Raw genomic sequence first — 57,671 nt, forward strand, 5'->3', positions numbered from 1 at the left:
CGGGGTCGAAGCGGCTTGTGCTGCCGCAAACGCTGGCCCGAGCCCCAGATTTCTAAGTGATTACCCGTGAATTTTTCATGTTGGCATGCCTGTTGCGAATAAGGGCTCAGTACGACGGCTGATCCGTCCAACAAGGAAGTAGAGGCAATGGAGACTTTTCTGCAACAGATCATCAATGGTCTGGTGCTCGGGAGCATGTATGCGCTCGTGGCACTGGGGTACACGATGGTCTACGGCATCATCAACCTGATCAACTTCGCCCACGGCGATGTGCTGATGGTCGGCGCGCTGGTCAGCTTCAGCGTCGTCACCGCGCTGGCCGATAGCGGCCTGCCGGGCTGGGCACTGATGCTGGTCGGTCTGCTGTGCGCCATCGTCGTGTGTGCGCTGCTGAACTACACGATTGAGAAGATCGCCTACCGGCCCTTGCGCAGCGCGCCGCGACTGGCACCGCTGATCACGGCCATGGGCATGTCGCTGCTGCTGCAAACCCTGGCGATGATCATCTGGAAGCCCAATCCCAAGCCCTTCCCGCAGCTGCTGCCGGCCCAGGCGATCGACCTGGGCGGCCCGGTGATCACGATCACGCAGATCCTGATCCTGGTCAGCACCGGCGTCATCCTGGCCGGTCTTTTGTGGCTGGTGAACAAGACCAAGCTGGGCCGCGCGATGCGCGCCACGGCCGAGAACCCCAAGGTGGCCGGCCTGATGGGCGTGAAGCCCGATATGGTGATCTCGGCCACCTTTGTGATCGGCGCGGCGCTGGCCGCCGTGGCCGGCATGATGTGGGCGGCCAACTACGGCACGGTGCAGCATTCGATGGGCTTCATGCCCGGCCTGAAGGCCTTCACCGCGGCGGTGCTGGGTGGCATCGGCAACCTCGCTGGTGCGATGGTGGGCGGCGTGCTGCTGGGGCTGATCGAGTCCATCGGGGCCGGCTATCTGGGCGACCTGACCGGCGGCATCCTCGGCAGCCACTATGCCGACATCTTCGCCTTCGTCGCACTGATCCTGGTGCTGACGCTGCGCCCCTCGGGCCTGCTGGGCGAACGCGTTGCGGATCGGGCCTGACACCATGACCACGAATGCACAAGTGACTGTCGGCAAGCAGCCAGCCTGGGTTGCCGACGACAAGAAGTTGACACACGACATGCAAACCAAAACTCAAACCTCAAAGCTGATCGGCTATGCACTGGCCGCTGTCGGCCTGCTGATCGTCCCTCTGATTGCCCAGCAATTCGGCAACGGGCCGGTGCGCATCATCGACCTGGCGCTGCTCTATGTGATGCTGGCGCTGGGCTTGAACATCGTGGTCGGCTACGCGGGTCTTTTGGACCTCGGCTATGTGGCCTTCTACGCGGTCGGCGCCTATATGTTTGCGCTCCTGGCCAGCCCGCACCTGAGCGAGAACTTCGAAGGCTTTGCCGCCGCCTTCCCCGGCGGGCTGCACTCGCCGCTGTGGCTGATCATCCCGCTGGGGGCAGGTCTTGCCGCCTTCGCCGGGGTGATGCTGGGCGCACCGACGCTCAAGCTGCGCGGCGACTACCTGGCCATCGTGACCCTGGGCTTCGGCGAAATCATCCGGGTGTTCCTGAACAATATGGAATACCCGCTGAACATCACCAACGGCCCGCGCGGCATCGGCCAGATCGACGCCATCCACGTCTTCGGGCTGGACCTGGGCAAGCCGCTGGAGATCTTCGGCTTCACGCTGCCCTCGGTCAGCCAGTACTACTACCTGTTCCTGGCCCTGGTGGTGATCTCGGTGCTGATCTGCTCGCGCCTGGAAGACTCGCGCATCGGCCGCGCCTGGATGGCCATCCGTGAAGACGAAATCGCCGCCAAGGCCATGGGCATCAACACCCGCAACCTGAAGCTGCTGGCCTTCGGCATGGGCGCCACCTTCGGCGGCGTGGCCGGCTCGATGTTCGGCGCCTTCCAGGGCTTTGTGAGCCCCGAATCCTTCAGCCTGCAGGAAAGCGTGATGATCGTCGCCATGGTCGTGCTCGGCGGTATCGGCCACATCCCCGGCGTGATCCTCGGCGCGCTCTTGCTCTCGGCCCTGCCCGAAGTGCTGCGCTATGTGGCCGGCCCGCTGCAAGAAGCCACCGGCGGCCGGCTTGACGCCGCCATCCTGCGCCAGCTGCTGGTGGCGCTGGCGATGATCAGCATCATGCTCCTGCGCCCACGCGGCCTGTGGCCCAGCCCCGAGCACGGCAAAGCCGCGCCCCAGCCCTTGGCCAACAACAAATAAGACGCCGGAGAGCCCCCCACCATGAGCGACATCGTTCTCAAAGTAGCCGGCGTGTCCAAGCGCTTCGGCGGTCTGCAAGCCCTCTCCGACGTGGGCATCCAGATCAACAAAGGCCAGGTCTACGGCCTGATCGGCCCCAACGGCGCCGGCAAGACCACCTTCTTCAACGTCATCACCGGGCTGTACACGCCCGACGCCGGCAGCTTCGAGCTCGGCGGCGCGCCCTATGCGCCCACCGCCGTGCACCAGGTGGCCAAGACCGGCATTGCCCGCACCTTCCAGAACATCCGGCTCTTCGCCGAGATGACCGCGCTGGAAAACGTGATGGTCGGCCGCCATGTGCGCACCGGCTCCGGCCTCTTGGGCGCCATCTTCCGCAGCCCCGGCTTCAAGGCCGAGGAAGCGGCGATTGCGAAGCGCGCCCAGGAACTGCTGGACTACGTGTGCATCGGCAAATACGCGGAATACAAGGCCCGCACGCTCAGCTACGGCGACCAGCGCCGGCTGGAGATTGCCCGCGCACTGGCCACCGACCCCAAGCTGATCGCGCTGGACGAACCGGCCGCCGGCATGAACGCGACCGAAAAGGTCGTGCTGCGCGAGCTGATCGACCGCATCCGCAAGGACGGCCGCACGATTCTCTTGATCGAACACGACGTCAAGCTGGTGATGGGCCTGTGCGACCGCGTGACCGTGCTGGACTACGGCAAGCAGATTGCCGAAGGCACGCCGGCCGAGGTGCAACGCAATGAACAGGTGATCGAGGCCTACCTCGGTGCCGGTGGCCATTGAGCCCCGCAGAACGGAGTCTGAGATGACAAGCGAAGTATTGTTGAAAGTCAGCGGCTTGAAGGTCGCGTACGGCGGCATCCAGGCCGTCAAGGGCGTGAACTTCGAAGTGCGCCAGGGCGAGCTGGTCAGCCTGATCGGTGCCAATGGCGCCGGCAAGACCACCACGCTCAAGGCCGTGACCGGGCTGCAGGCCGTCGCCGATGGCGACATCCAGTACCTGGGCAAATCGATCAAGGGCCAGGGCGCCTGGGATCTGGTCAAGCAAGGCCTGGTGATGGTGCCCGAAGGGCGGGGCACCTTCACCCGGATGACCATCACCGAGAACCTGCAGATGGGCGCCTACATCCGTAACGACAAGGCGCAGATCGAAGCCGATATCGATCGCGTGTTCGGCATCTTCCCGCGCTTGAAGGAACGCCGCCTGCAGCTGGCCGGCACGATGAGCGGTGGCGAGCAGCAGATGCTGGCCATGGGCCGCGCGCTGATGGCCCAGCCCAAGGTGCTGCTGCTGGACGAACCCTCGATGGGCCTGTCGCCCATCATGGTCGACAAGATCTTCGAGGTCGTCAACGAGATCCACGGCCAGGGCGTGACCATCCTCCTGGTCGAGCAAAACGCCAGCCGCGCGCTGGCCGCCGCCAACCGCGGCTATGTGATGGAGAGCGGCATCGTCACGATGACGGGCGAGGGCAAGACGCTCTTGAATGACCCGAAGGTCCGCGCTGCCTACCTTGGCGAGTGAGCGGCAAGCCATCGCGCCATAGATTTCCTCGGGCAGACGAAGATTCCACGGTGCCGCTGGCTGCTCTGGCCCGCGCATCCCGCCGCTGCAACAGCGGCAGGCGGCACCGACCTACAACATGGCAATAAACAAACGGAGATAGGCACATGAAGTTTCAACTGAAGCTGGTCGCCAGCGCCGTGCTGCTGGCCTCGGCCGGCGGCTCGATGGCGCAGGACCTGGTCGTCAAGATCGGCCATGTCGGCCCGACCAGTGGCCAGATTGCCCACCTGGGCAAGGACAATGAGCTGGGCGCCCGCTACGCCATCGACGAACTGAACGCCAAGGGCGTGATGATCGGCGGCAAGAAGGCCAAGTTCGAGCTGGTTGCTGAAGACGATGCTGGCGATCCCAAGCAAGGCACGGCAGCCGCCACCAAGCTGGCCGATGCCAAGGTCAATGGCGTGATCGGCCACCTGAACTCGGGCACCTCCATCCCCGCGTCCAAGGTCTATAGCGACGCTGGCATTCCGCAGATCAGCCCCTCGGCCACCAACCCCAAGTTCACCCGCAACGGCTACAAGACCACCTTCCGCGTCGTCGCCGATGACGTGCACCTGGGCGGCACGCTTGGCAAGTACGCGGTGACGCAGCTGCACGGCAAGTCCATCGCCGTCATCGACGATCGCACCGCCTATGGCCAGGGTGTGGCCGACGAATTCGAGAAGGGCGTCAAGGCCGCCGGCGGCAAGGTTGTCGGCCGCGAGTTCACCAATGACAAGGCGACCGACTTCAACGCCATCCTGACCGCCGTCAAGGCCAAGAAGCCCGACGTCGTGTTCTTCGGCGGCATGGACGCCGTGGCCGGCCCGATGTTGCGCCAGATGAAGCAGTTGGGCATCGACGCCAAGTTCATGGGCGGCGACGGCATCTGCTCGGGCGAACTGCCCAAGCTGTCGGCCGGCACCATGGGCGATGGTCAGGTGGTCTGCGCCGAAGCCGGCGGTATCGACGGCGAATTCAAGGGCGGCATGGAGACCTTCAAGACCAAGTTCAAGGAAAAGTACAAGCTGGAGGTGCAGATCTATGCACCTTATGTGTACGACGCCGTCAACGTGATGGTCGCTGCCATGGTCAAGGCTGGCTCCGCCGAGCCGGCCAAGTACCTGCCGGTGCTGGCCAAGACCGAAGCCTACAAGGGCGTCACCGGCGTCATCAGCTTTGACGGCAAGGGAGACATCAAGAACGGCGCGCTGACGCTGTACACCTACAAGGGCGGCGCTCGCGAGCAGATCGCGGTCGTTCGCTGACCCCACGAGGCTGGTTTCGCCAGCGTCTTGAATCGCAAAATGTCGGGCCCGTCCGGGCCTGGGTGGCGCAAGCTGCTCAGGCTTGGGCGGGCATCGTTGTTTGTGGCGCCCCAGCGTCTTACTTCAAACGCTGACCCAGGCTGTCAGACACCTGAACGCTGATCGGAATGCCCTGACCGACGCTTTGCGTGACCGTGCAGTATTTCTCGAAGGTCTCCAGCACCCGCTCAAGATGCTGCAGCTGCGCGGCCGGCACCCCCAGCTGCAGCTGCGCCTGCATGGCCAGCACGCGAACATAGCCGGCTTCGTTGCGGCCGACTTCGGCGCTGACGCGACAGCTCAGCGGCTCCGGCGCCTGCTTGTATTTGCGCAAGGCGAACAGCAGCGAGTCACTCAGGCAGTTGGCCACTGCGGCGGCCAGCAGCTGCACCGGCGAGGGGCCGAGGCCCGTACCCAGCGGTACTGGCTCATCGCAGCTGAGCGCGGGGATGCCAGCGCCAAATTCGGCGCTGAAGTGGTAGTTTTCCCGCTGCTTCAGCTCGATGCTGATCGTTTCGTTGCTCATTGGTGGATGCTCCCTTCAATTGCCGCGGCGTATGCCGAGCTTGGCCAGCAGTGTCTCCATCAGGCACCAGCGCGTAAAGCCGCTTTGCAAGAGATTGACACCGACGAAGGCGGTGAAGGCCAGCCACCAGCTCGACACGAACAGCGGGCTGCCAGGGATGCCCAGGGCCAGCGACAGCAGGATGAAGCTGCCGGCGACGACACGAACGATTTGCCAGGTACTCATCACGGACTCCTTTGTTGCGTTGAGTGATTGCTGTGCGCGCCTCAGTCTGCCGACAGCAGATGCAGCCGATCGCGATAGGCCATGTAGTAAAGCGTGGGAATGACGACCAGGGTCAGCAGCGTTGATACGGCGATGCCGAAGATCAGCGAGATCGCCAGGCCATTGAAGATCGGGTCGTCAATGATGAAGAAGGCGCCCATCATCGCGGCCAGGCCGGTCAGCATGATGGGCTGGGCCCGGGTGACGGCGGCGCTGACGATGGCGCGCTCGAAGGCCATGCCTTCACGCAGCTGCAGATTGATGAAGTCAACCAGCAGGATGGAGTTGCGCACGATGATGCCGGCCAGCGCGATCATGCCAATCATGCTGGTGGCCGTGTACTGCGCCCCCAGCAAGGCATGGCCAGGCATCACGCCGATGATGGTCAGCGGGATGGGCGCCATGATGATCAGCGGCGTCAGGTAGGAGCCGAACTGCGCCACCACCAGCAGGTAGATCAGCACCAGGCCGACGGCATAGGCCGCGCCCATATCGCGGAAGGTCTCGTAGGTGATTTGCCACTCGCCGTCCCACTTGAGCGTGTAGCCGCGGTAGGCGTCCCGGGGCTGGCTGATGAAGGTTTCGCCCAGCGCGGCGCCGTCCGGAGCGCGCAGTTTGGCGATGTCGCCGCGCATGGCAAACATGCCGTAGAGCGGGCTGTCGATGGCGCCGGCCATATCGGCCACCACCATGCTCAGTGGCAGCAAGTCCTTGTGATAAGCCGGTTGCTCGCGCAGCGTGTCGCTGATGTGGAGCAATTCGCGGATGGGCACCAGCTTGCCACTGGCCGCACGCACTGAGAGCGACAGCAGGGCATCGAGGTCGCCCTGGGCTTCGGCCGGCAGCTGCAGCAGCGTGGCCGCCGGGTATTTGCTCTGATCATGCAGCCAGCTGACCGCTTCACCGGCTTGTGCGGCACGCAACGTGCTGACGATGGCCGCCTGCGACACGCCGAGCAGCGCCGCCTTGCGGCGATCGACCAGCAGCAGCTTGCGCGGTGCGGCGCCAATGCTGCTGTCGTCGACATCGACCACGCCCGGCTGCGTCTCGAACACGGCCCGCACCGCCTTGGCAAGTTGCCGGCGTCCTTCGGCCTCGGGACCATAGATCTCGGCCACGATGGGCGCCAGCACCGGTGGACCTGGCGGTACTTCGACGATCTTGACCTTGGCGCCATGGCGCTGGCCAATCGCCTGCAGGGCCGGCCGCAGCCGCATCGCGATGGCATGGCTCTTCGCGTGGCGCTGCTGCTTGTCGACCAGATTGACCTGCAGATCGCCTTGCTCGCTGCCGGCGCGCAGATAGTACTGCCGCACCAGGCCGTTGAAGTTGATCGGCGCGGCCGTGCCGGCATAGGCTTGATAGTTGCTGACCTCGGGCACCCGGGCCAGATAGGCACCCAGCTCGTGCAGCACCGCCGCGGTTTGCTCCAGCGCTGTGCCGGCGGGCATGTCGACAATGACCTGGAACTCCGACTTGTTGTCAAAGGGCAGCATCTTCAGCAGCACCAGGCCGGCCGCTGGCAGCAGCAGCGAGATCGCGATCAGCCCGGCGATGGCCAGGCCCAGCAGGCCGCGGTTGCGGCTGCCTCGCCCTGCATCAAGCAGGGGTTTGAACACGCGCTCGAACAGCGGCGCGAGCTTGGTGGATAGGCCGTGCGCTTCGGCTGCGTCACCTACCGTGCTGGCCGGCAGGGCCTTCATCCACAGCCGCGCCAGCCAAGGCGTGACGACGAAGGCGATGGCCAGCGACAAGAGCATGCCCATGCTGGCATTGATGGGGATGGGGCTCATATAGGGCCCCATCAGGCCGGAGACGAAGGCCATCGGCAGCAGCGCGGCGATGACGGTCAATGTGGCCAGGATGGTCGGACCGCCGACTTCGTCTACCGCGCCGGGGATCAGCTCGCGCAGGCTGCGGCCCGGGAAGAGCTGCTGGTGACGGTGGATGTTCTCGACGACGACGATGGCGTCGTCGACCAGGATGCCGATCGAGAAGATCAGTGCGAACAGCGAGACGCGGTTCAGCGTGAAGCCCCAGGCCCAGGAGGCGAAGAGCGTGACCGTCAGCGTCAGCATCACGGCGGTGCCGACGATGGCCGCTTCGCGCCGGCCCAGTGCGATGAAGACCAGGGCGACCACCGAGGCCGTTGCGAACAAAAGCTTCTGGATCAGCTTGCTGGCCTTGTCATTGGCGCTGGCGCCGTAGTTGCGAGTCACGGCCACCGACACCTCGGCGGGGATTACCGTGTTGCGCAGGTCGTCGACGCGCTGCATCACCGCGTCGGCCACATCGATGGCGTTCTCGCCGGCCTTCTTGGTGATGGCGATGGTGACGGCGGGGTATTCGGCTGCGGACTTGTCGCCGTGCCAGACGTAGCGGCTGGGCGTCAGTGGCCCGTCCTCGACGGTGGCGACTTCGCGCAGGTAGACGGGCTTGCCCGCCTGCACGCCGACGATCAGCTCGGCCACATCAGCGGCGTCGCCAAGAAAGGCGCCGGCCTCCAGGGCAATCGCCTGGTTGTTGCGCAGCAGATCGCCCAGCGGCAGACCTTGATTGGCCGACTGCAGCGCCTGGCGCAGATCGGCGATGGTCAGCCCGCTGCTGTTGAGCCGGGCCGGGTCGATCTGCACGCGGATGGCTCGGCCCGGGCCGCCCATGCTGGTGAGCTCGCGGGTGCCGGGCACGCGCTTGAGCTCGATCTCCATCGCATGCGCCACCTGTTCCAGCGCAAACGCCCCGGTCTCTGGCTGCTTGGAGAACAGCGTCAAGGTGACGATGGGCACGTCGTCAATGCCCTTGGGCTTGATGATGGGCGGCATCACGCCGAGGCCGCTGGGCAGCCAGTCGGCGTTGTCGGCCACGGTGTCGTGCAGGCGTACCAGCGCCTCGGTGCGTGGCACGCCGACCTTGAACTGCACCGTCAACACCGCCAGACCCGGCCGAGACACCGACATCACATGCTCGATGCCGGCCATCTGCGCCAGCACCTGCTCGGCCGGTGTGGCCACCATCTGCTCGACGTCACGAACGCTGGCACCCGGAAAGGGAATCAGCACATTGGCCATGGTCACATTGATCTGTGGCTCTTCTTCACGCGGGGTGACCAGCACCGCGAAGATGCCCAGCAGCAAGGCGAGCAGGGCCAGCAGCGGCGTGATCTGGGCCGATTGAAAGAAGGCGGCAATGCGGCCCGAGGGGCCCAGCGGCGCGGGAATGTGTTCGCTGTTCATGGCTGGCTTCCTGAACGCAGCAGCGCGGCCGCCTGTGGGTCCAGGGCGATGCGCTCGCCCGCACTCAGGCCGCTCAGCACCTCGATTTGATCGCCTTGCCGGGCGCCCAGGCGCAGCTGCCGCAGCAGTGGTTTGCCTTCGGCGTTGATCACGTAGACGGCGCTCAGTTCGGCACGCTTTTGCACTGCCGTGACGGGGATGCTCAGCGTCGCCACCGTGGCAGCGCCGGCCGGCAGCAGCACTCGGGCGAACTGCCCCGGGGCGAGCCCTGGCAGGGCAGGAAGGTCCAGACGCAACTCCAAGGTGTGCGACTGCGCATCAATGGTCGGCAGCAGCTGAATCCGGCTCGCCGGCACGGCCTTGGGCTGGCCGGCAATCTCGATGCTGATCGGCGTCTTGTCGCTGAGCCCCTTGGCCAGGCTTTGCGGCAGACGCGCCGTGACACGCAGGGCGCTGGGGTCGTAGAGGCTGAGCAATGCGCGGCCAGGCATGGCCATATCGCCCAGGGCCACGGGCAGCTCGGCGATGACGGCGTCATAGGGGCTGCGGACGGTATTGAAGCCGCTCTGGGTGCGTGCCAGCGCCAACTGCGCGAGCTGCGCATTCACCTGAGCCTGGGTGGCCTTGAATTGCGCCTCGGCCTGGTCCAGCGCAGCCTGGCTGATGAAGTGCTGCTTGAACAGCAATTGCTGGCGCTCGTACTCGCGGCTGGCCAGATGCAGGGAGGCGCGTGCCGCCTCGGCCTGGGCCGCGCTGGCGTTGGCGCTTTGCTCCGCCGCACGGGCGTCGATGCGCATCAGCAGCTGGCCGGCGCGAACACGGTCGCCGGCCTTGACCGGCAACTCGACGATGGCACCGGCCACCTGCGCCGACACCACCGTGTGGCGAAGCGCTTCGACCGCGCCTTCCAGCATCGTTGCCTGCGCGGGCCCAGCCTGGCCCACGAGCTGGCTGCGCAGCTGCGCGGTCTTGGCGTCTGCGGCCGCCGCCGATCCGGTGAGCAGTGCCCAACTCAGGCCGAGTGCCAGCAGCGTGAATGGACGCTGCTGCCTGCGGGGTGCAAGGCGGGTCGGGGGCGGTGCTGGAGATGCGCTGGTTTGAGCCATGATGTGGGGCAGCGTGTGGCTGGACATCGTTGATTCGATATCTTATTATTTAACCAACTACGCAAATAGTCAAATAGTTGAATTGCGATATGTCACGCCCATATGTCACGCAAAAGGCAGCCATGAAGACCAAGAAAAGCACAGCCAGCGAGGTGGCGGCCATGGAGCATTTGCCCGAGCCGGCACTGCAGCAGGTGGCTGAGTACTTCCAGGCCCTGGCCGAGCCGACGCGGTTGCAGATCCTCAATCTGCTGCGCGCGCAGGAACGCAAGGTTGGCGAAATCGCCGAGCTTTGTGGCTACACGGCTGCCAATGTCTCGCGCCACCTGAGCATGCTGCAGCAGCGCGGTTTCGTGGTTCGTGAGAGCCGCGGCACCAGTGCCTACTACCGCATCGCCGACCCGGCGGTCTACGAGCTCTGCGATCTGGTCTGCGGCCATATCGCGCGGCAGTCCGCCAGCCTGATGCGTGAACGGGCGGTGTTTTTGCCGGGCGCCTCGGACTGAATTCAGCCGCTGGCGAATCCGCTGTGCCGCTGGGCGCGGTACTAATGCCTTGGTGCGATGGCGCACAGACCTGGCGCTCACCTTAGCCCAGGCTCGGCCTGAGCGTTGTGACCGACAGGTGCACAGCGCAAGGCCCGGGCACCACAACTCCTCCAGCACGCGCCATGATGGCGCTGCCCCCGGGCCTTCCTGCTTTGCGTCCGATGACGCCCATGACAGCAAAGGAATCGCCCATGAACACCAACAAGCCCGGCAAGCCCGGCAACAACTTCGGCAGCAGCCCTCCGAACAAGGCAGGCGGCCATGCGCCCGCACACATCGGCAAGGAGCCTCCGCCCAAGGACGCACCAGCCAAGCTGAATCCCCAGGCTGAAGTCAAGACTGACAAGAACGCGCCGCAGGGCAGCGGCCACAACAAGGGCTGAACTTCGCGCCGCTGGCGCCGTTCAAGGCCAGATCGTCCAGATCAGGTCGTATCCCCGCCTCAGTCTTCGGGCCGCCTGCTTGGCAAAGCCGGCGGCCCGTTTCCTGAAGCCTGTACCGGTTCGCGTTACGAGGCGACTCTTGGCAAACGCTTCGGCAGCATGGGCCAACAAGGAGTTCTATGAACACGAGCAACGATTCAAGCCGCGGGGCCATAGCGGGCCTGCTGCTGAGCCTGGCACTGTTGAGTGCTTGTTCCAATATGTCGCGGCGCGACCGTGATGTGGCGGTGGGAGCCGGTGTCGGCGCGCTTGGCGGTGCGGTGCTGACCGGTGGTAGCACCGTCGGCACCGTAGGCGGTGCTGCGGTCGGCGCGGTGATCGCCAACGAAGCCGACAAGGACAAGCGCAAGCGCCGGGAGAAGGACGAGTGAGCCCGCTCTCTCGCCTTGGCCGCTGGAAGGCGTTCGCTGGGTTCGTGCCGCTCGCGCTGGTGGGGCTGTTGCCCCTGGCCGTGCTGGCACTCGATCAGGCGGCCGCGCCAGCGGGCTCCAGTGTTGCAGACCTCGCCATGCGTCAACGCCAGGTGCGTGATGAGCAGACGAGCCGCTGCTTGCAAGGGCAGAGCGGTCAGGCTCGCAGCAGTTGTCTGCGCGAGGTCGAGGCCGCCTACGCCGAAGCCCGACAGGGGCGCCTTGGCAATGGCCCCATCCTGGAGAGTCCGGCCGCACTGGCCGCCAATGCCGAGGCTCGCTGTGCCCGTCAGTTGCCGGACGACCGCGCCGACTGCCTGAGCCTGAGCCGAGGCGCGGGCCAGCGCAGTGGCAGCGTCGCCAGCGGTTTTGTCATCAAGGAGATGCGCCGCACGCTGCCGCCTGTACAGGCTGCCAGTGCCGGCCTGCCCAGCAAAGGCCGGGACGGCGATCGCTGAGGCATGGCACCTGGCCCAGTGCCTCGCGCGACTCGCGCGCCTGCGGCCAGACTGTGCCCGGCCCGAGCAGCAAGTTTCGGGCTGCCTCGCTCGCCTCTGGCCTGCCAACAACGCCAGGCTTGATCTTCGTTTTCTGCAGAAGCTTATTCGCCCCGGTAACTACCAGCTTTGGTAGGTGGCCAATTTGCCGCACCCACGCACAATCAATTGCATTGTGAGGAGGAAAAGCAGCCGCTAGTGAGGCGTGCAAACGCGGCGTCCATCGCCGCGCGGCCGCCAAGGCCGCCATGCCAACGGTGAAGGAGACCGCCAGGCCATGACAAGCCACTGCAGGGTTTGTTGGCGCTAGATCGGTGATGCATAAAAACGAAGACGCTGCTGGCGCGCATTGGCGCCTCGGCGCTGGCGGGCCGTGCATTGGTGCGCCCGGGCTTGCTGTGTGTATTCGGCTGATGCCCTGCCGCAAAAGGTAGTGCGAACAGAACGCGATCCGCTGTTGGGTCGCGCGGAAATCCCTCGCCCTGGCGCTGCACTCGTGTCGAGTCGCCTGCCAGTCGCTGATTCGAAATCTAACGGAGTGTTCAATGAATGCTGAAGTCTGCGATGTTGCCGACCCTCTGAGCTATGAAGCCAATCTGGGTGCACTTCTGGGCCGCCACCCGGAACTGCAGATTGGCCGTGATGAGTACAACATCAACGTCACCGCCAACTTCGGCGAGCGACTGGAAGCTGCCGAACTGTTCGAGCGCTACAAGGCACACCCCGGCGCTGGCAAGCCGGCACACCTGTACTACCACTTCCCGCTGTGCGATTACATCTGCCACTTCTGCAATTACGTCAAGCAGCTGGCCTCGCCGACCTCGCGTGCCGAGCAACTGAACCGCTGGACCGATGCCTTGATCAAGGAGTCGTCGCTCTATGCCCGCGACGTGCCCTGGACGACCAAAGCCTTGATTCAGTCCTTCTATATCGGTGGCGGCACCGCGGCGATTCTGACCCCCGAGCACCTGAAGCGGATTCTTGATCATGTGCACGAGACCTTCTCGGTGACGCCCGACTGCGAGCTCAACGTCGAGGGCAATCCCGACAACTTCCACGAGTATGAGAAGGTGGCGGCGCTGACCAAGATCGGCTTCAACAGATTCAGTGTCGGCGTTCAATCCTTCACGCCCGAGGTCAACAGCTTCACGAATCGTGGCCACTCGCCGGAGATGTCGGTTCAGGCCATCATGAATCTGAAGGAAGTCGGCAAGCCCTTCAATGTGGACATGATGTTTGGCCTGCCGTACCAGACGCCGGACACCGTGTCGGATGACATCCGCACATTGGTGGAAATGCGCGTGCCGACCATCACCATCTATCGCCTGCGCAACGCTGACCGACAGTCGATGGGCATCGGCAATCGCGCGGCCTGGAACGTGCCCAAGATCCGCAATCGCATCATTGAGCAGGACCTCTTCCCCAGTCTCGAAACCACCTACGAGATGCGTGAGCGTGCGGTCGGCCATTTGCTCAAGGCCGGCTATGAGCCCAGCCCCTGTGGCTGGTGGAGCCTGCCGGGCACCTACCCCGAAGGGAATATCCCTCGCGTCTCGCGCAACAAGTGGCAGCGCTTTGACACCATGCTGGCCTTCGGACCTGGCGCCTATGGCTGGCTTGCGGGCGCGAATCAGAGTGCCTTGCAGACGCACAACAGCTCAGACATCAACGGCTATCTGCACCATATGGAGAGCTCGGATCAGCCGCCGCTGGCCTATGGCCGGCTGCTGACTGGCAACCAGGCCGCGGCCACTGCACTTGGCTTCGCCTACAAGTCGCGCCAGCCAATCGAGGTCGAGCGCTTCAAAAATGAGTACGGCGTTGATATCAGCCAGGACGAGCCCTACCGCAGCATCTTTGAAGAGCTGCAGAGCAAGGGCCTGATCAGAGCCACGCAGGGTGGCCGTGCCTATGTGCCTACGCTCAATGGCGAGGCGCTGCACGAGGAAATCATCTCGGTCTATCTGCACGACCGCATCGGTTCTTTCACGACGGCGGTGTGCAACAAGGTCGGGTGAGCGCCCAGGCCCAGGAGATGCCCCACCAACACCCTCCCGAGAGGCAGAGATGGCTACGGTCCCGAGCAGAATCCAACCTCACTCCAGCATCGCTGTGGCGCTGCGCATGCCCTTGGCGGGTCTTTGGATTGCCCTGCGCTTTGCTGTGGCGCCGCTACTCTGGCTGCGCTATCGCAGCGGCAGCCGGATGGACTGGGCCTACGCCGTCGACACCTTCTTCAAGCGCCAGTTCTTTCCGCTGACCGAGGCCAGCGATGAGCTCGTTCGCGATGACGTCAATGCGGCGCCACATGCGGTCTGCCGCCAGGTGGATGGGCCTGCTCCCGCTGGTGTCGGCGTGGGTTGGCCCGAGGTGGCGGGCAGGGCGCCCGATCTCAAGCGGTTCGCCGCGGGCCGTCCGCTTCTACTGATCCTGTTCCGTGGCACCTGGTGCCCGTACTCGCGCTTGCATCTGACCGATCTGGCCACCGTCGCTGCCGAGCTTGAGTCGCTGGGCGTGGCCGTGCTGGCGGTGAGCGCCCGCGAGCAGTCGCGCTGGTGGCATGCCCACGGCGTGAAACTGCCGTTTGCGGTTGATCCTGACGGCGATCTGTTTCGCAGCATGCGGGTGCGCATCGAGCCCGGCTTCGCCCAGCGCGCCTGGGGCTTGCTATTGCCTCATGAGAGCGTCTTTCTCTTCAATGAGCGTGGCGAGCTGCTGGTCGCTGATGTACGCCGCCTGAACAGCACCAAGACCCGCCAGACCTTTCTGTCGTCGGCGCAGTGGCTGCAGTTCGCGCGCGGCCTCGCTAAGTCCAAGGCGGCAATGCTGCAATGCCGTGCGGCCCCGGCCGCTGAAGCATGCTCATGAGCAGCCTTGCCGTCTATGCCATTGCACTGGGCACGGCAACGCTGCTCGCCTGGCGTCTGCTACGGCAGCGGGCCTGGCAGCGCAGCGGAGTTCAGAACGCGACGCTGATGGTCGGCGGCACGCTTCGACGCTTCGACTACTTTGTGCCGCAGCGACTTGCTCCGGGCGCAGCGATGCTGCTTGTGTTTCATGGCGGATCGGGCAGCCCTGCCCAAATTCGTCGTTTCACCGACCGCGGCTTTGAGGCCATCGCCCAGCAGGACGGCGCCATCGTTGTCTATCCGGCAGGCGTGGGCGGCAACTGGAACAGCTGCCAGAAGGGGCGCAAAAACGTCGCGACGCAGCGCAATGTGGACGAACTGGGTTTTGTCCAGGCCATGGTGGACTGGTTTGCCGCCCAGCATCAGATTGACACGAAGCGCGTCTATGCCTTTGGCTATAGCAATGGTGGCCATCTATGCTTCCGGCTGGCGCAGGCACTGCCGGAGCGGCTTGCCGGCGTTGTCGCAGTAGCTGCCAATCGGCCGGCGGCGTCGGATTCCAAATGCCCGATGCTGCCCGTGAGCGTGCCGGTGTTGATCATCAATGGCACGGCTGACCCGATCAATCCCTTTGGCGGCGGCGAGTTGTCCCCGTATGGATTGCGCCGGCTCGGCCCGGTGCTTTCAGCACTCGAGACCGCGGCCTCATTCGCACCGGCCGGCTCATTGTTGCGCCGTTCCGGCAGGGCGCAAGCCAGGGCGGACTGGGTCGAACGCTATGCCTGGCAACTTGGCGGGCGAGACCAGGTCGTTCTTCTGCTGGTGCATGGTGGCGGGCACACGATTCCGCAGCCGCTGTGCAAGCAGCCCTGGGTGTTTGGCCGCACCAGCACCGCCATCGATGCCATGGCGGAGAGCTGGAAATTCTTCAAGGGTCTGCCGGCGCGGCGCGTTGCAGGTCACGTGAATGCAAGGCCTGCCAGTAACGGTGGGCGTGACGAAGCCGCAATGCCCACACGCCCAGCGGCGGTCGCCGCTGTTCAAGCCGGCGCACAGCCATGACGGAGTCAGTGATGTTGTCCAACACCGAGATCAAGCGCTACAGCCGGCATCTCATCATGCCGGAGATCGGGCGGGCCGGGCAGGAGAAGCTCAAGGCCGCCAGCGTGCTGTGCGTGGGTACCGGCGGGCTGGGTTCACCACTGGCACTGTACCTGGCTGCCGCCGGTGTCGGTCGCATCGGCCTGGTCGACGCGGATGTCGTTGACGTCAGCAATCTGCAGCGCCAGATCCTGCATCGAAGCGCCGATGTGGGCCGCGCCAAGGTGGAGTCGGCGAAAGAGAAGCTGCTGGCACTGAATCCCGAGATCGAGGTGCAAACACACGCCGAAATGCTCAATGCCGACAACGCGATGGCACTGTTGAGCGCCTACGACATCGTCGCCGATGGCAGCGACAACTTTGCGACCCGCTACCTGACCAATGACGCCTGCGTGCTGCTGGGCAAGCCCAATGTTCATGCCAGCGTCTTTCGCTTTGAAGGCCAGGCCTCGGTCTTCGATGCACGACACGGCCCCTGCTATCGCTGCCTCTATGCCACGCCGCCAAATCCAGGCGAGGTGCCGAATTGCGCGGAAGGCGGCGTGCTGGGCGTGTTGCCCGGTCTGCTGGGCGTGATCCAGGCCACCGAGGTGCTCAAGCTGATCACGGGGTTGGGCCGGCCGCTGATTGGGCGCATGATGACCGTCGATGCCTTGCAGATGCAGACACGCGAATTGCAGCTGGCCCGCGATCCCGACTGCCCGGTCTGCGGCAGCCGCGCCAGCATCAAGGACCTGAGCCAGCATCGCCAGCAGTCGCTTGCCTGTGAGCCGGCACCGGTGCCGGAAATTGCAGCGATGGAGCTCAAGCAGCTGCTGGACAGCGCCGCCCGCCCGCTGATGCTGCTGGACGTTCGTGATCCAGCCGAGTGGGACATCTGCCGCATCGATGGCGCCAAGCACATCCCGCTGAATCTGCTGCCTGATCGCCTCGATGAGGTCGACCCCAGCGCAGACATCATCGTCTATTGCCTGCTTGGCGGGCGCAGCCGCAAGGCCGCCGCGCAGCTGCAGCAAGCGGGCTTCAAGAACGTCAAGAGCCTGAGCGGCGGCATACGCGCCTGGGCCGATGCCGTCGATCTCGCCATTCCCATCTATTGAGCCGCGCGGCGCATGACATCCTGACCCGCAGCGAGGACAACTCTTGAGCACACGCATGGAATCCAGCGCGAATCAAGCCCTGCATGGCGCGGCGCCCCTGGCAGCGCCCGATGGCCGCAGCAGCTTTCGCGCCAGCTATCTGGCCCTGATGGTCGTCATCGCGCTGGGCACCCTGGATCAAAGCATTGTCGCCACTGCCTTGCCGCGCATCATGGCCGAGTTCGGCGGCATCGCGACGAGCTCCTGGGTGGTCACGGCCTACGTGCTGGCGTCGACCGCGGCCATGCCGCTGTACGGCAAGCTGGGCGACCAGTACGGACGCAAGGCAATGATCTGCGTGGCCGTGATCACCTTCATCATCGGCTCGCTGCTGTGCGGCATGTCTACCGGCCTGATTGAGTTGGTGATGGCTCGGGTGCTGCAGGGCCTGGGCGCCGGTGGCTTCATGCCTTTGGCACAGGCCATCATCGCCGACCTGATCCCGGCCAAGCAGCGCGGTCGCAAGCAAGGCGCCATCGCTGCGGTCTATGCGCTGACCAGTGTGGCCGGCCCTATCGTCGGCGGCGGCATTACCGAAGCGCTGTCTTGGCACTGGATCTTCTATGTCAATCTGCCCGTCGGTGGGGCAGCACTGTTCGTTTTGCTGACCCGCTTGCACAGCGTGCGGCCGATTGGCCAGCAGAAGATCGACTACCTGGGCGCGATGATGCTGACGGCAACAGTCAGCGCCATCCTGCTGCTGCTGTCCATGGGCGGCAGCAGCCTGCCCTGGGACTCGGCCGAGTGCCTGGCCCTGGCTGGCACTGGACTCGTGCTGCTGGGCCTGCTGGGAGCTCATCTGCGGCGTACCGCGATGCCTATCCTGCCACTGAGCCTGTTCGACAACCGGCTTTTCAATATCGCCAGCGTCGTCATGGGCCTGACCTTCATGGGCCTGTTCGGCGCCACCATCTTCCTGCCCATGTACTCGCAAGTCGTGGTCGGAGACGATCCGACTCGCTCCGGACTCTTGATGGTGCCCTTGATGCTCGGCGCGGTGATCGGCTCACTGCTCAGCGGCCGCATCCTGACGCGCAGCGAGCGCTACAAGCCAACGCAGAAGCTTGGCCTGGCCATGGCTTGCGTCGCCTTTGCCTTGCTGGCCTGGGCGGTGATGCAAGCGCAGCGCGAGGCCGTGATCACGCCCATTGTGCTGACCCTGGGCATCGGTCTGGGTCTGGTCATGCCCAACATGACGGTCGCCGTGCAGAACGCCTTGCCCTTTGAGCTTCGCGGTGTGGGGACAGCGATGCTGACCTTCTTCCGTTCACTCGGTGGCCTGATCGGCGTGGCCGCCTCCGGTGCCTTTGTGGCCAGCCAGGTCGATACCCTGCAGGCGCAGGGCACGCTGGTCGCGCAAGCCTATCGCAGCGCCATTGCCGGCACCTTTGCCGTTGGCGCCGCCGTGCTGGCCCTGGCCTTTCTGGTCCTGCTCTTGCTGCCGGAGTTGCCCCTGCAGGACCCGGGGCATGAGCAGGCCGGCGACGTCAAACGGCCGGCTGGGGAGGGTGCATGAGCTTGAGCCAAGCGCGCACGCGCGGCGCGGCGCGGGACGACAGCCAGCAGTTGAATACCAAGCCATCACCGGCATGGCCGGCGCCCTTTGCGGCGCGGCGATGCCCTCACCAACGGGCGCGCGCCCACACCAGCAAGGAAACAGCCCCATGACCGCCGCCAGCGCGAGATTCGATGCCATTGCCGACAACTACGCCAAGAGCGAAGTGCATGAGACCAGCCCCTCGCTGAGCATGTTGCGCAAGCTGGGCGAAGGCCGTGACGACCTGGACGTCTGTGACGTCGCCTGTGGCGCCGGGCATTCCGCTTTCGCGTTGCTGGGCCACGCCAAAGCCATGTACGGCGTCGATCCTTCGCCGAATATGTTGAAGAACTTCGTCGCACTGGGGCAAGCGCGCAATGCGCCGGTACATCCGGTCGAGGCCTTCGCGGAAGCCATCCCGCTGCCCGACCAAAGCATGGACCTGGTGGTGTGCCGGCTGGCCGCCCATCATTTCACCGATATCGGTCGCGCACTGGCCGAATTCCGCCGCATCGTACGCAAAGGCGGTAGCGTGGTGATCATCGATCTGCACGGCGATGACGATGCCGACTGCGATGGCTTGAATCATCAGCTCGAGGTCCTGCACGATCCGACCCATATTCGCAGCTACACCGTCTCCCGCTGGCGCGAGCTGTTGGAAGCGGCCGGGCTGCAGATCGTCGAGCTGCAGCGCGATCTGACCGAACGGCCGGGCGGGGTGCCGCTGCAGCGCTGGTGCGAGATTGCCAGTTCCGGTGATGCGGCGCATGCCGCGATGGTGGCTTTGCTAGTCAATACACCGGCCCCGATGCTGGAATCGATCGGCATCGGCCGGCGTGATGGCGGCTACACCGTGCCGGTACGCACCTGCTTCATTCACGCGCAAGCCAGCTGAGCAGGGCGGCTCTGCGATGCCGACGATACATATCCTGCATCCCTATGACGGCGAGCAGGTGGCGACCATCTTGCAAACCGTTTGCGCCAATGTCAGCGCGGTGGCCGGACTGCCGATCGACAAGGTCTGGGCCTTCTGGCACCCGGTTAACCTGGCCATGGCGCGGCGCCCGGATTGGCATGCGGGCCAGCAGTGCGGCCCCATGGTGCGCATGTTCTGCCGCCGCAGCCATCCGCAGGACAAGGTGCACCTCATCATGGAGCGCTTGCGAGAAACCCTGGCCACAGCGCTGGAGTGCGGCGTCTCATCGGTTTTTATTCAAGTGATACGCGTCAACGACGAAGAGGTTTTCAATGTCAGCTAAACAGATTTCCATGAGCCCCATCGGCTATGTCTCGTCGCCACGGGTGGACCTGACGGACGACAACTGGGGCAGCGTCGAGGCCACCATCACCATCGATGCGCCCGAGCTTTCGGCGGAATCCCTGAAGGGACTGGAAACCTTCAGCCATATCGAGGTGATCTATCACCTGCATCGTGTGCCGCCGGAAGAGATCGAGCGCGGCGCGCGCCATCCGCGTGGCCGCAGTGACTGGCCGCTGGTCGGCATCCTGGCCCAGCGCGCCAAGGCGCGGCCCAACCTGATCGGCCTCACGCGTTGCCGCGTACTTCAGGTGGAAGGCCGCACCCTGCGTGTGCGCGGTCTTGATGCCATCAATGGCACGCCGGTGCTCGACATCAAGCCCTATCTGGCCGAGTTTGGCCCGATTGGTGAGGTGGTGCAGCCGGCCTGGAGCCATGAGGTGATGAAGGACTACTTCAAGTAAGCAGGCCGGGCGCTGCTTGCGAGGCGGCCGCCTCGTCAGCGTCCCGCCAGCGCCTTGCCTGGCCTCGTCAACAGCCCAAGCCTTCGCCTCTCTCATACAGCAGCGCTCATGCGTCCTCAGCCCGACAGAGTCATCGCCACCCGCCCGGTGCGGCCCGCTTTTGAGCGGGCCGAGAAGCGCCTGTGGTTCCGCGACGATCGTTTTGGCACGGCCTTCTTCAATGCCTATCTGCTGCTGCTGTGTGACGAGTTTGAGTTCGTTGCCATCGTGCGCCGCTATCTGGCTGACGTCAGCGATCCGGCCTTGAAGGCGCAATTGAAGGGCTGGCTGGGGCAGGAGGCGGCGCACGGGGTCCAGCATCGCAAGGCCTGCGTTCATCTGGACCGCGTCGGGTTGCGCTACCGCGGCTATCACAAGGTGCTCAGCTTTGTGGTGTTTCGCGTGCTGTTTGCGTTGATGAGCCGGCGACTGCGCATCGCCGTCATCGCGGCGCTGGAACACCTGAACACGATGCTGGGGGAAATGTGTTTGCGCAAGGTCGATTACTTCGGTGATTCCGATGCCGAGTTGAGCCTGTTGCTGAGGTGGCATTTCGCCGAGGAGATCGAGCATCGTGCGGTGATCCACGATGTCGCCGAAGCGCTTAGGGTGGGCTATGTCATGCGGGTGCTGGCAGGCGGTCTGGCCTATCTGCTTTACACCGGCATCCTGATGGCCACCACCGTTTGGCTGCTGCTGCAGAACTTCGATTGGTGTCGGCCGTCCACCTACTGGCGCCTGCTGCGCTTCGCCTTTGTTGATGAGCGCTTTGTGCAGTACTCGCTGGCCTATGCCCGCGACTACCTGGCACCCAGCTTCCACCCACTGGGGCGTGATTGCGACCGCTATGCGGCGCCGGTCTTTGCGCAGATTGCCTCGCCCCGGCATTGATGAGTGCGTGATGGACAGATCTGCGGCACGGTCCAGCCGCAATGAATTGATTGAATCTAGGAGTCGTAGCATGAATATCGTCCTGTCAGGTGTCTTGCAAAAGCATGCCCAGTACCAGCGTGAACACAGCCTGCCGGCGGAAACGGTCCGTGAGGCGATCGAAACACTGGTCGAGCGTTTCCCGGCGATTGGCTCGGTGCTGCTGGATTCGGGCGGCCAACTGCGCAAGGTGCACCGACTCTTCCTGAATGGTCAGCAGCTGAGCTCTGAGCAGGTGACGAGCCCCGTCACCGATGCGGACCGCCTGGAGATCCTCACCGCCATTGCCGGAGGCTGAAGCCCATGCTGTCCCCGTCCGAGGAAACCATGCTGGCGCCGCCGCTGGCGCTGCGTCGCGCTCGCGCCGTCAATGAGCCGGTGCTCCCCGAGTCGGACAGTCGCGAGGCGACTGCGCATTGGGTTGATGCGCAGGCGGGCAGCCTGCTCAGGCGGGTGTCCGAAGAGGCCGCACAACTGGACGCCAGCGGACAGCCGCTGCGCCGGGAGGTGCTGCTGGAGGCCGCCCGCTGTGGTCTGCTGGGCGCCTCCTTGCCGCGCAGCGTCGGTGGGCTGGGCATGTCGCTGCCATGTTGGGGGCGTGTGCTCGAACGTGTCGGCTACCTCTGTGACGATGCTTCGTTCACCCTCAATATCAGCCTGTTCCAGGCCGTCGCCAATATGTTGCTGGCCAGCGGCAATGAGCAGTTGATCGATCGCTATGTCAGGCCAGTCTGTACGGGTGAGCGTCTGCCGGCCTTTGCCTACACCGAAGATGGCGACGCCTTCACGCTGAAGTCCAGTTTCAGAGCTCATGGCGGCGACTATCTGGCCAGCGGCAGCAAGGTCATGGTGACCGCGGGCGCGATGGCCGACAGCTACATGACCTATCTGCGCAACGACGCGACCGGCGATATGGCCGTTGTGATGATTGATCGTGACTCGCGCGGTCTGCGGGTTGAGCCGATTGCGACCATGGGCCTGCGGGCCAGCGGCTTGGCCGCGCTGCACTTCGATGCGGTGCGCGTCCCGCGCGAGCAAGTGATCACGCTGGAGAATGGTCTGGAGCATGTGCAGGCCTTCCTGAACCCACGCCGGGCCATGCTGTGCTGCGCGCCAGTTGGCCGGATGCAGCGCATTGTTGACGAATGCGCCCGCATGCTGGCCGAAACCGAGCGCTATGGCGCCCCGCTGACCAGCATGCAATTGGTGCAGGCGAGGCTTGGCCGCATGCAAATGAAAACACTGAGTTCCCGTGCTTTGGTGGATGCAGCGTTGGGCGGGCTCGATGCACAGCCGGGCAGTGATCTGTTCGGGGAGGCCATCTCAACGGCCAAGCATCAGATCACCGAGCACGCAATCGCGGTTGCACTGGAATCGATCAGGCTCACCGGGGCACGCGGCTATGCCTGCAACCAGCACCTGGAGCGATACCTGCGCGATTTCTGCGGCATGTTGTCCGGCGCCGGCGCGCAGGATGTGTTGGAGGTCAACCTCGGCGCCATTGCGGCCGCCAGGGTTTTGTAGCTGACAGACGATGCCAAGAGATATCCATATCCAGGTCCTCAACGACACCAGCCTCTTCGATGCGCGCCAGCTGCTGCCGCGCAGCGTGCTTGGCTTTGCCATGAAGGGGTGGACACACTGGGCCAACGAGAATCTGCGGCCTTTCCCGACCTTGATTCGCGAGTACAACTTCGGCGTCGTCGTGGTGCGGCAAAGCGTCCGCTACGAGCATCACTTTGACTTCTTCAGTGCCAACGGATTCAAGGTGCGCGGTCAGGTCAGCCTGCATCAGAAGCGCCATTTGTTGTTTGGTGAGTTGGAGTTCTTCAATGGCGGGCAGCGATTCGCCAGTCTGAATTGCGCCATGCGACCTCTGGCCATCGAACGCGATGGCGACTTTGGTGCCTTGCCGGGCCGTGTCGAGGGTGCCGTGCTGGAAATGTTTCAGCCCGACGAGATTCGCAGCACACCGGCTGAGCGGCCCTTGCGCGCTTGGATGAGCCGCCTGGCGCAGCAGTTGCCCATGGCCACGGCCGTGCGCCCCCAGTTGCTCAGCCGACATGATTGCGAAGCGGCCGATCAGTGGTCCTATATCGAGGTTGGCGCGAACGCGGCCACGGCGCGCGAAGCGATGATTCTGGATGCGGCGCCGGCGCATCGCGATGCGCTGCAGCTCGGCCTCAGCCAGCCTGTCAAGGCCATCGAGATCGAGATCGACCGCCCCATGTTCCTGTTCGACAGCGCCGAGATCCACAGCGCGGCCTATCGAAACGAACAGGGACTGACCTTTGTCCACGTCTACAAGTCACGGATCGGTGGCGAACACCAGCATGCCACCGTGCTGGAGCACTTCGCCGCTTGAGTGTCACGGGCGGCGACCGAGTTGGCGCCGCGCCCCACGCCATGCCGACCAGGCCACTGTCTGTCACAAGCTGCCGGCCAGCTGAACCTCCTGCAAGGAGATCAGGCGCTGTTGGTCCAGCAAGCGCTCGGCCATCGCAATGATTTCCGCGTACTGCTGGTCCGTCACTTCGATGCCGGCTTCGGGCCAGCGTGACGCGATATAGCTGATGAGCACGGCATCGCTGATGCAGGCCTGTTGCCCCACCCGCGAGCGGGTGAAGAGCCAACCCAGCACGGCAACAGCGCCGCTGTGCAAGGCGATATAGCGCTCGGCGAGTTGCATCAGCTTGACCGAGTCATGGGCCAGCCTTTGCACTTGTGTGGCCTGTTCGCAGTCCATCAGCCAGGCCTGCCAACGCGCGCGCAGCGCATTGACGGCTGCCGCGCAGGGGCCGCTGACGCTGCCCAAGCGCAAGAAGGCGCTGGCGATGCTGTCCATGCCGCCGTTGGACAGCTTCAGCTCGGCCGCCTCAGGCCAGCCGCGGCAGGCCTGCTCGGGCATGAAGAGTGCGGCCAGTGGCGTCGGTGCGCCTGCTGGCTGCTGCTCAGCCGGCAGGCTGCGGCTGACTTGCGCCAGCTGCTCACCCAGTTGCCGAAGCTGCGCCGCGATCAGCGACAGATTCACCTGGGTGCTGCCATCGAAGAGGCTGACGACCTGGCCGTCTCTTTGCATTTTCTGGAACAGGCTCCATGGCAGCTCGCTGCGCAGGTAGTGCCGGGCGCCGAGCACCACACCGAGCTCGCGGCCCAGGGCCTCGGCCTCGGTTGGCACATGAAACTTGGCAATGGCGGAGAGCAGGCTGAGCTCCTGCGGCAGGGCGGCAATGGCCCGGCTGGCCAGCTGGGCCATCAAATCGGCAACCAGCAGACGGGCGGTGCAATGCGCCAGCCGTGCCCGCACCATCGGAATGGCCAGCACCGGTTTGCCGTAGAGCTGGCGTTGACGGGCAAAGCGAAGGGCCAGCCTGAACTGGGTATCGACGGCGCCGAGGGCAAAGCCGCTGCACAGAATGCGCGAGATCTGCAAGGTCTTGAGCACTGTGTAGATGGCCGGCTCCGTGCCGCGCAACAGCGCGTCAGCATCGGCGCGATAGCCCGATAGCGCGAAGCCGCTGATGTCAGCCCCGCGAATGCCCAGCGTCCGGATCTTGGGCAGAGCACGCCAGCCGGACTGTGGCTGGCCGCGCTTGCGCAGATGCCACAGCACGATCTCGGCGGCACGTCCCGGGCGCTGCAGCCGACCCAGGACCGTGGCGCTGCCGCCTTGGCCGGCGTTGTTGATCAACCATTTCTCGCCGTCGATCAGAAAACCGTCGGCGGTGGCGACGCCAGAGACCTCGTTGCTGAGAATGTCGCTGCCATGGGCCTTCTCGGTCAGGGCCAGGCAGCCCAGGGCGCCGGCACGCAGGTCTTCGATCAGGCGCTGTTTCTGCGCCGTCGTGCCTGCCAGCCACAGGGGCAGGCTGCCCAGCATGGTCTGGCCAAAGGCAATCGCGCTGCTCAGGTCGCGGCGCGACAACAGCCGCCCCAGCATCAACAGCTGCTCCGGCTCCTGCAGCTGCCCGCCATCACGGGCCGGGATCAGCATCTCAAAGGCGCCGAGTGCCTGCAAGGCGTCGATCGACGATTGCGGGAAACGTTCATGCTCGTCCAGCTCAAGCACGGTGTGCAGATTGAGCGCGGACTGCGGCAGGTTCGGGTCTCCGAGTTGGCGTTCCCAGTGCTCGGCGAGGGCCTTGCGATCCATCTCTGGTTCTTTCTTTGAAAAAGTGGTGGGGCCGACCCGATCAAGGCGGACCGGCTGCTGCGGAGTCAGCCCTGAGGCGTTGCGGGGCAGGGGGTCGCGACGACGAGGGCCCAGGCCGCCTCGGCTTCCAGGCCATAGCGCAGCTGCCACGGTGCGAGCGACGGTACCGGCGCCCTGATCTCATCGCTCAGCCAGCGCCAGGCCGGCAGCTGTTGATCGTGGCGCCAGCCCTGCAGCTGCAAGGCACGGGCAAAGCTGGCAAATGCGCCCTGGCCGGCGGCCTTGAACAGCGCCTCCTTGATGCACCAGGCCAGTGTTCGCGCCGCCTGCAGATCGCAGCCGAGATCGGTGGCCAGCGCCTGGCTCTCATCGTCGCGAATCAGCAGCTGCAGGCTGTCAGCGCGCATGGCGTCGTAAGTCTCGGTGTCGACGCCGACGGCCTGCGCGGCCACCGCGGCCAGCGCTTCACGCCGGCTGTGGCTGATCGACAGGTGTGTATGCGCGAAGCTGGGGCGGCGATCCTGCGCTTGCCTCACCTCGGCCTGATCGGGCCTGGGCAGGGCAGCCGATGAGCGCTGCAGCGCAGTCTTGGCGGCCAGGCGCCCGGCCAGCCATTCGATGCGCCGCTTGCGCAGCGGGAACCGCGCCAGACATTGACGCTCAGCGTCGCTGAGCTGCTCGAGCAGCGCGACCAGTGGCTGCCCTTGCGTCGGCAGGGCCGCCGCGACATCGGCCAGACCGACGCCGACACAGCTGACGCCCGGCGGCGCCGGCAGTGCCCGCCAGGCCGGCAGCCCCTGGCTCAGCTCAAGCATGCCGCTGAAATCCCGGTGGCAATGCAGCGCCGCTGAAGCTCTCGGTCACGCTGGCCAGCTCGCTGAATCGGGCGACCAAACGGGCAAAGACCGGCGTCTGCATATCGCGCTGAAAGGCGGCCAGGGACTCGACTTGAATGATCTCGAAGAAGTCGCAGCCCGACTCAGGCGCGGCGCGCACGACGTCGAAGCGCAGCACGCTGGGCAGATCGGGGCAGCTGGCGTAGTCGACCTGCTGCACCCACTGGATGAACGCCTCGGCATGTTCGGGGGCGTGAAGGCGGATCTTGTCGATGATGATGTCCATTTCATGCGTCCTGTGCGGTTTCGATCAACACGGCGCCGGTTTCGCCGTCGATCAGAAGCTGGTCGCCGGTGCGAATGCGGGCGGTGGCGTGCTTGGTATTGACGACCGAGGGAATGCCGAACTCGCGCGCCACGATGGAGCTGTGCGACAGCATCGAACCGATATCGGTGACGATGCCGCCGGCCAGGGCAAATAGCGGTGTCCAGGACGCATCGGTGAAGTGCGTCACGATGATCTCGCCCTTCTGCAGCTCGCCGGCCTGGCTGGCCAGATCGTGAATGACGCGGGCACGGGCGCGCACCCGCCCGGCCGAGGTACCCAGGCCTTGAACCAGCGGCGCGCCTGTGTGGCTGATGAGCGCTGCCTTGGACGGCTTGGCGTGGCCGATGAAGGTCAATGGAGGCTCCTCGTCGACCTGCCAGGACTGCGCCATGCGCCGACTGGCCTCGACCTTGGCGCGGCTGAAGATCTGTTCGCCGCTGCCATAGCCATTGAGCCAGTTCAGCAGATCGTCGAACTGCAGATAGGCCAGTTCGGACTCGTCGCGCAACACGCCTTGCGCCACCAGGCGCCGTGCCGCCTCGCAAAGCACGCGGCGCACCAGCCAGATCGAGGTGATCATCGCCATCCGCGATTCCTCACGCAGCCGGCTGCAGGCGCTGTACATCGAGATCACGCGGCGCATCAGCAGCCGCTTGGGCCAAGACAGCCGGGCCAGCAATGCCTCGCTGTCCGGTTGAGGCTGGGCATGGCCAGGGCCAGCCAGGCGATTCTCGACCTCATAGCCCCGCTCCAGAAAGGTCTTGAGCATCTGGAAGACATAGGTCGGATCGTCAACCCAGCGCGGGTGGCTCAGCTCCATCTCCTGGTGCCCGCGCACGCCGTTCTCGCGCATGAAGCCGGCCAGATGGGTGCTGCAAAAGACCTGGCCTTGCGGATCGGCGGCCAGCGCCGCTGCCGCTTCGCTGGCGGGCAGGCGGCGCACCAGCGCTTCGGCCTGTGGATAGCGCTGCAGGGCCTGGGCCAAGGCCCAGAGGTCGCGAGCCGACTGCACGGTGCGCAGATTGGACATGTCCCCCTTGAGCCGGTTCTGCAGGTGCAGACCGTCGGCCTTCATCCAGGCCTTGCACAGCTCCTCCAGCAGGCCGTAGAGCGCAAAGGCGTTGATGTAGAAGGGCAGATAGCCCACATGCATGGCCTTGAAGTAGTCCAGCGCATGCGTCATTTCCTGGCGCAGCCGGTTCAGATCCAGCTCGTGCAGCGGCGTCTTCAGCGCATGGTCGTACTCGGCATGGCGCGAGGCGACCATGCGGCGAGCCCGCGACTTGGCCACGGCAAACTCCTTGATCGTCGCCCAGGCCCAGAAGGCACTGGTGCGCAGCTTGGAGTAGCGCGGGTGTCGGTGCGTGCTGCCATAGGGGTTGACGTAGCCCGCAATGTCGACCTCTTCGCTGGAGAAGCGTTGCAGGAAAGGTGCCTGATCGAAGCCCGGGGGCGACTGCGCCAGCAGATAGGCGGTGTAGGCCACATTGAGATAGACATGGCCCTTCAGGTAGCCCATGTAGTGATCAGGATCGCCGAGGTCCAGCAGACCGATGCCGGTGCCGCAGTCGCGATGGACCTTGTACTGATAGTGCTTGGCAAACGAGATGCCCAGCGGCGTCATGCGGCCGGTGAAGATCTCGCCGATATCCATGCGCGACCACAAGGTGCCTTCGTCCAGCGCTTGTTCGGTAGGGGCCTGAAACGGTGTGCTGGGCGGGGCTGCCGGCTTGATGATCGTGGTGATGGGCCGGCTTTGCAGCAGATGCAGCTGGCCGCCGGCGATCGCCCATTCCACGTCTTGGGCGCCGCCGAACTCGGTCGATACCTGCTGCAACAAGCGGGCGATGGCGAGCAGCTGCGCGTCAGACAGGGCCGCAGCCTCGCGCCGTGGCGCGTCGACCGGGCGCTCGACAACGGACTGCTGCGCCTCGTCCCAGACCATCGCGCTGGGCTTGAATTGCACATGGCGGCGGCGGATCTGTAGGCTGGCCGCATCAAGCACAAAGCTGTCCGAGGCCACCCGCCCGGCGACCAGGCCTTCGCCCAGGCCCAGGCAGGCCTCGATCAGGTACTCATCCGCAGCGCCCGTCAGTGGGTTGATGGCGAAAGCAACGCCGGCGACATCGGCGGCGATCATGGACTGCACGACCACGGCCATCTGCGGCGTGCCATGCGCGCCACGGGCCGCCCGATAGGCCAGTGCCGAGGCTTGCAGCAGCGAGGCCCAGCAGTCGCGCACGGCAGCCAGCAGCGCGCTGGTGCCGCGCACATGCAGCACGGTGAGATGCTGGCCGGCAAAGGAATGCTCGGCCGAGTCCTCATCGATAGCCGAGGAGCGCACCGCGACTTCGGCAACGCCCAGCTGCTGCCAGGCCTGCTCGATCTGCTGCTGCAGCTCGCGCGGGAATAGACCGCCGCGAATCCGATCGGCCAAGGCTTGCGCACCTTCGGGATCAGACTGGCCCCAGAACTCGCTCAGCGCGATGTCATTGGCCCGCAGGTAATAGGCGAGCGCCTCGGCGGTGATGCAATAGCCTGCCGGGACCGGCAGGCCGCGTGCCGTCATGCGCGCCAGCCCGAGGCCCTTGCCGCCAATCTGTTGCGCGCGGAGCTGCTGGCAGCGCGAAAACACCTGCACCCAGACGGAACTTGAGGGAGGGGGGATGTCGCGCGCGCCGCCGGCCTCGCCGCTGGGCGTCAGGTCGACGAAGGAGGAGATGACGCTCATGGGGGCCTCACATTGAGTCATTGGGTTTGTTGATTCAGCTGGCCAGAAAGCCGTAGTAGCTCTCGCCGGGCAGCAGTTGCTTGAGCTGTACATCGGTGAAGCCGCTGTCCAGCAGCTGCTGTTGGAGCTGGCGTTTGTCCGGCAGTCCCCCGGGCACATCGGACAGCGACCACCACAGATGCAGGGCCGCCACTGCCGGGCTGCCCCCTTGGCAGCTACTCGTGAGCAGCAGACGGCCCGAGGGGGCGAGCAGGCTGCGCACCTTGCGCAGCAAGGCATCGCGGCGGTCGGCGGCAAAGTAGTAGATGTTGTTGTGCAGCGTGATCAGCTCGTAGCGCTGGCTGTCGTCGAGCGAGAACACATCGGCATGCTCGACCAGCACATCGTTGACGCCCCAGCCACTGAGGTTGCGCCGCGCCGCGTCGACGACGGAGGCCTGGTAGTCGATAGCGCTCACCTCAAGCTGCGGAGCGATCTGCTTCATATAGCGCAGGTAGTGCCCGGCGCCGCAGCCCACCTCGAGCACCGAGCGTGGTCGGCGCCCGGCGAAGGCCCAGTCCACCGCCTCTTCGACGAAGGGCTCGAGAATCCGCGACGAGCGCGCGATCAGCTCGCCGTCCTGGTCGTCCAGCGTGTAGCTGTCGTTATCGCGCAGCTTGCGCGGTGCCTGCAGGATGGCGTCGTAGTGATAGCGGGTCACCTCCTCGAACAGCGAAGCGCTGATGCCGTTGCGGGGCTGTGCCAGCAGGCGTGAGAGCTTGCCCTTGAGCCGGTAACGGCCATCGCTCAAGGCCAGCTCTCCGGCCTTGACACCGCATTCCAGCCAGGCCTCCAGCGCATGCAGCTTGTCGCTGCCCAGCTTCATGCCCTGGGCAATCTCCGGCGCTGCACGTGGGCCGGAGGACAGCAGGTTCAGCACCCCGCTGGACCCGGCGGCCGTGGCAAAGGCACAGCGATAGAGCGACTGTGTCTGCCCCGACAGGCGCAGAAAGGACAGGATGTTCTTCTCGAAGATCAGCTTGCGGAGCGTGGACAGGTTCATGGCGGGCTTTCAGGCATAGAAGTCAGAAAAAGCTCTGCAGGCCGACTTGCAGCGCCGCTCCGGCGCTTCGGTACTCGCTGGTCGGGCGGCCAGCGATGGGCAGGGCCAGGCTGGCGCGCAGCTTCAGATTGGGCAGCGGCGTGTAGGCCAGCGCTGCGGTGGCGCTGGCGCTGTGGTCGCTGAGATTGGCCAGCACAATGGCATCCAGCGCCAACAGCGGATGCAGCTGGGTGTTCAGCGAAAAGCCCAGGTAGTGCCGCCCCATGCCCATGAAGGGCAGGTCGGTTGCGGCGGCGGAGCGGGCATGGTCAACGTAGTGCGCCGGATCGCTCTGACCATCGGATTGCCGGAAGTACTCCAGCGTGGCCGTGGTGTCACTCGCCAGATGGCGGCTGGCACCGAGGATGGCACGCAGGCCTTCACGCTGACGGTCCTGCAGCACTGGAGCCGGCGACGCTGCGCGGTGCCAGAGCAGTTCGCCATACAGATCGCTGCCGACGACATCGTTGACCTGCAGCGCAGCGCCGGCGATGCGTTGCCCATGGCGGCCGCCAAGCATCAAGGCAGCCTTGCCCCAGGGGCGGTCAAGCTCCAGCCGCTGCTGCCACTTCCATTGCAGCTCGCCTTCGACGCGGCGGACGCTGACAATGCCGTTCAAGGTGCTGCCTTCGGCCACATAGGCAGCCAGTTGCAAGGCGTCGACGCCTGGCTTGTACAGGCGCTCCAGGTCGCTGGGGTGGAAGGGCGCCAGGGTGTCCGCGGGCGACCAGATCTTGCCGATCGAGGTCGCTATCGGCTGGCGGCCCAGGGTGATGCGCCCTGCCGCGCCGCTGCGCTGCCAGTAGAGCCAGTCCCAGCCCAGGTTGTAGCGGCGCGTCGCTCGATCGCGGCTGTACACCAGGGGCAGTGCGCGGTCGATCTGTGCCAGCGCCGATGGCACGAGGGCCAGTGCCGAGGCCTCCGAGGCATCCAGCCATTCGGCCTGTGCTTGCGCAACGAGGCGGCTGCTGCTGGAAAGTGGCTGGGCGACATTCAGGCGCAAGACGCCATGGCGCAGCTCGCTGCTGCCCAGGCCTTCGGGGCGCAGCATGAGCAGGCGGGCTTCAGCGACGCCGCCCCACTCGAATGCATCGCTGCCGGTCTGGAGCGTGTCATCCTCCAGGACGCTCTGTGCGCATGGGCTCGCTGCCGACGTGGGCAGCGGCGCGCCGCCGGCCACGCCGTGCAGCGTCAGCAGCAGCGCCAGCAGCCTTTCATGCCGCATGGGCGGCCTCGGGTGCTGCGCTGTCATTGACGATGATGCCGTCGCGCAGTGTCAGTACGCGGCGTGCCCGCTGGATCACATGCGGATCGTGCGAGCTGAAGACGAAGGTGATGCCGTGCTTGTGGTTGAGCTCGCTCATCAGATCCATCAGGCTGTCTGCCGTCTTGGAATCGAGATTGGCGGTGGGCTCGTCGGCAATCACCAGGCGCGGCTTGCTGGCAATGGCGCGGGCGACGGCGACCCGTTGCTGCTGCCCGCCGCTGAGCTGATCGGGAAAGCGATCCATCAATTCGCCCAGGCCCAGCGCCTGCAGCAGCTCGGCGCTGATCCGCCGACGCTCGTTGGCGGGCACCCCTTGAAACTCCATCACCATCTCGGTGTTCTCCACCGCGGTCAGGACGGGCATCAGGTTGTAGGCCTGAAAGACAAAACCGATGTGATCGCGTCGCAATGCCGCCAGATCGGCGGGCTTGGCGCCGGCCAGGTCATGGCCCTCGAAGCTGACACGACCGCTGGTCGGAACGTCCAGCAGGCCGAGGATGTTGAGCAGCGTGGTCTTGCCGGAACCGGACGGACCGGAGATCACCGTGAAGTCGCCGCTGCGCACCTGCAGGTCGACACCGCGCAAGGCCTGCACGCTCTGCTGCTTTTGCATGAACACCTTGGTGAGCTGCTGCGCTTCGATGACGATGGGCGGTACGCTGGCCTTATGCATGACGACTCGATTGAATGTGCGTGAGCCGGCTCGCCTTGAGCGCGGGCAGGGTGGTGACAAGCAGGGTGAGCGCAAACACAAAACCGGCGGTGAGGGCCAGCTTGTCCAGGTTCAACACTGAGAAGAATCGCTCCGGCAGCAACACGCCGCCAGCTTCCAGGCTGGTGCCGAAGATCTCGCGGAAGTTCAAGCCGACGCTGGCGAAATGCAGATGGGCGAGGAAGCCGATCAGCAGGCCCAAAGCGACGCTGGCGCCGGCCAGGCAGATCGACTCGATGAAGACCGTTCGCACGATCAATCCCGGCCTGCAGCCCAGCGCCAGCATCACGCCGAACTCGCGGGTGCGATTCATCACCGAGAGCACGACGGTGTTGAGAATGCCCGCGGCAACGACGACGATGACGATGGCCTGCAGCATCACCATGCCGGCGGCATCCAGCGAGACCGCCGACTGCAGCTCGGGCGCCGCTTCGTTCCAGCGCTGCATCTGCAAGGGCTGCGCCTTGCTCTCCTGATGCAGCGCCTGCGCCAATGCCTGCGCCGCCGCCTCAAGCTGCGTGTCATCGCTCAGGTAGAGGGCGATATGGCTGGCCGCGTCCTTGACCTGGGCCAGCTTCTGCGCCTCGAGCAGACCGATTTCGGCCCAGAAGCTGTCGAGTTCCACCATGCCGGTGCGGAACAGCCCGACGACCTGGAAGGCGCTGCGCGAGAACTCCTGACCCTGCGCAGGCTTGACGGTCAAGGTGACCCGATCGCCCAGCATCACACCGAGCGCCTGTGCCAGCCGCTCGCCGATGACGATGCCGGGCAGGTCCTGCGGTGCATGCGCTTGCGCTTCGAAGTGGGCCAGCGTCTGGCCCTGACGCACAGCACGTTGATCGGCAATGCCTGAGAGCTGGGCCTCCAGCTCGGCCTCGCCGCCAGACGCAGTAATTGCGACCGTGTTCCCGCCGGCCTGTATCAAGGCATTCAGGCGCAGCCGCAGCGCCAGCTGGCTCGCCTGCGGGACGGCCCGGGCCAGCGCCTGGCGTCGGCCAGCAGCGCTGCCAATCAGATGGTTCAGCGACGGGCTTTCGACATAGCCCTGGCCATTGACGATCAGGTGGCCCAGCCCCATGCGCACGCCCACCTCGATCATGGCCCGGTGGCCACCGTCGGACAGGCCTTGGAACACCGTCATCAGGACCAAGGTGCAAACAATCACCAGCGCCGTCAGCAGGCTGCGGCGTCGATTGCGCAGCAGATTGCGCAGAGCGAGTCGGGTTGACAGCATCATTCGAACCTCAGGCCGACGGCCGCCGGCACACGCGCTGCCGCATGGGCCGGGAACCAGGCAGCCAACAGGGCCACCAGCAGCAGACTCGCGCTGGGCAACAGGGCCGACTGCCAGCTCAGCTCGGCACGCAGCACCGGTGCCACGCTGACGCCGGACATCGAGAAGCTGCCGAAGCCCGACAAATCGATGCCGTGCTGTTGCAGATAGGCATTGCAAGCCGTGCCGAGCAGCAATCCGGCTGCGCAAGCGGCGCCGGCAAGCACGAGGGTCTCAAGCAGGATCAGGCGGACGATGGCCGCCGGCTGGCGTCCCAATGCCTTGAGCAGGCTGATCTCCTTTTGCCGCTGCATCACGCTGACCAGCATGGTGTTGAGCACGCCGACGCCGGCAATCAGGAAAACAATAAAGACCAGCGAGCCCATCAAAGCCTGGTTGGAGGCGATCAGCGCGGTGATGTCGGGCCGCAGCTTTGACCAGGACAGCACCTCGCGCGGCAGGGTGTCGCTGCCGGCGCGGGCCAGCGCCTCGGCGACGCGATCGGCCGCGTGGGCGTCGTGCAGCCGGATGGCGATTTCATGGGCACGTCCATTGAGCATCAGCATCTGCTGCAAGTCCTGGCTGTGCAGCAGCACGCGGCTGCGGTCGACCGCTTCCAAGCCGGTGCTGAGCAGGCCGACGACGCGCAGGTCAAGGCTGCTTTGCACACCCAGCGTGCTTTCATACAGCAGCTGCACGGAGTCGCCGACCTTGACGCCCAGATTGGCGGCCAGTCGTTCGCCCAGCACCGCAGGGGGCGGCTGCAGCGGGCGAGGCGCTAGCTGTTCGGCCATCCGCGCTGCCGCTGCATCGCCGGCCGCTTCCTGCGCCGGGTGTGGTGCCTTGCCTTCAAAGCGGGCAAAGGCCTGTTCGATGGCGCTTTCGGTCAGTTCGCGGTCCTCGGCCTGCTGCGACTCGGTCAGCGCGTGAGCCGCCGGCCAGGGTGTTGCAGCCACCGGCAAGAACTCGCCTGCGCTGATCTTGCTGGCCACCCGCGTGACCCGGCGTTCCTGGCTGGGCTCTATGCCCATCAGCTGCACACCGGCCGCGCTGCTCGCGCTGCTGAGGTAGCCCCAGGCATACAGGCGCGCGCTGGCGGCTTCGATCTCGGACCGTTGGCGCAGCGCAGTCAGATCGATGGCTGCCGCGGGCACGGTGTCGCCAAGCCGGCGCGAACTGAGGTAGGCCGGATGATGGACCTGCACATGGCCGACCTCAAGATCGGTGGTGCTTTCGATCAGGTCACGGCTGAGCCCGTCCATCAGGCCCAGCGTGGCCATGCACATGGCCATAGCCAAGGCCATGCCGGCGCCGGCCACGACGCTGCGTCGTCGATTGCGTGCCAGGCTGCGCCAGGCCATCTTGAAGTTGGTCGTCATCAGCGGAACGCACGTTCGGAGAAATCGTCTGCAGCAAAGCTGACATCGAACTTCAGTTTTCGGTATTCGATTCGGGTGAATTCGCCGGGTGCGTCGCTGGGGCTCATGGTCAGGCGGGTCGGCAACTTGCGCTGTTCGATCAGCTTCAAGCCGGCGTACTCCAGCGTGCGCGCCGGCTTGGCGTCATCCTGCCGACGGAAGTACTCGACGCTGAGCGGCAGCGCACGCTGGTCGGCACCGATATTGAGGCGGTAGAGCACCTTGGCCCAGGCGACTGGTGCCTGCGGCAAGGGCGTCAGCTCAATCAGCTGCTGCGTGACCGGATCGCCTGACTCATCCTTGCTGCTGCTGGTGTTGAGCAGCCTGTACTGGTAATGGCGAGCCAGATCGGTCTCGCGCATCAGATCGTCGTTCGTGAAATGGCTGCCCATCCAGTTTTCGCCCAGCATCGTGCTGCCCATCACCGTGATGCGGCTGGTGCGGGGGTCAAAGAAGCTGATGCGCTCGGCCACTTTCAGGGTGGCATTGCCGCGCCAGAGCGCCGGGCCCAGCATGCGCATCAACACCTTGCTGCTGCTGGCCCTATCGTCGGTGTAGACCATCAGCTCGTAGTCGCGTTCGTAGCTGGCTTTCTTGATCTTCATCGACACCACGGCCGCGGAGGTCTTGCCACGCAGCACGTTCTCGGCGTCGTGAATCCAGCGGCCCAGCTGCTCGTGATCGGGGGCAGCCAGGCACAGGGTGGGACTGGCCAGCAGGGCCAGGGTGCAGAGCACTGCTCGCCGGGATAGTGGGTGCGTTTTCATTGATGGGCCTGAGCGGAGAATTCGAAGGAGCAATAGCTGTCCGGGGCCCGGCGGTAGCGCGGGGGCGGCGATGCCGGGGCCGCCGGTGAACCGACGCGCGCGATGAACAGCACCGCCGTATCGCAGCCGAGCAGCTGCCGCAGCTGCTGTTCGATGCGCGGGTGTTGCAGCGCCACGCTGAGCGGATGCAGTGATTGGCCATCGCGGGTGACGCGGAGCCACAGCTCGGTGATGCGCTCGCCCGCCAGCAGCTGCTGGCGGCGCTCATCGCCGATGCCAGGCTCGGCGCAGAGGTAGGCGATCGCGGCGCTCTGGCGCACCAGCGACTCAAAGTCGCGACCGACCCGGCGATGCAGGCCCAGCGGGCCGGCCAGCCGCATGACGGTCGGATGCAGCGCGAACTGGTAGAGCCGACGCTGCCAGTCGGGCAGGGCGCCGAACAAGCGATCGATGTGGATGCCGCTGCGGGGCCGTGGACCCGTGGCGGCGGAGAAATCGAGGTGGCGATAGGTCTCGCGCCAGGCTGCGCCATGGCGAAAGTCCTCGGCCGCGTGGATGCGGTAGAAGCCGGCAAGACGCTCCAGCAGTTCGCCGCCCTGAACAAAGTGCCAGTGCAGCGTGGCCGCATCGGCGCTGCAGGCCAGGTGATAGGGCAGGCAAGCTTGATCGGCCGGCAGCGGCGCTGATCTGGCGGCCGGCAGGAAGGGGCCGCGCACCGTGTGCCTGCGGGCGATCCACTGCCACAACGGATGCTGTGATGTCGTCGGCTGGGCAGGCACTTCCAGCAGCAGGGCCAGCAGCGGCTCCTGCTCCTGCCGGCACTGCCAGCCCTTGGGCAGCCACTGCAGGCGAACGCCAAAGCCGGTCAGGCGCAACAGGTTCAGCAGCAGGCTGGCGAAGCCACCGACGCTGATGCGCATTTCACGCTCCAGAGCCGGCAGCGCGGCCAGGGCTCGGCGGCGATCAATGCCCAGCAGCAGTGCCAGCGTCCACTCGCCCGACGGCGGCAGGTCCGGTGCAATGGCTTCGTATTGCTCGCGATCCAGGCAGCGCACCGACCAGGGCTGGCAGTTGTGCGAGGAAGGCGCCAGCGCCGCCGTGGCGATGATGCTTCTGAGCAGCTGCTGAAGGCCTTGCTGGTCCATGTCGGTGCTCAAAAGCCGTCGGTGGTCTTGTCGCGACCCAGTGCGAAGCCGTGCAGACGGGCAAGTGCTTCGATCTCGCGCACCTGCTCGGCCCGTATCGGGCCCTTGCTGAAGTCGATGCGCACGCCGGCCAGGCCCAGCAGCAGCGTCTCGCCGGCACAGGCATAGACCTGACCGGGGTCCAGCAGCATGCCGGGCAGCGAGAAATCAGGCGCCATCGGCAGATCGACGACGCCGCCACGTATCAGAGTCAAGTGCTGGGCCTGGCGGACCGAGGCCTTGTCGACATCCCCGGGCATGGCCAGATCGCAGATCAGCACCGGCTTGTCGGCAGCAAAGCAGCGGGCGTCCAGGATGGGCGCGGGGCTGTTGGACGCGCAGATGACGATATCGGCGTCGCGGCAGTCCTGCGTTGACTCGAGCAAACACAGCAGCTGCTCGTCGAGCAGACGCTCGCAGAGCTGTTGGGGTGACAGCCCCCTGCCGATGGTTCGAGCGCGCTGGATCAGCGCGCCAGCCTCCCTATCCGCGCTGCCTTGCGCGGCGCGGCGCAGCAGCTCGCCGGCCACGTCCTCTGCCACCACGCGCAGCCGCGAACGCGAGCCCGGGCGGCCAACCAGGCTCAGCGCTGCGCATTCGCTGGCCAGCAAGGTGGCGTGGACATGCCCGATATTGCCCGCCGCGCCGACGATGGCGATGCGCGCGTCAGCAAGCGCAATGCCACGGCGCTGGGCTGCCGCGCGCATGCTGGCGATGCTGCTGGCAACGGTCAGCGCATTGCCGGTGGTGACGGCCGGATGCTCTTCATCAAACTCGGTGCAGTTGGCGGTGACGATGGAGGTATAGCCGCCAAAGCCAACCAGGCTGCAGCCGTCGAGCCGCGCCTGCCGGTAGGCGCTGCGCACCTGACGCCGCACGATCTCGCTTTTGTTGAAGCGCATATCGGTGTCTATGGCCTGGCTGTCCATCAGCACGCCATAGAGCAGCAGCTCGACTTCACGACCCAGCGCCGAGCGCACCCGTCGCCGCGCGACGATGCGCGGCGTCAGCACCGGCTGCACCTGTTGACGCATTTCGTCGAGTTGCTCGTCGTCAAAGCCGGCCAGCGCGGGGTCCCATTGGCGGATGCTGTTGGCGTCGATCAGATGGGCGATGAAGCCGATCCGTTCGACTGCCTTGCCGTCATCGTGCTCAAAGGCTTCGGGCTTGGCCGCGTGCCGGGGTGCATCAGGGCCTGGCGTCGGCCGTGGCCCACCGGCGAGGTAGGCCACCAGGCCGGCCACATCGGCATGCTGCAAGCGCTCACACAGCTGATTCAGTGCCTGCAGGGCCAGCTGCATCTCGTCGGCTTGCAGATAGGCGGAAGGCTGAATGCGCAGAACGCCGCGCCGCCCCATCGATGGCAGGATGCGCACGCGATGCTCGTGGAGCAGATAGCCCGCGCAGACGATGCCAAGCAGCTTCTCCTCGCTGAGACTGGACAGCACCGCCGATGGATGCTGCGAGAAGTCGGCGAGCTCGATGCCGAGCATGCAGCCGCGGCCACGCACCGCCTTCAGCACCTTGGGCCAGCGGCGCTGCAAGACCTGCAGGCCTTCGAGAAAGGCGTGGCCGATGGCTTCGCAGCGTGCGGCAATGCCATCGCGTTGGATGATCTCCAGCGTTCGTCTGGCCACTGCTGATGACAGATCGTCCTCGGCAAAGGTCGAGGTGTGCAGCAGGCCGAACTCCGGGTGGTAGTCGGCGCTGCGAACCGCCAGTGCCGACACCTTGGTGAGCCCGCCGCCCAGCGATTTGGAAAAGCACAGATAGTCGTTGGGCAGACCGCGTGCCTGGCTCTCGACGGGCCGGCCCGTGCGCCCGAGGCCGCACTGGATCTCATCGGCAATGATGGCCACCTCGGGGTGGCGCTGGCGCAGCTCGTGCAGCAGTGCGGCGCGCTGCTCGTCGAGCTCGACCACGCCACCTTCGCCCTGTACGGGCTCATAGATCAAGGCCGTCAGTCCGCTGTGCCGACGTTCAGTCAGGCGCAGCGGCTCGAACTCGAACTCGTAGTAGCTGACCATGCGCTTGCTGACGGCATCGAGAAAGCGGCTCGGATCGGTGATGAAGACGGCGTTCGGGTTGTTGCGAATGAAGGGCAGGCGAGCGTCGCGATTCCAGGTAACCGCCAGCGCGCCGAGCGTCTTGCCGTGAAAGGCGTATTCGAAGCTGGCGATGAAGGGTTCGGTGTCCAGCGCCTGCTGGTTGTGCGCGGCCAGCGCGCTGAGCAGCTCATCGAGGTTGCTGAGCGGTTCGCGGCCGAGCTGGCGCTCGCAATCGCGCAGAAAATCCTCGTCTATCGTTGCGCTGCCACGCTCGACGCGGGTTTGCAGCGCCCGCACATTGGCGGCCAGCGCATCGCCGAGTCGCGTCAGGCGTTTGCAATAGGCCAGGCCGGCATGCTTGATCGCGGCCTCGACCGCCTCGGTGCCGGTGCTCAGCAGATTGATGCTGTAGTCCTGCCCGGTATGTTGCAGCAAGTAGCTGGCCAAGGCTTGCTTCAGCTCGCCGGCCTGGCGGCGCAGCGAGCCTTGCGCCAGAAAGGGCTTCTGCGCTTGCAGGCAGCCTTGCAAGACGGCCTGCAACTCCGGATGGTTATGGCCCAGCAGACAGGCACCGAAACCGCCGACCAGATCCAGCACGGCTTGCAGCTCGCCGTGGCCATCGTCCATGTCCAGCCAGTTGCCGCGCGCACGGCTGTATTCGACCAGCAAGCCAGCGTGGGCCAGCAGCTGTTCGCGCGAGAGCGTCGCCTGACCGACCAGATGTTCCATATCAGGCGACTCCTGGCACGGCCTGTGCACGCGTGGCGCGGCGGCACTCGGCACGCAGCTGGCGCACCAGATGGTTCTTCAGTACCTCGGTGGTGCCAGAGAACAGCGATGAAGGAAGGGCGTTGCGCAGCTGGCGTTCGATGTCGCCGCTGAGCACACCCGATGCACCATGGATCTGCAAGGCATCAAGCCCGTTGCGTATGCTGGCCTCGGAAACCAGCAGCTTGGCGATCGCACTGGCGCTGGGATCGGCCGGCGGGTGATCGAGGCTCCAGGCCGCGCGGGCGGTGGCCAGTCGTGCGGCCTCCAGCCGCAGCTTCATATCTGCCAGGCGATGGGACACGGCCTGCTGCTCGATCAAGGCCTGGCCGAACTGGACTCGGCCCTCGGCGCGCTGGCAACTCAAGCGCAACTGTCTTTGCATTACGCCCAGGTACATCGCGAACAGGCAGGTGCGCTCCAGCTCCATGCTGGCCTGAAAGATGGGGCCGCCACTGCCTTGGGCACCGATGCGCTGCGCTTCGCTGACATGGACGCCTTCGAAGTGAATATCGCCCATGGCCGTGGTGCGCAGGCCGATCTTTTCGTGCGGCTGTTTGGAAATCTTCAGTCCGGGGGCATTGCGCGGCAGGATGAAGGTGGAGAAGTCGAGGAAGCTGCCCTTGTCGGCCGTTCTTGCATGAACCAGCACGAAATCGCAGACCGGGGCATTGGTGATGTAGCGCTTGACGCCATCAATGCGATACCCATCGCCCTCGCGTACCGCCATGGTGCGCATGGCGTTAACGTCGGAGCCGGCCTCTTCCTCGGTGATGGCATGGGCGCCAATCCAGCCTTGCTCGGCAATGCGTGGCAACCACAGCGCCTGCTGCTCGGCACTGCCATGGGCCACCAGCGGGTGGACGCAGGCGCACAGATGTGCGGCCAAGGCGAACACCAGGCCGGTGTCCTCGCAGTGTTCGCCCAAGGCCTCCAGGGCCTGGGCCAGCGCTGCAGCACCTGCAGCCTGGCCGCCAAATGAGTCGGCGGCCGGCAGCACATGCAGCCGGGCACGGCAGAGCACGCCCCAGAGGTCGCGCGAGAACAGCGCCAGGCGATCACGTTCGCCGAGTTGCGTGTCGTGCAGTGCCGGTGCCAGTCGGCGGATGTCCGCGACGAGCCTGGCGTGAAGGGGATGTGGGGAGAAATCCATGGTCAGAGACAGCAGTCGTCGATCAGCAGGTGGACATTGATGCCGCCGGTGCCGAAGGCGTTGACGGCGGCGCGCCGAGGCAGATCGGCATGGCGCGGCCACTCGCAGGGCTGCTGCAAGGGGTCGAAGCCGCGCTGTTCAAAGCCCAGCTCGGCCTTGAGCGGGTGCGCGAAATGGTTGGCCGGCAAGCGCTCGTGCTGCAGCGCCAGCAGGGTCTTGACCACGCTGGCCATGCCTGCCGCCGCAAAGCAATGACCAAAGCTGCTCTTCAATGCCCCAAGGCGCAGCGGCTGAAGACGCGCCGAGGCACCGTAGACCGCAGCCAGCGATTCGATCTCGACTTCATCGCCGATCAAGGTGCCAGTGCCATGCGTTTCGACATAGCTGATGGCCGCAGGCGGGTGATCGACTTGCGCAAAAGCGCGCTGCATCGAGCTGACCTGGCCTGCGGTATTGGGCGCGATGATGGACTTGCTCTCGGTGCAGGAAGCAATCGCGCGCAGTGCAGCCAGCATCGGCTGCGCTTCTTGCTCGGCGCTGCTTTGCAGGGTCAGCAGCACAGCGCCGGCCCCATCACCGGGGGTGAAGCCGGTGGCCTGATCGGTAAACGTGGCGATCACACCGGGGGCCAACATGCGCTGCGCGGCGCAGAGGCAGAGGTCATGCACGTTGACAGGCAGCTCAACGCCGATGACCAGGGCCGCAGCAGCACGGCCGCTGCGCAGGCTCAGCATGGCCAGCTCGATGGCGGCCAATGAGCCCGCGCACGCCGCCTCGATGGCCAGGCCTCGCGCATGGTCCAAGCCGAGGGTCTTGGCGATGCGAGCGGCCATGCCGCTGGCGGGCAGTCTGGCGAGCGCGTCGTCGGCCAGCTGGAGGGGAGCGCCATCGTCGCCACGGCCATAGGCCAGGGCCGCCCGGCGCATTGCCTGCATGCCGGCTTCCTGCTGTGCCTCGCCGAGCTTCCATTCCTGCCCCAAGGACTGCAACACCGCCTCTATACGGGGCTGCAACTCCAGCGCGGCCAGCCGGCGCTCGACATCCAGCGTCAGATTGGTGGCCACCAGCACCAGCAACTCCTGGTTGCTGGCCCAAGGCGGTGCGGTCTTGACCGCATCAAACGCTTCCTGGGCGACGGCCAGGGCCAAGGGCAGGGCAGCCGGATCTGCGCTTCGCCCCTGGCGCTGCGCTGCCTCGGTGAAGGACGCGGATTGAATGTAGTAGGACAGCGGTGCCGTTTCCTCGCTGGACGCGAACAGCGCCGGGCGAAAGCGTTCGGCGTCCAGCGCTCGGAACTGCGCCTGAGCACTTTGCAGCTGCTGCCAGTACTGCTGCAGACCGCGCGCCGGGCCGAACCAGGCACCGGCGCCGATCACGGCCACCGGCGCTTGCTGAACCGCAGCCACGGCCGCGCCGGCATTGGCGGGCAGAAGTCGCATTGCATAGGCCTGGCCCGCGAGTCCGGCGCCTATCACCCGCACGCGGTGTGTTGGTCGCTGTTGCTGAGCCAGGACCGCGTGGGCCAAGGTGCTGAGCGCCTCAATGGCGTGGCCATAGCCGCAGATGCCCAGCTGAGAACTGACGCCATCATTGGCGCGCACCAGCGGCCGAATCTGCGCGACGTCGAGCTGGCCGCCCAAGGCCCAATACGCTGTCTCTTCGTGGCTATCGGCAGCCGCTCCCCATCCGCTGACCAGTTGTTGCCAGCTTTGCAGGCTGCTCAGCCGCACATCGGCCAGTCGCGCCAACACGCGCTGCGGCTGCACATCGCCGCCCTGCAGGACAAGTGCACAGCAACCTTCACTAAGCTGCGCGAGCCGATCGGCGTCCAGGTGCCGGGCCAGAGTCTGGCGCAGCAGTGCCGATTCAAGCCGCTGCGCGCCAACCACCAGCACGGCACGCGCTCGGGCTTGCGATAACGCATCCAGCGCCGTGAGCAGCGCTTCAACACCGCCCACGTCCTGCGCCTCCAGCGCAATCGCGCGACCGCGCAGCTTGAAGCAGGCAGCGATGCGCGCCGCCACCGTGCTGGCCATCTCGCCCACCTTGTCGTGTGAGCTGGCCGCGAAGGCGTGGTCGAGCTTGAGCTTGGCATGGGCGACAAAGCGCTGCTGATCCTGCTCCGGCAGGCCCTCGGCATAGGCCGCGGCCAGCTCGACGCCGAGCATCCGCGCCTCGTTCTCGTGGCATCGATTCAGGCCAAATGCCGTGACAAAGACCACATCGGTGTGTTCGGCGTCGATGCCGCCCTGCGCCAGGCCCGCCTGCATCAGGGCGGCCCGCGCCGCATCCAGCACATCGAGCTGCACACGGTTGATCGAGGCTCGGTAGATCGGCGGAATGCCAAAGTCAGCGTAGCTGGCGCGCGGCGGCGGCAGGCGATTGCGCTCGTCTGCCGCGAGTGCCGGGCTCGGCGCCGCGGGATCGAACAGCCGGCTGCGCAGCTGCTCGGTGGACTCTATGCCCGGATAGCGGCAGGCCAGCCCCGTGATGGCCCAGCCCCGCGGCAGTGCTGTGGAGTCTGTGTGGTTCACGCCGTCACCGGTTCCTGGCCTTCGCGCAGCGCGCGATAGTCGATCTTGCCATTGGCATTCTTGGGCAGCGCTGTCCGCTGGATCAACACATGGGGCACCATGTACTTGGGCAGATGAGCGGCACAAAATGCCTTCAGCTCCAGCGCGCCGAGGCGCTGCTCGGGATCCCGGCTCACATAGTGGGCCACCAGCTTGGGTGGGTTCACGCTTTCGGCAATCACCGCAACTTCCTGAAGCTGCGGATGGCGCGCCAGGATGGACTCGATTTCGCCGAGTTCGACGCGGTAGCCGCTCAGCTTCAGCATGCGATCGATCCGGCCGCGGTAAAGCAGCCTGCCGCCCTGCCACTCGCCGTAATCGCCGGTGGCGTGCATGCCGCGCTGGTGATTCAACGCATTGCGCGGATCCTGACGCTGCCAATAGCCTGGAGTGACGCAACGGCCCGCCACCCAGACCTCGCCAACCGCGCCCTCATCGGCGCGGTAATGGCCGTGCTCATCGACCAGCCAAACCGTGGCACCGTCGATCGGCTGGCCGATGGGCAGCGGCTCGTCACAGGCCAGATCCTCAGCACTGACACGGTGGAAGAGGCAAACGTTGGTTTCTGTTGGCCCATAGAAGTTGTAGAGCTGGCAAGCCGGTGAAACGGCCTTGGCCATCAGCTTGAGCTGCGGCTTGGGCATGACCTCGCCGGCAAACACCAGATGGCGCAGCGCCTGTGCGTCCAGCGCTGGCCAGGCCGCCGAACGGTTCAGCAGTGCGAACATCGAGGGCACGCTGTAAATGGTGGTGATGGCCTGCTCGCGCAGCAGTTCGCCAACCCGGCTGACATGGGCCGATTCGCGCTCATGGCTCACGTACAGCGAGGCGCCGGCCAGCAGACTGCCGAACAGGTCGAAGGTGCTGAGGTCGAAATTGAAACTGGCCAGATTCAGAAGGCGGTCGCTCGGCGTCAGCCGCAGCTCGGCCACTGCCCACTGCACGAAGTTGCTCAGGTTCAGATGGCTGAGCTGTACGCCTTTGGGGCTTCCGGTGGAGCCCGAGGTGTAGAGCAGGGCGGCCAAATCGCCAGGCTGACAGGCTGAGGTGTCGGGCAGCGCCAGGGACTCGCCGGTCGCCGGCTGAACGCTCGGATGGGCGAGGTGGTGGGCAAGATGATGCACCTCAACGCCGGCGGGCACGGCAGCGCTCTCGGGCAGCGGCAGCTCGCTATGCACCAGCAACAGCACGACGCTATCCGGCAGCCCCAGCTCGATCAGGCTGCAGGCATGCGAGTGGTCGCAGATCAGCACCGTCGGCGCCGCGTCCGCAAGAATCATCGCGACGCGCTGCGCCGGTTGCGCGCCGTCGATGGGCACGTAGCTGCAGTTGGCGTAGAGGGCCGCCAGGATGGACAGCGCATAGGCATTGCCCTTGTCCAGGCAGAGCGCGACACGCTGGCCCGAAAAGCGCTGCAAGTGTGTGGTCGAGATATGTGCGACCCAGGCTGCCGCGCTGGCATAGCTGATGCCGCCATCGGCCAACAGGAATGGGGCATCAGGGCGGGAGCTAGCCTGTTCGGCGAGTTGGGCATGGACAGGCAGCCAGCGCTGTTCAAGCGTGTCCATGCGCACCTCCGGCCGTGTTCAGGGGCAAGCCATTCTCTTCGGCGGCTTCACGCAGGATGCGTACGGCTTCGTCCAGATCTTCACGGGTGTGACTGGACATCACGCTGATGCGCAGCCGGGCATCGCCGACGGCAACGCCGGGGAAGACGACGGTCTGGCAGAACATGCCGCGCCGGCGCACCGAACGGCCCAGCTCCATCGCGCGCTGCTCATTGCCGATGACGACCGGGATGATGGCGCTGTCGGAATGCTCGGTGTTGAAGCCCAGCGCGTCGAGGCGGCTCTTCAGATAGCGGATGTTGTCCCACAGGGCCGCCAGCCTTTGCGGCTCGGTCTGCATCAGCGAGATCGACTCGATCAGGCCGGCGGCAACCGGTGCCGGAATCGTCGCGGCAAAGACATAGGAGTTGGCGTAGAAGCGCAGGTAGTCGATCACCCGCTTGTCGCCGGCAATGAACCCCCCCTGGCCGCCGAGTGCCTTGCTCATGGTGCCGACCTCGAGGTCGGCCTCGCCCTTCATGCCGAAGTGTTCGGTCGTGCCCGAGCCGCTGGCGCCCAGCACGCCGGTGGAGTGAGCATCGTCGACCAGCACGCGGGCACCGTAGTGCTTGGCCAGGCGCACCAGTTCGGGCAGCTTGACGATGTCGCCATGCATGCTGAACACGCCGTCGACGACGATCATCCGCCCGCCGCGCCTGTCCTGGCTGCGTTGCAGCACCTCTTCCAGCGAGGCCATGTCGTTGTGCGCAAAGATGCGCTTCTGGGCCCCCGACAGCTTGCAGCCATCCTGGATGCTCATGTGGTTGTACATATCGGTGATGGCGAGGTCATTGGGCCCCAGCAGCGCCGAGATCGCGCCCAGATTGGCCGAATAGCCGGACGGGAAGACGATGCAGTCCTCGCGGCCCTTGAGCTGGGCCAACCGGTACTCGAGCTCCTTGTGCAGATCGGTCGTGCCGCCGATCAGCCGGCTGCCGGTGTTGGTGGCGCCATGTGATCGCGTGGTGCGGATGATGGCCTCAAGCACCCGCGGTTCGTTGGCCAGGCCCAGGTAGTTGTTTGAGGCAAAGAGCAGGAACTCGCGATCACGGCCTTCGTATTCGTCGTGGATGACGGCGCGGTTGCTGCACAGGCCCTTGGAGGCCATGCCGTACCAGAACAGACCCTGCTGCTGGCGGCTGTGCAGGAAGGCCGCAAACCGTTCGGTCTTGGCGAAGGGGTCGGGACTGGAATCGCCGACGAAATCACGCATGGTCAAGGCGGCGTCAGTCTCGTTCGCTTTCGCTGCGCCGCCTTCCTGCTGCGGCCTGTGCCGCTCCGGCTCCTGGGGCAGGTCTACCGGGCGGATCTGCGGCAGCTCCAGGCTGGCGAACTTGCGGATCAAGGAGTCCAGCGTGTCGAACTCGTCAGGGCGCAGCTGCTTGCTCGGCGCGAAGATCTTGTTGAGGTCGGCGACGATGGCGGCCAACATGATGGAGTCGATGCCCAGGTCTTCCTGCAGCAGCGCCGTCGGCAGCAGCTCGCTGTCGTCGTATTGGGAGTGCGTTCTCACCACGGTGCGGATCACCTGGGTCTTGTCGGCGACGGGCTGAAGTACGGCTTGGTTCATGGTGTAGACCTCGAGCAATTCATCTGCGGTACACAAGCTCAGGACAAAAGGCTTGATGTGGCCGACTGGGCGACGTTGGTGTGGCTGGGCTCCGTCGCGGTGGGATGGCGAGCCACGAAGTGGATGGCTTGGCTCGCTGGCTCGGCACGCTGTGACAGTGCGGCCTGGGTCAGCGATTCACGCAGCCGCAGGTAGTGCGCGTTGACCTTGTCCAGCGGCAGCAGCTTGTTCGCCTTCAGGTGGGAGATGCGCGGCGTTTGGCCACGCAGTGCTTCCATGTCCTTGGCCTGCTGGATGTAGCGCTCCATCCGGCACATCAGCCAGGGGCGCACACGACGCCAGCCCGGGATGGGCAGCGGCTTGATAAAGGGGAAGAGCAGGTCGCGTTTGGGTTCCTTGTAGCAAACGCAGACCCAGGTGTTGTCGTCATCGATCGGCGTGGCGATCAGATAGACGTCGAAGACATCATTGCGGATCTGCACCATATTGGGCATCAGCACGTCCACGCCGATGCGCCAGCCGCGCGTCCACGGCGTCTTGGCCGTCAACGTTTCCTCGGCCGTGCGCTCGTCGTCGGCGCGCAGGATGAATTCGCTGCGAATCAGCGTGCCTTGCAGATGGCACTCGAAGTTGTCGACACGGCCACCCTTGGGGTCCCAGATATTCAGCGCCGAGCCCTTGTGCACAAAGGGCACGTGGTAGACCTCGCAGACGCTCTCTACATAGCGGGTGTAGTGCACCGGCGCATCCCAGCCATAGCGGGAAGTGAAGCCCTGGTAGCTGCTGAACTCCTCGAACATCGGCACTTCACCGACTGGCGTGGCCTGTTCGTCGCCGGTCCAGAACCAGATCAGGCCGTGCTCCTCGCGCAGCGCATAGGAGCGCACGCACATCGCCTTCGGTGGTGTACCGTTCTTGCCCAGCACCGGCATGTGTACGCACTGGCCGCTGGCGTCGTACTGAAAGCCGTGATACGGACAGGCGATCAGATCGCCGTGTTGCTGGCCATGGCTCAGCGGCACGCCCTTGTGTGGACAGCGATCGTCCAGGCAGACCACCTTGCCTCGGGTGTCACGATAAAGCACGAGCTTCTTGGAGAAGCGCGTCACGCCCACCGGTTTCTTCTTGACGTCTTCGCTGCGAAGAATCGCGTACCACTGGTTCGGAATCATGATGTCGCCTCAGTGCTAAGGAGCCGGCTGATCAGTTGGTCGAGCCGACTGATGCTGGCGAAGTTTTCAGGATGAATCTCGTTGGCAGGGATGTGAACGGCCCATTCGGCGCGGACAAAGTCGACCACGTCAAACAGCGAGGCCGAGTCGAGAATGTTCAGGTCCAGCAAGGGGGTCTCGGCCGTCAGCTCGGCCTCGTCACGCTCGAGAAAGCTCAGGCTGATGAACTGGGCAAGCCGATCGGCAATTGAATTAGCGCTCAGCATGAGCGACTCTCCTGTGTCGTGGGCAGCATGGCCTGGGCCAGCTTGAAGATCTCGGTCGCCAGCAGCATGGGCGTGTTGTGCGTGTAGAGCGCTTCGGGAGCGACGCCGATGCCGTGTTGATGGTCCAGCTCCGAGACGATCTCCAGAGAGGCCACCGAGTCCAGCGCCAGATCAGCAAAGCTGTCGTCGGGATGGATGCGGCCGGGCTCGAGCCGGGTGATGGTCGCGATGCGCTGGGTGATCCACTGCAGCACGTCCTCGACGCTGGCCGCGCTGAACGGTGTCAGCGCCGCGGGCTCCGGCGCTGTTGGCGCCTGCTGCCAGACGTGATAGTTCGGCAGCTTGTTGGACAGATAGTCATTGCGCAATGCCAGGCGTTGCAACTTGCCCGAGGTCGTTGTCTTGATCGTCTTGCGGGGAACAAACAGGATCACGTCGGCATGAATGCCGAACTTCTCGACCAGACGTTTGTTGATGCGCTGGGCAATCTGATCGTGCTCGATGGGCACGCGCGGGACCTCCAGCGCGATCACCACCTGCTCATGTGCCAGCCCGGGCACGGCGAAGGCGCCAGCGCGGCAGTTGACAAACTCCGGGCAGGCCAGCGCGCATTCCTGCTCGATGTCCTGCGGATAGTGGTTGGCGCCGCGAACAATCAGCACCTCCTTGATCCGGCCTGTGACATAGAGCTGCCCCTGCTCGATAAAGCCCAGATCGCCGGTGCGCAGATAGCGCTGCGCGCGACCGGCCAGCGGCTGGTCAAAGGTCTGCAGGGTCTTCTCGACATGGTTCCAGTAGCCCTGTGTCACGCTGGGGCCGCTGACCCACAGTTCGCCGATTTCACGTTGGGCACGCTCAATGCCCAGCTGCGGATCAACGATGCGCAAATCCAGGGATGGGTGAACGGCGCCACAGCTGACCAGCGCACGACTGCCTGGTGCCTCTGCCCGGCTCAGGCTGACATGCCCGTGTGCCAGCGCATGCGCGTCGACATACAGCGAGCGCATGTCCTCCAGATAATGCTTGCCGGACACCATCAAGGTCGTCTCTGCCATGCCATAGCAGGGGTAGATGGCCGATGGGCGGAAGCCCGCTGCGGCGAATTTCCTGGAGAAGGCCACCATGGTCTCGTGGCTGATCGGCTCGGCGCCGCAGAAGGCGATATCCCAGCTGCTCAGATCCAGCCGCGCCAGGTCGCGCTCACGCACGCTGTCCACGCACATCTGAAAGGCGAAGTTGGGACCACCGCTGCTGGTGCCGCGAAACTCCTCGATTGCTTTCAGCCAGCGCAGCGGGTGGCGCACGAACAGGCTGGTTGGCATCAGCAGCGCGGGGTAGGCGGCATGAACCGCCTGTAGCACGCCGCCGATCAGGCCCATGTCGTGATAGGGCGGCAGCCAGATCACCGAGCGGCGGTCCGGCCGCTGGTGACCGAAAGCCTGCTTGATCAGCTCGGAGTTCTCCACCATATTGCGGTTGGAGACCATCACGCCACGCGGCACCCCGGTCGAGCCCGAGGTGTACTGCAGCATCGCGATGGCCTCGGGGCGGGCGGAGAACTCATGCAAGGGCTTCACCGGTGCCTGTGCAAGCTCTTCGATATCGATCCAGCTGACCCGCGCCAGCTCAGGATCCTTGCGCAGCTCGGCCACCTCGTTCAACAGGCAGTCACGGTCGGCCAGCACGATGCACTCGGCCAGGTCCATCAGCACGAGCTTGAGGCGGTCGGCTTGGGCCTGATTCTTGGGCGGGAAGCTCGGCACTGCGATGGCCTCGGCAGCGATGCAGGCAAAGAAAGCGGCCACAAAGTCTTTGCCCTGCGGCAAGAGCAGCACGATCTTGCTGGGTTCCTCGGCGCTGCTGTTGTGCATCGCGCGGATCGCCCCGGCATAGCGCCCGATCCATTGCGCCAATGCCCGATTGCTGAGCGACTCCTGCTCACCACCGACGGACATGAAGCGGTAGACCATACCGTCTGGATCAGCGGCTGCATTGAGTCGCAAGGTCTCGAGAAAGCTGCCTGCCAAGTCATGGCCTGACGTGCCGGCGGCGGGGCCGGCTGCAGGGGCGCCCAGCGGCTTGGCGCCGCTGAACTCAGGCCGATCAAGCAGTGCCGACCTGCTCACGACCAGGCACTCCACAGCTGTGCTGCCAATCGGCCATTGCCGCATGTGTTGCCTGTCCACCTTCGATCACCTTTACCCAGCATGACTAGCCCCTTTTGCGATGCGGCTCAGTGTCTCGGAAGGCCTGTTCGGCGTAACCTACCAAAGCTGGTAGGCGGCCATTCTTGGTTATGTCATGGGCATCTGCGCACTTCGAATGACAATCAAGATCAGCGTCAATTGAATGCCGAAGCAAGCCGCTCTTTTGTGCCTCAGCGCCGCCGCCTCCAAAGGGCGGGCGACGGCAGTGGCTGCGGCACAAAGTCAGGCTCGCCATCGAGCTGCTGCAACGAAGCCTGCCACTGCGCCTGGCGGCGCTGTCGTTCCATGGTCAGCGTGCGTCGCAGCGTCAGCATCCGCTGGCTCACCTCATGCGCCAGCGGACGGCGCCCGCGGCAGGCAGGCGGTTTCATTGCGGCTGCTCCTCTACCTCGGTGTTCGGGTTCCACGCCGCCGTCGGCGCAAGGCCGGCCGGATAGATCAGCAGATGCAGGGAATCGTCGCCCAAGGCCTGCAGGTCCAGCTCGGCACCGATGGCCAGGGCGACGGCGCCGGCAGCGCGGGCAGCATCGATCTCCTGGGTCGCCCAGCTGGCGCAGAGCTGAATGTGGTGGCAGTGGCCGCCATGGCGCAGCTGCAAGCGCAAGCCCGGCCAGTGGCTGGGCAGGCAGGGTCGCAAGCTCAGGCGCTGCGCCTGCAGGCTGAGGCCGCAGATCGACTCCAGCGCGGCGCGGTAGGCCCAGGCGGCCGAGCCGGTGTACCAACTCCAACCGCCCCGGCCGGCATAGGGCGCGGCGCCGTAGACATCGCCGGCCATCACATAGGGCTCCAGCAGGTAGAGCGCACCCTGTTGTTGATGTGCCGCGCGGTGAGCGGGGCTGAGCCGGGTGAAGCTCAGGTAGGCCGCGTCGCCCTGGCCCAGCGCGGCCTGGGCCATCAGCGCCCAGACCGCCGCATGCGAGTACTGGCCGCCGTTTTCGCGCACGCCCGGCGGATAGGCCTGCACATAGCCGGCGCTGGGCTGGGCGTGCTGCAGCGGCGGGCTGAGCAGGCGCAGCAGGCCGAGATCGAGCGCGGCGCCGCCTGGCGCCGGATCGATCAGCCAGCGCGCCGCCGCCGCCATCGCCTGCTGCTGGCGCTGCCGCGGCGCCACCGCACTCAGCACGCTCCAGGCCTGCGCGATCAGGTCAATCCGGCATTCGGCATTCGCTTCGCTGCCCAAGGGCGTGCCATCGTCGAAGAAGGCGCGGCGGTACCACTGGCCATCCCAGGCCTCGGTGGCCAGCGCCGCGCGCCAGCCCAAGGCGGCATGGCTCCAGCGCTGCACCCGTGCCTGGTCGCCGCGTGCCTGGGCCAGCGGGCCGAACTCGTCGACCAGCTGGCAGAGCAACCAGGCCAACCAGACCGATTCGCCGCGACCCTGATGCCCGACCCGGTTCATGCCATCGTTCCAATCGCCGCTGCCCATCAAGGGCAGGCCATGTGCGCCGACGCCCAGGCTGCGGTCCAGCGCCAGCGCGCAGTGCTCATAGAGGCTGGCGCTGTGGGCGCTGATCTCGGCCGGGCCATAGAGGTCTTCGGCACCGCCAGGGATGTCCGGCCCGCTCAGGAAGGGGCGCTCTTCATCCAGCACCGCCGTGTCGCCACTGCTGCGCAGATAGTGCAGCGTCGCATAGGGCAGCCAGAGCAGATCGTCGCTGCAATGGCTGCGCACACCGATGCCTGCGGGGGCATGCCACCAGTGCTGCACGTCGCCGGCCTCGAACTGGCGCGAGGCCGAAAGCAGCAGCTGCTGGCGCAGCAGCTCGGGCGCCGCCCGGCTGAGCGCCATCGCGTCCTGCAGCTGATCGCGAAAGCCGAAGGCGCCGCCGGCCTGGTAGAAGCCGGCGCGCGCCCACAGCCGGCAGGCCAGGGTCTGATAAAGCAGCCAGCGGTTGACCAGCGCATCAAACAAGGGATCGGGGCTGTGCACGCTGAGCTGCCCCAGCAGCGTGTCCCAATAGGCCAGCGTGGACGCTTCCAGCCGGGCCGGCGCGTCGCGTTCATCGCCCAGGCGCAGCAAGGCCTGCAATGCCAGGGCCCGAGCCGCGGCCGGGCTCTTGCCGTGGCCGAGCAGCAGCACGACATCGATGCGGGCGCCGGCTGCCAGCTGCAGCTTGACTGCCGCGCAGGCGCAGGGGTCGAGGCCGATGCCGGCTTGCGCTCCAAGCTGGGCCGGAAAGACCCGCTGGCCGGTCTCGTCAAACAGCTCGCGGCGGTCGCAGGTCCAGCCATCCAGCAGGGTTTCGCTCTGTCCGCAGACATGCAGGGTCAGGAACACGCTGCTGCCGCCAAAGCCGGCGTGCCCATCGGCCTGGCTGGCCAGCAGCACCTCGCCACGCCAGTCGGGGCGTTGCGGGCGCTGCAGCGCCTCCATCGCGCTGCGCACGCCCATCCGGTCGCTCCGCTGCGCGCCGAGCACCCATTCGGCCAGGCCGATCAGGCGCAGATGCTGGGTCCGCGCGCCCTGGTTGTGCAGGCTCAGGCGCAGCTGCTTGAGCGGCAGCTCGGGGTCGACCGTCCAGCTGGCCTGCAGGGCCAGCGCGCCGCGCTGATGGCTGATGCGGCTGCGCCCGGGCTGGTGCTCAACGTCAAAGCCGGTGTCGCTGTCGCCGGGCTGGCTGGCACCCAGCGGCCAGATCGCGCCGCTGCGCAGCTCCTGCACGAAGAGCCCTTCGCCAGCCGGATCGCAGACCGGGTCGTTGGACCAGGCGCTCAGCTGCTGCAAGCGGCTGTTGCCGGCCCAGCTGTAGCCATGGCCGCTCTCCGACAACTGGCAGCCGAACTCGGCATTGGCCAGCACATTGACCCAGGGCCGTTCGGGCCGCAGGGCGCCACGTACGCTGAAGCTGAAGGCTGCGTCGTCGGCCTGCGCGGCAAAGGCGCCGCGAAACTGGGGCGTTGACCTTGTGCCTGGTTGGGCGGCTGGCGTGCTCGCACTGGGGTCAGGTCTTGCCAGTGGCAGGCGGGTCTGCTGGCGGCGCTGGCGCCAAGCGCTTTGGTGCCACTCACTCAACTCGGCCAGCAGCGCCGACAGCGGCCGTCCATCGGCCAGCAGGCGCACGCGCGCCATCGCCATCAGGCTGACGCGCTCCTGCACCGAGAGTTCGTCCACATAGAGCAAATGCATGCGCGCCGTTGCGCTGCCGGCGCCGGCAGCAGCGGTCTGGCTTTCACGCAGCTGCTGCAACTCGGCCTGCAAGGGCATCAGGTAAGAGCGCGGTTCGCCATTGAGCACGACCAGGTCCATCGCCACACCGGCCCAGGCCCACAGACGCAGCGCCTGCGCCAGCGTGCGCATCAGGCGCAGGCCCTGCATGGCCTGCACGCTGACGACGATCAGCGGCAGATCGCCGGAGATGCCGAAGCGCCACAGATCACGCCGATCGCACAGCCGTTCATCGAGCCGCCGGGGCAGGGCGAACAGGGGCTGGGCTGGCGGCCGCGCATAGAGCATCAGCAGGAGGCTGCTGAGGCATTGCATCGCCGCGGCGTCTTCGCCGGCCAGTCGCTGCTCACGCCGGCGTATGCCGGCAAAGGTGGCCGACATCAGCGAGGAGCGCGCCAGCACCGGAGCCTGCGCATAGCGGTCAACCAAAGTGTTGAGCGCCTCGCGGCTGAAGGCGGCTGCGGTGCCCAGGGTCAAGAGCGTCATCGTGTGCGGGCGCAGCTGCAGTTGCAGGCTCAGGGCGGCTACCGGGTCCAGCCCATTGGGCCAGCCGCCCGGCGGCACCGACTCGCCGGGGCGAAAGTCGGCCCGGGGCGTGCTGGCATCGTGCTGGCGTCCGGCCCAGCGCTGGCGCTCAGTCTGCACGCGCAGGCCGCGCAGCTGGTCGTCGTGCACGGCCAGGAAATGCACCGCATGCAGGCTGCTCTCGTCGGCCAGGCGGGGGCGGCGGGCCAGGTAGAGCGCGCGTTCCTCAGGCACCCAATCGGTCTCGATGAAGAAGTTGGAGAAGGCCGGGTGGGCCTCATCGGCACGGGCCGCGCACAGCACCGGCTCGAACATCGACAGCAGCTCCAGCTGCAAGGTGCTATCGCCATCGTTCCACAGCTCGACCTGACGCAGCTCGATATCGTCTTCGGGGCTGACCCAGACCGTGCAGCGGCTGCGCATATCGGGCCACTGCGCCGTCAGGCAGACGCGGTCGAGCTCGAAGCTGGCCTGGTAGCGGGCGGCCGGGTCCGGGGCCGGATGCTGGCTCAGCGACACCGGTGCCGCCTGCTCGCCCCGGCGCAAGAACAGGAAGCTGCCATAGCTGTCGCGCAGCGCGTCGTCGCGCCAGCGGCTGATGTCCTGGCCGGCAAAACGGCTCCAGCCGGCGCCATTGCCACGCAGGCTGACGCTGTAGCGGCCGTTGGAAAGCAGCTGCGTGCCCGGCAGGCCTTGTTCCCCTGGCGTGAAGGGCAGGCCGCTGAGCCCGGTGCTGCTGCGCCTGTCGCTGTGCCGCGGTGCCAGCGGCGGCGCCTGCAGGCGCGCCACCTCGCGTGGCAGGCGCTCCTGCAACAGCGAGACATGGGCGTCGAGCCGGGCGTCGGCCATGGTCCAGCGCCGTGGTGCGCCGTCCAGCAGCAGATCGGCCAGCGCCACCAGGCTCATGCCCTGGTGGTGGGCCATATAGGTCTGTACCAGGCTGACGCTGCTGCCACCCTGCAGCCGTTCGGGGCAGAAGTCCAAGGCCTCGATAAAGCCCAGCTCGCCCCGCGCCTGCAGCGCCTCCAGCCGCTGCAGATTGGCCAGCGCCTGCTCGGGCACCAGCGGCAGCGCCAGCAGCGTGGCATAGGGCGCGATGACGAGTTCATCGGCCGGCGTGCGACGCAGCGCCAGGCGCGGCACACCTTGCGGTGCGTACTGGTAGGCCAGGCTGTGATCGACTGCGGCATAGGCCGATTCGCTGATGCCCCAGGGGCCGCCCTGGGCATAGGCGATCTGCTCCTGGATGGCCACGCGTGCCGCGGCAGCCAGCACGCTGCCGGCCGGCTCAGCCAGGGTCAGCGGTGGCATCAGGTATTCGAACATCGAGCCCGACCAGGAGCGCAGGCCGGCATCGCCGCGGCTGCCGCCGGCACCAAAGAAAGGCCGGCCCAGTGCGCCCCAGTGCGTCACCGGCACATCGCCCTTGGCAATGGCCCAAAAGCTGGCCAAGCGCGCTTCCGAGGCCAGCAGGTCGTAGCAACTCTTGTCCAGCTGCTGCTCGGCCAGGCGGTAGCCGATGTGGAACAGGCGCCGCCGGCTGTCGTAGAGAAAGCCGAACTCGGCGGCCTCGGCCAGCTCACGTGCGTTGCCGGCCAGCTGCTGCAATCGATGCCGCAGCGCGGCGCCCTGCAGCGGCAGCAGCTCTTCGCAGGCGCCGGCCAGCGCGAGCAGATGGGCGCAGAGGTTGCCGCTGTCCACCGTCGACACATAGGCCGGCGCCAGCACCGCCAGCGTGCGGGTGTCGTACCAGTTGAGAAAGTGGCCGCGATGCCGCGGCAGCAGGGCCAGCGTGGCCATGCAGCGCTCGGCGCGTGCGGCCATCTCTTCGGCATCGAGCCAGCCAAAGCGCTGGGCGCTGGCCAGGCTGAGCAGGTAGAGGCCGATATTGGTCGGCGAGGTGCGCTCCGCCACCATCAGCGCGGGCAGCAGCTGCACATTGTCGGGCGGCAGATCGTGGCTGGCGGCGTTGACATGGCGTTCGAACAGCTGCCAGGTGTCATGGGCCAGCTGCTGCAGGTAGTCACGCTGCGCTGCGCTCAGGCTGCTGGCCGGGCGCGGCAGCGGCCGGCTGGCCCAGAAGATCCAGGCGGGGGTGCCGGCCCAGAGCAGCGTCAATGCCAGCGTCCACAGCGGTGCCTGGCCGAAAGCGATCAGCAGCGTCGCCAGCAGCAGGGTGGCCAGGCTGACGCGCCGATGCGCGCGCCACAGCACGGGCCAGGCGCTGCTGGCGGCGGCCTGTGCGGCCTCGGCCGTCGTCCATTGCAGCAGCTGGCGCCGGCTGATGAACTGGCGCCACAGCGCCCGGCTGATGGCATCCAGCTGCAACGCGCTCTGCTGCAGCAGCAAGGCCAGCTGCCACAGGCTGGCGAGCAACACCCGGGCCAGATCCAGCGCCGCCTCGCGGTAGAAATGGGCCAGGGCAATGCCCTGTCGGCTGGGCGTCAGCGCGGCCAGGCCACCGAGCAGCGGCCCGCTGGCCCAGGCTGCCAGCACGACGGCCAGCGCCAAGGATGGCGGCAGCCACCCGGGCCCCAGCGCCAGCAGCAGCAGGCCCAGGCTGAACGGCGCCACCAGCGAGCGGCGCAGATTGTCCAGCAGCTTCCAGCGGTTCAGCGCGGCGAGCCGGTAGTGGCCGGCGCGCCAGAGCAGCGGCAGCAGCTGCCAGTCGCCGCGGGTCCAGCGATGCAGGCGCGAGGCGGCCACATCGGCGTGCAGCGGTGCGTCCTCGATCAAGCTGATGTCGCTGACCCCGCCGCAGCGGCAGATGGCGCCTTCCAGCAGGTCGTGGCTGAGCACCTGGCCTGTTGGCAGACGAGCGGCCAGCAAGGCCTGCAGCGTGGGCACATGCAGCAGCCCCTTGCCGCTGAAGCTGCCTTCGTCAAAGAGATCGTGATAGACCTCCGAACTCGCCGCGCTGTAGGGATCGACGCCGCAATGCCCGGCAAACAGCCAGTGAAACGGCGTCGCATCGCGCAGCAGCGGCAGCCGGGTGCTCAGCCGCGGCTGCAGGATGCCGTAGCCGCTCAGCACCTGCGTGCCAGCGGCATTGAGGCGAGGCCGGTTCAGCGGATGAGCGGCGACGGCAATCAGCTCGCGCAGGGCGCCAGGCGGCAGGCCGGTGTCGCTGTCCAGCGTCAGCAGATAGGGCGTGCCCGCCAGGGGCTGGGAGGCCGGGCCCAGATCGATGAAGCCACTGTGTGCTTGGCCGGACAGCCAGGCCACCAGTTGCTCCAGCTTGCCACGCTTGCGCTCCCAGCCCATCCAGCACTGCTCGGTGTCTGACCAGCGGCGGCGGCGGTGCAGCAGCAGGAAGCGGCGCTCGCCGTCGGCGCGGGGATGGGCGGCTTCCAAGGCCTCGATGGCTTGCAGGGCCGTCTGCAGAATCGACTCATCATTGCTGCAG

The 57,671-nt window shown here is 65.9% G+C and carries 46 protein-coding genes (1 of these 46 cut by a window edge); 21 read left to right on the forward strand and 25 right to left on the reverse strand.

Annotated features, from left to right (window positions below; translation table 11 throughout):
- Positions 1-147: 147 nt before the first annotated feature.
- From RQP53_RS00255 to RQP53_RS00275, 5 genes are all read left to right on the forward strand, one after another.
- Complete coding sequence (locus RQP53_RS00255) at positions 148-1,071, forward strand: branched-chain amino acid ABC transporter permease (RefSeq protein ID WP_315647918.1); 924 nt, start codon at positions 148-150, stop codon at positions 1,069-1,071.
- Positions 1,072-1,150: 79 nt separating this feature from the next.
- Positions 1,151-2,254: an ABC transporter permease subunit gene (locus RQP53_RS00260; RefSeq protein ID WP_315647919.1), complete on the forward strand. Its 1,104-nt coding sequence runs from the start codon at positions 1,151-1,153 to the stop codon at positions 2,252-2,254.
- Between the two features lie 21 nt (positions 2,255-2,275).
- A complete protein-coding gene (locus tag RQP53_RS00265) occupies positions 2,276-3,046 on the forward strand; it encodes an ABC transporter ATP-binding protein (RefSeq protein ID WP_315647920.1) in 771 nt (256 codons plus the stop codon).
- A gap of 22 nt (positions 3,047-3,068) precedes the next feature.
- Positions 3,069-3,788, forward strand: coding sequence for an ABC transporter ATP-binding protein (locus RQP53_RS00270; protein ID WP_315647921.1), 720 nt, complete (start codon positions 3,069-3,071; stop codon positions 3,786-3,788).
- Positions 3,789-3,934: 146 nt separating this feature from the next.
- Complete coding sequence (locus tag RQP53_RS00275) at positions 3,935-5,077, forward strand: branched-chain amino acid ABC transporter substrate-binding protein (RefSeq protein WP_315647922.1); 1,143 nt, start codon at positions 3,935-3,937, stop codon at positions 5,075-5,077.
- A 118-nt stretch (positions 5,078-5,195) separates the two neighbouring features.
- On the opposite strand, the gene RQP53_RS00280 is transcribed toward RQP53_RS00275, so the two are convergent.
- Genes RQP53_RS00280 through RQP53_RS00295 form a run of 4 tightly spaced genes read right to left on the reverse strand, consistent with a single transcriptional unit; the run spans position 5,196 to position 10,245 of the window.
- A complete protein-coding gene (locus tag RQP53_RS00280) occupies positions 5,196-5,642 on the reverse strand; it encodes an OsmC family protein (protein ID WP_315647923.1) in 447 nt (148 codons plus the stop codon).
- 15 nt (positions 5,643-5,657) lie between these two features.
- Positions 5,658-5,867, reverse strand: coding sequence for a YgaP family membrane protein (locus RQP53_RS00285; protein ID WP_315647924.1), 210 nt, complete (start codon positions 5,865-5,867; stop codon positions 5,658-5,660).
- Positions 5,868-5,908: 41 nt separating this feature from the next.
- Positions 5,909-9,139, reverse strand: a complete 3,231-nt coding sequence (locus RQP53_RS00290) for an efflux RND transporter permease subunit (RefSeq protein ID WP_315647925.1) — start codon at positions 9,137-9,139, stop codon at positions 5,909-5,911.
- Positions 9,136-10,245, reverse strand: coding sequence for an efflux RND transporter periplasmic adaptor subunit (locus RQP53_RS00295; RefSeq protein WP_315647926.1), 1,110 nt, complete (start codon positions 10,243-10,245; stop codon positions 9,136-9,138). Before RQP53_RS00295 ends, RQP53_RS00290 begins: the two co-directional genes overlap by 4 nt.
- 161 nt (positions 10,246-10,406) lie before the next feature.
- On the opposite strand from RQP53_RS00295, the gene RQP53_RS00300 reads away from it, so the two are divergent.
- The 16 genes from RQP53_RS00300 to RQP53_RS00375 all read left to right on the forward strand — a co-directional run bounded on the left by RQP53_RS00300 (position 10,407) and on the right by RQP53_RS00375 (position 23,825).
- A complete protein-coding gene (locus RQP53_RS00300; RefSeq protein ID WP_315649169.1) occupies positions 10,407-10,751 on the forward strand; it encodes an ArsR/SmtB family transcription factor in 345 nt (114 codons plus the stop codon).
- A gap of 233 nt (positions 10,752-10,984) precedes the next feature.
- Positions 10,985-11,176 (forward strand): hypothetical protein, encoded by a 192-nt coding sequence (locus RQP53_RS00305; RefSeq protein ID WP_315647927.1) that lies wholly within the window; start codon positions 10,985-10,987, stop codon positions 11,174-11,176.
- Between the two features lie 179 nt (positions 11,177-11,355).
- A complete protein-coding gene (locus RQP53_RS00310) occupies positions 11,356-11,607 on the forward strand; it encodes a YMGG-like glycine zipper-containing protein (RefSeq protein WP_315647929.1) in 252 nt (83 codons plus the stop codon).
- Positions 11,604-12,104 (forward strand): hypothetical protein, encoded by a 501-nt coding sequence (locus RQP53_RS00315; protein ID WP_315647931.1) that lies wholly within the window; start codon positions 11,604-11,606, stop codon positions 12,102-12,104. Before RQP53_RS00310 ends, RQP53_RS00315 begins: the two co-directional genes overlap by 4 nt.
- A 584-nt stretch (positions 12,105-12,688) precedes the next feature.
- The gene (locus RQP53_RS00320; protein WP_315647932.1) at positions 12,689-14,161 is read left to right on the forward strand and encodes a coproporphyrinogen-III oxidase family protein; all 1,473 of its coding nucleotides are present in this window, start codon (positions 12,689-12,691) and stop codon (positions 14,159-14,161) included.
- Positions 14,162-14,210: 49 nt separating this feature from the next.
- Complete coding sequence (locus RQP53_RS00325; protein ID WP_315647933.1) at positions 14,211-15,011, forward strand: redoxin domain-containing protein; 801 nt, start codon at positions 14,211-14,213, stop codon at positions 15,009-15,011.
- 107 nt (positions 15,012-15,118) lie between these two features.
- Positions 15,119-16,054: a CE1 family esterase gene (locus RQP53_RS00330; RefSeq protein WP_315647934.1), complete on the forward strand. Its 936-nt coding sequence runs from the start codon at positions 15,119-15,121 to the stop codon at positions 16,052-16,054.
- A gap of 11 nt (positions 16,055-16,065) precedes the next feature.
- Positions 16,066-17,193 carry a molybdopterin-synthase adenylyltransferase MoeB gene (moeB, locus tag RQP53_RS00335; RefSeq protein WP_491572045.1) on the forward strand — a complete coding sequence of 376 codons (1,128 nt, stop codon included), beginning with the start codon at positions 16,066-16,068 and terminating at the stop codon, positions 17,191-17,193.
- Between the two features lie 43 nt (positions 17,194-17,236).
- A complete protein-coding gene (locus RQP53_RS00340; RefSeq protein ID WP_315647935.1) occupies positions 17,237-18,748 on the forward strand; it encodes an MDR family MFS transporter in 1,512 nt (503 codons plus the stop codon).
- 148 nt (positions 18,749-18,896) lie between these two features.
- On the forward strand, positions 18,897-19,664 hold the full coding sequence (locus RQP53_RS00345; protein ID WP_315647937.1) for a class I SAM-dependent methyltransferase: 768 nt from the start codon (positions 18,897-18,899) through the stop codon (positions 19,662-19,664).
- 16 nt (positions 19,665-19,680) lie between these two features.
- On the forward strand, positions 19,681-20,028 hold the full coding sequence (locus tag RQP53_RS00350) for a hypothetical protein (RefSeq protein WP_315647938.1): 348 nt from the start codon (positions 19,681-19,683) through the stop codon (positions 20,026-20,028).
- A 10-nt stretch (positions 20,029-20,038) separates the two neighbouring features.
- On the forward strand, positions 20,039-20,491 hold the full coding sequence (locus tag RQP53_RS00355) for an SAM-dependent methyltransferase (protein WP_315647939.1): 453 nt from the start codon (positions 20,039-20,041) through the stop codon (positions 20,489-20,491).
- 108 nt (positions 20,492-20,599) lie between these two features.
- A complete protein-coding gene (locus RQP53_RS00360) occupies positions 20,600-21,421 on the forward strand; it encodes a metal-dependent hydrolase (RefSeq protein ID WP_315647940.1) in 822 nt (273 codons plus the stop codon).
- Positions 21,422-21,491: 70 nt separating this feature from the next.
- Complete coding sequence (locus tag RQP53_RS00365) at positions 21,492-21,758, forward strand: MoaD/ThiS family protein (protein ID WP_315647941.1); 267 nt, start codon at positions 21,492-21,494, stop codon at positions 21,756-21,758.
- A 5-nt stretch (positions 21,759-21,763) separates the two neighbouring features.
- Positions 21,764-22,984, forward strand: a complete 1,221-nt coding sequence (locus RQP53_RS00370) for an acyl-CoA dehydrogenase family protein (RefSeq protein WP_315647942.1) — start codon at positions 21,764-21,766, stop codon at positions 22,982-22,984.
- Between the two features lie 10 nt (positions 22,985-22,994).
- Positions 22,995-23,825, forward strand: coding sequence for a hypothetical protein (locus RQP53_RS00375; protein ID WP_315647943.1), 831 nt, complete (start codon positions 22,995-22,997; stop codon positions 23,823-23,825).
- Positions 23,826-23,888: 63 nt separating this feature from the next.
- Here RQP53_RS00375 and RQP53_RS00380 read toward each other — a convergent pair whose 3' ends face one another.
- The 21 genes from RQP53_RS00380 to RQP53_RS00480 form a co-directional block, all read right to left on the reverse strand.
- Entirely contained in the window at positions 23,889-25,613 is a 1,725-nt protein-coding gene (locus RQP53_RS00380; protein WP_315647944.1) for an acyl-CoA dehydrogenase family protein, read from the reverse strand.
- A gap of 65 nt (positions 25,614-25,678) precedes the next feature.
- On the reverse strand, positions 25,679-26,428 hold the full coding sequence (locus RQP53_RS00385; protein WP_315647945.1) for a 4'-phosphopantetheinyl transferase family protein: 750 nt from the start codon (positions 26,426-26,428) through the stop codon (positions 25,679-25,681).
- Positions 26,421-26,735, reverse strand: a complete 315-nt coding sequence (locus tag RQP53_RS00390) for a hypothetical protein (protein WP_315647946.1) — start codon at positions 26,733-26,735, stop codon at positions 26,421-26,423. The genes RQP53_RS00385 and RQP53_RS00390 overlap by 8 nt, the downstream gene beginning before the upstream one ends.
- A gap of 1 nt (position 26,736) precedes the next feature.
- Positions 26,737-29,508 (reverse strand): PEP/pyruvate-binding domain-containing protein, encoded by a 2,772-nt coding sequence (locus RQP53_RS00395; RefSeq protein ID WP_315647947.1) that lies wholly within the window; start codon positions 29,506-29,508, stop codon positions 26,737-26,739.
- 34 nt (positions 29,509-29,542) lie between these two features.
- Complete coding sequence (locus RQP53_RS00400; RefSeq protein ID WP_315647948.1) at positions 29,543-30,550, reverse strand: class I SAM-dependent methyltransferase; 1,008 nt, start codon at positions 30,548-30,550, stop codon at positions 29,543-29,545.
- A 22-nt stretch (positions 30,551-30,572) separates the two neighbouring features.
- Positions 30,573-31,814 (reverse strand): hypothetical protein, encoded by a 1,242-nt coding sequence (locus RQP53_RS00405; protein WP_315647949.1) that lies wholly within the window; start codon positions 31,812-31,814, stop codon positions 30,573-30,575.
- Positions 31,804-32,529 carry an ABC transporter ATP-binding protein gene (locus tag RQP53_RS00410; RefSeq protein WP_315647950.1) on the reverse strand — a complete coding sequence of 242 codons (726 nt, stop codon included), beginning with the start codon at positions 32,527-32,529 and terminating at the stop codon, positions 31,804-31,806. The genes RQP53_RS00405 and RQP53_RS00410 overlap by 11 nt, the downstream gene beginning before the upstream one ends.
- A complete protein-coding gene (locus tag RQP53_RS00415; RefSeq protein ID WP_315647951.1) occupies positions 32,522-33,805 on the reverse strand; it encodes an ABC transporter permease in 1,284 nt (427 codons plus the stop codon). Before RQP53_RS00415 ends, RQP53_RS00410 begins: the two co-directional genes overlap by 8 nt.
- Positions 33,802-35,220, reverse strand: a complete 1,419-nt coding sequence (locus RQP53_RS00420) for an ABC transporter permease (protein WP_315647952.1) — start codon at positions 35,218-35,220, stop codon at positions 33,802-33,804. The genes RQP53_RS00415 and RQP53_RS00420 overlap by 4 nt, the downstream gene beginning before the upstream one ends.
- Positions 35,220-35,996 (reverse strand): outer membrane lipoprotein-sorting protein, encoded by a 777-nt coding sequence (locus RQP53_RS00425; RefSeq protein ID WP_315647954.1) that lies wholly within the window; start codon positions 35,994-35,996, stop codon positions 35,220-35,222. The genes RQP53_RS00420 and RQP53_RS00425 overlap by 1 nt, the downstream gene beginning before the upstream one ends.
- Positions 35,997-36,022: 26 nt before the next feature.
- Positions 36,023-37,171, reverse strand: coding sequence for a nitroreductase family protein (locus RQP53_RS00430; protein WP_315647956.1), 1,149 nt, complete (start codon positions 37,169-37,171; stop codon positions 36,023-36,025).
- Positions 37,172-37,179: 8 nt separating this feature from the next.
- Entirely contained in the window at positions 37,180-39,987 is a 2,808-nt protein-coding gene (locus tag RQP53_RS00435) for an aminotransferase class III-fold pyridoxal phosphate-dependent enzyme (protein ID WP_315647957.1), read from the reverse strand.
- A gap of 1 nt (position 39,988) precedes the next feature.
- Entirely contained in the window at positions 39,989-41,179 is a 1,191-nt protein-coding gene (locus RQP53_RS00440) for an acyl-CoA dehydrogenase family protein (protein WP_315647958.1), read from the reverse strand.
- A gap of 2 nt (positions 41,180-41,181) precedes the next feature.
- Positions 41,182-43,713 (reverse strand): beta-ketoacyl synthase N-terminal-like domain-containing protein, encoded by a 2,532-nt coding sequence (locus tag RQP53_RS00445; protein ID WP_315647959.1) that lies wholly within the window; start codon positions 43,711-43,713, stop codon positions 41,182-41,184.
- A complete protein-coding gene (locus RQP53_RS00450; protein WP_315647960.1) occupies positions 43,710-45,320 on the reverse strand; it encodes an AMP-binding protein in 1,611 nt (536 codons plus the stop codon). The genes RQP53_RS00445 and RQP53_RS00450 overlap by 4 nt, the downstream gene beginning before the upstream one ends.
- The gene (locus tag RQP53_RS00455; RefSeq protein WP_315647961.1) at positions 45,307-46,929 is read right to left on the reverse strand and encodes an aminotransferase class I/II-fold pyridoxal phosphate-dependent enzyme; all 1,623 of its coding nucleotides are present in this window, start codon (positions 46,927-46,929) and stop codon (positions 45,307-45,309) included. Before RQP53_RS00455 ends, RQP53_RS00450 begins: the two co-directional genes overlap by 14 nt.
- A gap of 38 nt (positions 46,930-46,967) precedes the next feature.
- The gene (locus RQP53_RS00460) at positions 46,968-48,101 is read right to left on the reverse strand and encodes a Rieske 2Fe-2S domain-containing protein (protein ID WP_315647962.1); all 1,134 of its coding nucleotides are present in this window, start codon (positions 48,099-48,101) and stop codon (positions 46,968-46,970) included.
- Complete coding sequence (locus RQP53_RS00465) at positions 48,098-48,367, reverse strand: hypothetical protein (protein ID WP_315647963.1); 270 nt, start codon at positions 48,365-48,367, stop codon at positions 48,098-48,100. The genes RQP53_RS00460 and RQP53_RS00465 overlap by 4 nt, the downstream gene beginning before the upstream one ends.
- Positions 48,361-50,493: an AMP-binding protein gene (locus tag RQP53_RS00470; protein ID WP_315647964.1), complete on the reverse strand. Its 2,133-nt coding sequence runs from the start codon at positions 50,491-50,493 to the stop codon at positions 48,361-48,363. The genes RQP53_RS00465 and RQP53_RS00470 overlap by 7 nt, the downstream gene beginning before the upstream one ends.
- Positions 50,494-50,744: 251 nt before the next feature.
- Positions 50,745-50,945, reverse strand: a complete 201-nt coding sequence (locus RQP53_RS00475) for a hypothetical protein (RefSeq protein WP_315647965.1) — start codon at positions 50,943-50,945, stop codon at positions 50,745-50,747.
- Positions 50,942-57,671, reverse strand: partial view of a GH36-type glycosyl hydrolase domain-containing protein gene (locus tag RQP53_RS00480; RefSeq protein WP_315647966.1) — the 3' portion only. Its footprint extends 1,652 nt past the window's final position; 6,730 of the gene's 8,382 nt are visible here — the last part of the coding sequence; its start codon lies off the right edge, out of view; the stop codon is at positions 50,942-50,944. Before RQP53_RS00480 ends, RQP53_RS00475 begins: the two co-directional genes overlap by 4 nt.

The sequence above is a fragment of the Roseateles aquae genome, from assembly GCF_032337115.1.
Lineage (GTDB): Bacteria > Pseudomonadota > Gammaproteobacteria > Burkholderiales > Burkholderiaceae_C > Roseateles_C > Roseateles_C aquae.

Excerpts from the sequence above, each read along its gene's own strand:
- RQP53_RS00255 (WP_315647918.1), top strand. The coding sequence starts at position 148 with ATGGAGACTTTTCTGCAACAGATCATCAATGGTCTGGTGCTCGGGAGC.
- RQP53_RS00260 (WP_315647919.1), top strand. The coding sequence starts at position 1,151 with ATGCAAACCAAAACTCAAACCTCAAAGCTGATCGGCTATGCACTGGCC.
- RQP53_RS00265 (WP_315647920.1), top strand. The coding sequence starts at position 2,276 with ATGAGCGACATCGTTCTCAAAGTAGCCGGCGTGTCCAAGCGCTTCGGC.
- RQP53_RS00270 (WP_315647921.1), top strand. The coding sequence starts at position 3,069 with ATGACAAGCGAAGTATTGTTGAAAGTCAGCGGCTTGAAGGTCGCGTAC.
- RQP53_RS00275 (WP_315647922.1), top strand. The coding sequence starts at position 3,935 with ATGAAGTTTCAACTGAAGCTGGTCGCCAGCGCCGTGCTGCTGGCCTCG.
- RQP53_RS00280 (WP_315647923.1), bottom strand. The coding sequence starts at position 5,642 with ATGAGCAACGAAACGATCAGCATCGAGCTGAAGCAGCGGGAAAACTAC.
- RQP53_RS00285 (WP_315647924.1), bottom strand. The coding sequence starts at position 5,867 with ATGAGTACCTGGCAAATCGTTCGTGTCGTCGCCGGCAGCTTCATCCTG.
- RQP53_RS00290 (WP_315647925.1), bottom strand. The coding sequence starts at position 9,139 with ATGAACAGCGAACACATTCCCGCGCCGCTGGGCCCCTCGGGCCGCATT.
- RQP53_RS00295 (WP_315647926.1), bottom strand. The coding sequence starts at position 10,245 with ATGGCTCAAACCAGCGCATCTCCAGCACCGCCCCCGACCCGCCTTGCA.
- RQP53_RS00300 (WP_315649169.1), top strand. The coding sequence starts at position 10,407 with ATGGAGCATTTGCCCGAGCCGGCACTGCAGCAGGTGGCTGAGTACTTC.
- RQP53_RS00305 (WP_315647927.1), top strand. The coding sequence starts at position 10,985 with ATGAACACCAACAAGCCCGGCAAGCCCGGCAACAACTTCGGCAGCAGC.
- RQP53_RS00310 (WP_315647929.1), top strand. The coding sequence starts at position 11,356 with ATGAACACGAGCAACGATTCAAGCCGCGGGGCCATAGCGGGCCTGCTG.
- RQP53_RS00320 (WP_315647932.1), top strand. The coding sequence starts at position 12,689 with ATGAATGCTGAAGTCTGCGATGTTGCCGACCCTCTGAGCTATGAAGCC.
- RQP53_RS00325 (WP_315647933.1), top strand. The coding sequence starts at position 14,211 with ATGGCTACGGTCCCGAGCAGAATCCAACCTCACTCCAGCATCGCTGTG.
- RQP53_RS00330 (WP_315647934.1), top strand. The coding sequence starts at position 15,119 with ATGGTCGGCGGCACGCTTCGACGCTTCGACTACTTTGTGCCGCAGCGA.
- moeB (WP_491572045.1), top strand. The coding sequence starts at position 16,066 with ATGTTGTCCAACACCGAGATCAAGCGCTACAGCCGGCATCTCATCATG.
- RQP53_RS00345 (WP_315647937.1), top strand. The coding sequence starts at position 18,897 with ATGACCGCCGCCAGCGCGAGATTCGATGCCATTGCCGACAACTACGCC.
- RQP53_RS00350 (WP_315647938.1), top strand. The coding sequence starts at position 19,681 with ATGCCGACGATACATATCCTGCATCCCTATGACGGCGAGCAGGTGGCG.
- RQP53_RS00355 (WP_315647939.1), top strand. The coding sequence starts at position 20,039 with ATGAGCCCCATCGGCTATGTCTCGTCGCCACGGGTGGACCTGACGGAC.
- RQP53_RS00360 (WP_315647940.1), top strand. The coding sequence starts at position 20,600 with ATGCGTCCTCAGCCCGACAGAGTCATCGCCACCCGCCCGGTGCGGCCC.
- RQP53_RS00365 (WP_315647941.1), top strand. The coding sequence starts at position 21,492 with ATGAATATCGTCCTGTCAGGTGTCTTGCAAAAGCATGCCCAGTACCAG.
- RQP53_RS00370 (WP_315647942.1), top strand. The coding sequence starts at position 21,764 with ATGCTGTCCCCGTCCGAGGAAACCATGCTGGCGCCGCCGCTGGCGCTG.
- RQP53_RS00375 (WP_315647943.1), top strand. The coding sequence starts at position 22,995 with ATGCCAAGAGATATCCATATCCAGGTCCTCAACGACACCAGCCTCTTC.
- RQP53_RS00380 (WP_315647944.1), bottom strand. The coding sequence starts at position 25,613 with ATGGATCGCAAGGCCCTCGCCGAGCACTGGGAACGCCAACTCGGAGAC.
- RQP53_RS00385 (WP_315647945.1), bottom strand. The coding sequence starts at position 26,428 with ATGCTTGAGCTGAGCCAGGGGCTGCCGGCCTGGCGGGCACTGCCGGCG.
- RQP53_RS00390 (WP_315647946.1), bottom strand. The coding sequence starts at position 26,735 with ATGGACATCATCATCGACAAGATCCGCCTTCACGCCCCCGAACATGCC.
- RQP53_RS00395 (WP_315647947.1), bottom strand. The coding sequence starts at position 29,508 with ATGAGCGTCATCTCCTCCTTCGTCGACCTGACGCCCAGCGGCGAGGCC.
- RQP53_RS00400 (WP_315647948.1), bottom strand. The coding sequence starts at position 30,550 with ATGAACCTGTCCACGCTCCGCAAGCTGATCTTCGAGAAGAACATCCTG.
- RQP53_RS00405 (WP_315647949.1), bottom strand. The coding sequence starts at position 31,814 with ATGCGGCATGAAAGGCTGCTGGCGCTGCTGCTGACGCTGCACGGCGTG.
- RQP53_RS00410 (WP_315647950.1), bottom strand. The coding sequence starts at position 32,529 with ATGCATAAGGCCAGCGTACCGCCCATCGTCATCGAAGCGCAGCAGCTC.
- RQP53_RS00415 (WP_315647951.1), bottom strand. The coding sequence starts at position 33,805 with ATGATGCTGTCAACCCGACTCGCTCTGCGCAATCTGCTGCGCAATCGA.
- RQP53_RS00420 (WP_315647952.1), bottom strand. The coding sequence starts at position 35,220 with ATGACGACCAACTTCAAGATGGCCTGGCGCAGCCTGGCACGCAATCGA.
- RQP53_RS00430 (WP_315647956.1), bottom strand. The coding sequence starts at position 37,171 with ATGGACCAGCAAGGCCTTCAGCAGCTGCTCAGAAGCATCATCGCCACG.
- RQP53_RS00435 (WP_315647957.1), bottom strand. The coding sequence starts at position 39,987 with ATGGAACATCTGGTCGGTCAGGCGACGCTCTCGCGCGAACAGCTGCTG.
- RQP53_RS00440 (WP_315647958.1), bottom strand. The coding sequence starts at position 41,179 with ATGGATTTCTCCCCACATCCCCTTCACGCCAGGCTCGTCGCGGACATC.
- RQP53_RS00450 (WP_315647960.1), bottom strand. The coding sequence starts at position 45,320 with ATGGACACGCTTGAACAGCGCTGGCTGCCTGTCCATGCCCAACTCGCC.
- RQP53_RS00455 (WP_315647961.1), bottom strand. The coding sequence starts at position 46,929 with ATGAACCAAGCCGTACTTCAGCCCGTCGCCGACAAGACCCAGGTGATC.
- RQP53_RS00460 (WP_315647962.1), bottom strand. The coding sequence starts at position 48,101 with ATGATTCCGAACCAGTGGTACGCGATTCTTCGCAGCGAAGACGTCAAG.
- RQP53_RS00465 (WP_315647963.1), bottom strand. The coding sequence starts at position 48,367 with ATGCTGAGCGCTAATTCAATTGCCGATCGGCTTGCCCAGTTCATCAGC.
- RQP53_RS00475 (WP_315647965.1), bottom strand. The coding sequence starts at position 50,945 with ATGAAACCGCCTGCCTGCCGCGGGCGCCGTCCGCTGGCGCATGAGGTG.